Annotated in this window: 39 protein-coding genes, 2 tRNA genes and 1 rRNA gene; 18 read left to right on the top strand and 24 right to left on the bottom strand. The window is 55.8% G+C overall.

Features of this window, described 5'->3' with window-relative positions; translation table 11 throughout:
* Positions 1 to 194: 194 nt before the first annotated feature.
* The 6 genes from CRO33_RS20865 (at position 195) to CRO33_RS20890 (ending at position 6,994) form a co-directional block, all read left to right on the top strand.
* Complete coding sequence (locus CRO33_RS20865) at positions 195 to 1,790, top strand: ABC transporter substrate-binding protein (RefSeq protein WP_097119441.1); 1,596 nt, start codon at positions 195 to 197, stop codon at positions 1,788 to 1,790.
* The gene (locus tag CRO33_RS20870) at positions 1,790 to 2,800 is read left to right on the top strand and encodes an ABC transporter permease (protein ID WP_034819940.1); all 1,011 of its coding nucleotides are present in this window, start codon (positions 1,790 to 1,792) and stop codon (positions 2,798 to 2,800) included. Before CRO33_RS20865 ends, CRO33_RS20870 begins: the two co-directional genes overlap by 1 nt.
* Positions 2,797 to 3,696, top strand: coding sequence for an ABC transporter permease (locus CRO33_RS20875; RefSeq protein ID WP_058960683.1), 900 nt, complete (start codon positions 2,797 to 2,799; stop codon positions 3,694 to 3,696). The genes CRO33_RS20870 and CRO33_RS20875 overlap by 4 nt, the downstream gene beginning before the upstream one ends.
* The gene (locus CRO33_RS20880; RefSeq protein WP_097119442.1) at positions 3,697 to 4,524 is read left to right on the top strand and encodes an ABC transporter ATP-binding protein; all 828 of its coding nucleotides are present in this window, start codon (positions 3,697 to 3,699) and stop codon (positions 4,522 to 4,524) included.
* Positions 4,525 to 4,629: 105 nt separating this feature from the next.
* On the top strand, positions 4,630 to 5,370 hold the full coding sequence (locus tag CRO33_RS20885; RefSeq protein ID WP_097119471.1) for an ABC transporter ATP-binding protein: 741 nt from the start codon (positions 4,630 to 4,632) through the stop codon (positions 5,368 to 5,370).
* Between the two features lie 112 nt (positions 5,371 to 5,482).
* Positions 5,483 to 6,994, top strand: a complete 1,512-nt coding sequence (locus CRO33_RS20890; RefSeq protein WP_097119472.1) for a serine hydrolase domain-containing protein — start codon at positions 5,483 to 5,485, stop codon at positions 6,992 to 6,994.
* A 72-nt stretch (positions 6,995 to 7,066) separates the two neighbouring features.
* Here CRO33_RS20890 and CRO33_RS20895 read toward each other — a convergent pair whose 3' ends face one another.
* From CRO33_RS20895 to mntP, 10 genes are all read right to left on the bottom strand, one after another.
* Complete coding sequence (locus CRO33_RS20895) at positions 7,067 to 7,903, bottom strand: fumarylacetoacetate hydrolase family protein (protein ID WP_097119443.1); 837 nt, start codon at positions 7,901 to 7,903, stop codon at positions 7,067 to 7,069.
* A 199-nt stretch (positions 7,904 to 8,102) separates the two neighbouring features.
* A complete protein-coding gene (locus CRO33_RS20900; protein ID WP_097119444.1) occupies positions 8,103 to 8,924 on the bottom strand; it encodes a M55 family metallopeptidase in 822 nt (273 codons plus the stop codon).
* Positions 8,925 to 9,132: 208 nt separating this feature from the next.
* Entirely contained in the window at positions 9,133 to 10,179 is a 1,047-nt protein-coding gene (locus tag CRO33_RS20910) for a DmpA family aminopeptidase (protein ID WP_097119446.1), read from the bottom strand.
* Between the two features lie 2 nt (positions 10,180 to 10,181).
* Positions 10,182 to 11,066 carry an ABC transporter permease subunit gene (locus tag CRO33_RS20915; protein ID WP_097119447.1) on the bottom strand — a complete coding sequence of 295 codons (885 nt, stop codon included), beginning with the start codon at positions 11,064 to 11,066 and terminating at the stop codon, positions 10,182 to 10,184.
* Positions 11,066 to 11,995: an ABC transporter permease gene (locus tag CRO33_RS20920; RefSeq protein WP_045814153.1), complete on the bottom strand. Its 930-nt coding sequence runs from the start codon at positions 11,993 to 11,995 to the stop codon at positions 11,066 to 11,068. The genes CRO33_RS20915 and CRO33_RS20920 overlap by 1 nt, the downstream gene beginning before the upstream one ends.
* Positions 11,996 to 12,068: 73 nt before the next feature.
* Positions 12,069 to 13,610: a glutathione ABC transporter substrate-binding protein gene (locus CRO33_RS20925; protein ID WP_097119448.1), complete on the bottom strand. Its 1,542-nt coding sequence runs from the start codon at positions 13,608 to 13,610 to the stop codon at positions 12,069 to 12,071.
* 21 nt (positions 13,611 to 13,631) lie between these two features.
* On the bottom strand, positions 13,632 to 15,500 hold the full coding sequence (locus CRO33_RS20930; RefSeq protein WP_097119449.1) for an ABC transporter ATP-binding protein: 1,869 nt from the start codon (positions 15,498 to 15,500) through the stop codon (positions 13,632 to 13,634).
* A gap of 15 nt (positions 15,501 to 15,515) precedes the next feature.
* Positions 15,516 to 16,481, bottom strand: coding sequence for an N-acetyl-D-Glu racemase DgcA (gene dgcA, locus CRO33_RS20935; protein WP_097119450.1), 966 nt, complete (start codon positions 16,479 to 16,481; stop codon positions 15,516 to 15,518).
* A gap of 1 nt (position 16,482) precedes the next feature.
* Positions 16,483 to 17,490: an N-acetyltransferase DgcN gene (gene dgcN, locus CRO33_RS20940; RefSeq protein WP_097119451.1), complete on the bottom strand. Its 1,008-nt coding sequence runs from the start codon at positions 17,488 to 17,490 to the stop codon at positions 16,483 to 16,485.
* A gap of 441 nt (positions 17,491 to 17,931) precedes the next feature.
* A complete protein-coding gene (gene mntP, locus CRO33_RS20945) occupies positions 17,932 to 18,504 on the bottom strand; it encodes a manganese efflux pump MntP (RefSeq protein ID WP_058960691.1) in 573 nt (190 codons plus the stop codon).
* Between the two features lie 283 nt (positions 18,505 to 18,787).
* Between mntP and CRO33_RS20950 the strand changes: the two genes are divergently transcribed.
* From CRO33_RS20950 to CRO33_RS20965, 4 genes are all read left to right on the top strand, one after another.
* Positions 18,788 to 19,030 carry a DUF1158 domain-containing protein gene (locus CRO33_RS20950; RefSeq protein ID WP_034819984.1) on the top strand — a complete coding sequence of 81 codons (243 nt, stop codon included), beginning with the start codon at positions 18,788 to 18,790 and terminating at the stop codon, positions 19,028 to 19,030.
* A gap of 530 nt (positions 19,031 to 19,560) precedes the next feature.
* The gene (gene mqo / locus CRO33_RS20955; protein WP_097119452.1) at positions 19,561 to 21,171 is read left to right on the top strand and encodes a malate dehydrogenase (quinone); all 1,611 of its coding nucleotides are present in this window, start codon (positions 19,561 to 19,563) and stop codon (positions 21,169 to 21,171) included.
* 131 nt (positions 21,172 to 21,302) lie between these two features.
* Positions 21,303 to 21,608, top strand: a complete 306-nt coding sequence (locus CRO33_RS20960) for a type II toxin-antitoxin system HigB family toxin (protein ID WP_034820085.1) — start codon at positions 21,303 to 21,305, stop codon at positions 21,606 to 21,608.
* Positions 21,605 to 21,970, top strand: a complete 366-nt coding sequence (locus CRO33_RS20965) for a helix-turn-helix domain-containing protein (protein ID WP_080748118.1) — start codon at positions 21,605 to 21,607, stop codon at positions 21,968 to 21,970. Before CRO33_RS20960 ends, CRO33_RS20965 begins: the two co-directional genes overlap by 4 nt.
* A gap of 54 nt (positions 21,971 to 22,024) precedes the next feature.
* On the opposite strand, the gene CRO33_RS20970 is transcribed toward CRO33_RS20965, so the two are convergent.
* On the bottom strand, positions 22,025 to 22,612 hold the full coding sequence (locus tag CRO33_RS20970; protein WP_097119453.1) for a LysE family translocator: 588 nt from the start codon (positions 22,610 to 22,612) through the stop codon (positions 22,025 to 22,027).
* A gap of 136 nt (positions 22,613 to 22,748) precedes the next feature.
* Between CRO33_RS20970 and CRO33_RS20975 the strand changes: the two genes are divergently transcribed.
* Positions 22,749 to 24,239, top strand: a complete 1,491-nt coding sequence (locus CRO33_RS20975; RefSeq protein ID WP_097119454.1) for an aminotransferase-like domain-containing protein — start codon at positions 22,749 to 22,751, stop codon at positions 24,237 to 24,239.
* Here the strand turns inward: CRO33_RS20975 and CRO33_RS20980 are convergent.
* A complete protein-coding gene (locus tag CRO33_RS20980; protein ID WP_038644142.1) occupies positions 24,206 to 24,829 on the bottom strand; it encodes a glutathione S-transferase family protein in 624 nt (207 codons plus the stop codon). The genes CRO33_RS20975 and CRO33_RS20980 overlap by 34 nt on opposite strands.
* Before the next feature lie 113 nt (positions 24,830 to 24,942).
* On the opposite strand from CRO33_RS20980, the gene CRO33_RS20985 reads away from it, so the two are divergent.
* Entirely contained in the window at positions 24,943 to 25,791 is an 849-nt protein-coding gene (locus CRO33_RS20985; protein ID WP_097119455.1) for a PhzF family phenazine biosynthesis protein, read from the top strand.
* A 96-nt stretch (positions 25,792 to 25,887) separates the two neighbouring features.
* On the opposite strand, the gene CRO33_RS20990 is transcribed toward CRO33_RS20985, so the two are convergent.
* A complete protein-coding gene (locus tag CRO33_RS20990) occupies positions 25,888 to 26,646 on the bottom strand; it encodes an SDR family NAD(P)-dependent oxidoreductase (protein ID WP_097119456.1) in 759 nt (252 codons plus the stop codon).
* Positions 26,647 to 26,761: 115 nt separating this feature from the next.
* Here CRO33_RS20990 and CRO33_RS20995 point away from each other — a divergent pair, with 115 nt between their 5' ends.
* The 3 genes from CRO33_RS20995 to CRO33_RS21005 all read left to right on the top strand — a co-directional run bounded on the left by CRO33_RS20995 (position 26,762) and on the right by CRO33_RS21005 (position 30,332).
* Positions 26,762 to 27,661: a LysR family transcriptional regulator gene (locus CRO33_RS20995; RefSeq protein ID WP_097119473.1), complete on the top strand. Its 900-nt coding sequence runs from the start codon at positions 26,762 to 26,764 to the stop codon at positions 27,659 to 27,661.
* Between the two features lie 45 nt (positions 27,662 to 27,706).
* Positions 27,707 to 28,708 (top strand): inner membrane protein YhjD, encoded by a 1,002-nt coding sequence (gene yhjD, locus CRO33_RS21000; RefSeq protein WP_034819999.1) that lies wholly within the window; start codon positions 27,707 to 27,709, stop codon positions 28,706 to 28,708.
* A 289-nt stretch (positions 28,709 to 28,997) separates the two neighbouring features.
* Positions 28,998 to 30,332, top strand: coding sequence for an MFS transporter (locus CRO33_RS21005; RefSeq protein ID WP_034820002.1), 1,335 nt, complete (start codon positions 28,998 to 29,000; stop codon positions 30,330 to 30,332).
* Between the two features lie 263 nt (positions 30,333 to 30,595).
* Here CRO33_RS21005 and ilvC read toward each other — a convergent pair whose 3' ends face one another.
* Complete coding sequence (gene ilvC / locus CRO33_RS21010) at positions 30,596 to 32,071, bottom strand: ketol-acid reductoisomerase (protein ID WP_097119457.1); 1,476 nt, start codon at positions 32,069 to 32,071, stop codon at positions 30,596 to 30,598.
* A gap of 161 nt (positions 32,072 to 32,232) precedes the next feature.
* Here ilvC and ilvY point away from each other — a divergent pair, with 161 nt between their 5' ends.
* Positions 32,233 to 33,114, top strand: a complete 882-nt coding sequence (ilvY, locus tag CRO33_RS21015; RefSeq protein WP_097119458.1) for an HTH-type transcriptional activator IlvY — start codon at positions 32,233 to 32,235, stop codon at positions 33,112 to 33,114.
* On the opposite strand, the gene ilvA is transcribed toward ilvY, so the two are convergent.
* The 6 genes from ilvA to ilvL form a co-directional block, all read right to left on the bottom strand.
* On the bottom strand, positions 33,115 to 34,662 hold the full coding sequence (ilvA, locus tag CRO33_RS21020) for a threonine ammonia-lyase, biosynthetic (RefSeq protein ID WP_097119459.1): 1,548 nt from the start codon (positions 34,660 to 34,662) through the stop codon (positions 33,115 to 33,117).
* A 6-nt stretch (positions 34,663 to 34,668) separates the two neighbouring features.
* Positions 34,669 to 36,519, bottom strand: coding sequence for a dihydroxy-acid dehydratase (ilvD, locus tag CRO33_RS21025; protein ID WP_097119460.1), 1,851 nt, complete (start codon positions 36,517 to 36,519; stop codon positions 34,669 to 34,671).
* Positions 36,520 to 36,580: 61 nt separating this feature from the next.
* A complete protein-coding gene (locus CRO33_RS21030; RefSeq protein WP_097119461.1) occupies positions 36,581 to 37,510 on the bottom strand; it encodes a branched-chain amino acid transaminase in 930 nt (309 codons plus the stop codon).
* An 18-nt stretch (positions 37,511 to 37,528) separates the two neighbouring features.
* The gene (gene ilvM / locus CRO33_RS21035) at positions 37,529 to 37,786 is read right to left on the bottom strand and encodes an acetolactate synthase 2 small subunit (RefSeq protein WP_034820026.1); all 258 of its coding nucleotides are present in this window, start codon (positions 37,784 to 37,786) and stop codon (positions 37,529 to 37,531) included.
* Complete coding sequence (gene ilvG / locus CRO33_RS21040) at positions 37,783 to 39,429, bottom strand: acetolactate synthase 2 catalytic subunit (protein WP_097119462.1); 1,647 nt, start codon at positions 39,427 to 39,429, stop codon at positions 37,783 to 37,785. The genes ilvM and ilvG overlap by 4 nt, the downstream gene beginning before the upstream one ends.
* A 149-nt stretch (positions 39,430 to 39,578) precedes the next feature.
* Positions 39,579 to 39,677, bottom strand: a complete 99-nt coding sequence (ilvL, locus tag CRO33_RS21045) for an ilv operon leader peptide (RefSeq protein WP_071531048.1) — start codon at positions 39,675 to 39,677, stop codon at positions 39,579 to 39,581.
* Positions 39,678 to 40,004: 327 nt separating this feature from the next.
* Between ilvL and CRO33_RS21050 the strand changes: the two genes are divergently transcribed.
* A complete protein-coding gene (locus CRO33_RS21050) occupies positions 40,005 to 41,525 on the top strand; it encodes a YifB family Mg chelatase-like AAA ATPase (protein WP_097119463.1) in 1,521 nt (506 codons plus the stop codon).
* 30 nt (positions 41,526 to 41,555) lie between these two features.
* Here CRO33_RS21050 and CRO33_RS21055 read toward each other — a convergent pair whose 3' ends face one another.
* Positions 41,556 to 41,894, bottom strand: a complete 339-nt coding sequence (locus tag CRO33_RS21055; RefSeq protein WP_034820034.1) for a DUF413 domain-containing protein — start codon at positions 41,892 to 41,894, stop codon at positions 41,556 to 41,558.
* Positions 41,895 to 42,015: 121 nt separating this feature from the next.
* Between CRO33_RS21055 and hdfR the strand changes: the two genes are divergently transcribed.
* Positions 42,016 to 42,837, top strand: coding sequence for an HTH-type transcriptional regulator HdfR (gene hdfR, locus CRO33_RS21060; RefSeq protein ID WP_097119464.1), 822 nt, complete (start codon positions 42,016 to 42,018; stop codon positions 42,835 to 42,837).
* Between the two features lie 123 nt (positions 42,838 to 42,960).
* On the opposite strand, the gene CRO33_RS21065 is transcribed toward hdfR, so the two are convergent.
* The 3 genes from CRO33_RS21065 to rrf all read right to left on the bottom strand — a co-directional run bounded on the left by CRO33_RS21065 (position 42,961) and on the right by rrf (position 43,338).
* Positions 42,961 to 43,036: transfer RNA gene (locus CRO33_RS21065), tRNA-Trp, on the bottom strand.
* A gap of 7 nt (positions 43,037 to 43,043) precedes the next feature.
* Positions 43,044 to 43,120: transfer RNA gene (locus CRO33_RS21070), tRNA-Asp, on the bottom strand.
* A gap of 102 nt (positions 43,121 to 43,222) precedes the next feature.
* Positions 43,223 to 43,338, bottom strand: a 5S ribosomal RNA gene (rrf, locus tag CRO33_RS21075).
* Between the last annotated feature and the right edge of the window lie 8 nt (positions 43,339 to 43,346).

Below are 43,346 nucleotides of genomic sequence, written 5' to 3' on the forward strand. Positions count from 1 at the left end.
GTCGGTTCCATATTCGGGAGAAAGCGCAAGTTCTGCCTGCTGGCGGGGCAAATTGCACCAAAAAGAGGCAAGGCTTCACGCATGAAACAAATGACTTAATCCCATTATTAATCCTCTCGCACAGCGGGAAAGTCAAGACAAAAAACAGCAAAATAACTAAATTTAATTTTAATAATCAATAACTTGGAGTTGTCATGGTAACCAGAAGACGTTTTCTCGCAGGATGCGCCGCCGTCCCTGCTTTTTCCTATCTGAGTCTCAACACCGCCTTCGCTGATACGCCACCGAGTATGTTCGTGATGGCGATGCAGCTGGACAACATCACCAGCCTCGATCCCCATGAAAGCTTTGAAGCCACCGGCGGCCAGATCTGCGGCAATATGTACCAGCGCCTGGTCACGCCGGACCCGCAGAAAGCCGACAAGGTGATCGGCCAGCTAGCAAAAAGCTGGGATGTCAGCAGCGATAACAGCACCTATACCTTCCACCTCGACCCGGCAGCGAAATTCGCCGATGGCACAGCGCTCACCGCAGAAGATGTCGCCTATTCGATTGAACGTATCGTCAAGCTGGATAAAAGCCCGGCCTTTATCATTAACCAGTTTGGCTTCACTAAAGACAATGTGACGCAGATGGTCACGGCGAAAGGTGCGCATACCGTGGAGATGAAACTCGGTGCACCCGCAGCGGAAACCTTCCTGCTGTATTGCCTCTCCGCCACCGTTGGCAGCATCGTGTCGAAGAAGGCCTGTGAAGCCAATCAGCAGAACAACGATTTCGGTAATGCATGGCTGAAACAGCACAGCGCCGGTTCGGGTGCCTTCACCCTGCGCACCTGGAAAGCCAGTGAAACGGTGATCCTGGAACTGAGCCCGCTGTATGCCGACAAGAGCAAAATTAAGCGCGTAATCCTGAAGCACATCACCGACCCGGCCGCTCAGGCGCTGATGGTGAAGAAAGGCGACGTGGATGCGGCCTACGATCTCACCACCGAGCAGTTGTTGCAGGTGAAGAACGACAGCAACGTGTCGCTGGTGAATCAGTCGCTGTCAGCCATCATGCTGATGTCATGCAACACCAATAATGAATACCTGAAAAAGCCGCAGGTGTGGCAAGCCCTGAAGTGGGCGCTGGATTACGACAGCATCCAGAAGAACATTCTGTCGATGAGCTTTATTACCCATCAAAGCTTCCTGCCGAGCGGCTTCCCGGCAGCGCTGGACGACACCCCGTTCCATAAAGACGTGGCGAAAGCCAAATCGCTGCTGGCAGAAGCGGGTTATCCCGATGGATTTGAGATCACCCTCGACCACTACTCAATGCAGCCGTATCCCGATATCGCTCAGGCGATCCAGACTCAGTTGGGCGCGATTGGCATCAAAGTGTCATTGATTGCCGCCGAAAACCGTCAGGTGTTGACCAAGATGCGTGCGCGTCAGCATCAGCTGGCGCTGACCGTGTGGGGCGCGGACTATTTCGATCCAAACTCCAACACTGAAGCCTTCTGTGTGAATACCGACAACAGCGAAAATGCCCGCAGCCGCACGCTGGCATGGCGCTGCAGCTGGTCAGATGAAGAGTTCAACAAACTGACTGAGCAGGCACTGCACGAGCCGGATCCGGCGAAGCGTATTGCCCTCTATCAGCAGATTCAGCAGCTGGGCCGCGAGAAAAGTCCGTTCATCTACATGATGCAGAAGACCAAAAATGTCGCGTGCGGCAAAAACATCTCAGATGTGCACATGACGGTACTGGAGCAGTGGCCATACGATCAGGTGAAAAAAGCCTGATGCCTTTACTGAAAAAAATCGTCAGCACCCTGGGAAGCCTGGTGCTGACGCTGTTTGGTCTTTCTGTACTGACCTTCTTTATCGGCCGGGTGATGCCTACCGATCCGGTGCTGGCGGCGGTGGGCGATAACGCACCGCAGTCCGTGGTGGATCGCGTGCGCCTGGAAATGGGGCTGGATCAGCCCCTCTACATTCAGTTCGGCCACTACCTCAATCAACTGCTGCACGGCGATCTCGGGAAATCGGTTCTCACCTCAAACCCGGTGACCACCGATATTGCGCGCTTCTTCCCGGCGACCATGGAACTGGCGACTGCCGCGATTATTATCGCCGCGCTGGTCGGTATTCCGCTGGGTGTCTGGGCCGCCGTGCGCCAAAGCACCTGGGTCGATCAGACCATTCGCGTGGTGTGCCTCGCTGGACACTCACTACCGGTGTTTGTGCTGGCGCTGCTGAGCCTGCTGGTGTTCTACGCCGTGCTCGGCATTGCGCCGGGTCCAGGACGGCAGGACATCATCTGGCAGGATATGGTGCCGCAGGTCACCGGCTTTCTTACCATCGACTCATTGCTCGCCGGTGAAACGGATGCCTTCTGGGATGCGCTGGCACACATGGCGCAGCCGGTCTTGATCCTTGCCTACTTCAGCATGGCCTACATCACACGTATGACGCGCACCTTTATGCTCAATGCCTTGAGCGGTGAATTTGTGATCACTGCGCGTGCGAAAGGGCTGTCATCGCGCCGGGTGATCTGGCGGCATGCCTTTCCGACCGTGGCGGTGCAACTGGTGACGGTGCTGGCGCTGACCTACGCCGGATTGCTGGAGGGCGCGGTCGTCACCGAAAACGTCTTCTCCTGGCCCGGCCTCGGCCAGTATCTCACCACCTCGCTGATGAACGCCGACATGAACCCGGTGGTCGGCGCCACGCTGCTGGTCGGCACCGTGTATGTGCTGCTCAATCTGCTGGCTGACCTTCTCTATCGACTTTGGGACCCACGCGTAAAATGATCTTCTTCTCTCGTGACTGGCTGCTGGACGATACGCCAGCCAATCGCCGTCAGGCGGTGTGGGGCCGACGCTATCGCTTGTGGCTCAGCCTGCGCAGCAACCCGCTGGCGATGGCCGGATTAGCAGTTATCGCCGTCATGCTGTTGCTGGCGCTATTTGCCCCGTGGCTGACGCCGTTTGATCCAGGCGCACAGCATCTGGAAAACCGTCTGGCGGCTCCTTCTGTCGCACACTGGCTCGGCACTGATGAACTCGGCCGCGATGTCTGGACGCGCATTATCTATGGCGGACGCACCACGCTTGGCATGGTGATCGCCGTGGTGCTGCTCACCGCCCCGCTCGGCCTGCTGATTGGCTGTATCGCGGGCTATGCCGGTGGCATTGTGGATAAGACGCTGATGCGTATCACCGACATCTTCCTCGCCTTCCCGCGTTTGATTCTGGCGCTGGCGTTTGTGGCCGCGCTGAAACCCGGCGTGGAGAGCGCGATTCTGGCAATTGCCTTAACCGCCTGGCCGCCGTACGCGCGTCTGGCGCGTGCCGAAACCATGCAGTTCCGCCACAGCGATTTTATCGCCGCCAGCCGACTTACTGGCGCGTCACCGCTGCGCATCATCCTGCGCCACATCATGCCGCTGTGCGTGCCGAGCCTGATTGTGCGCGTCACGCTGGATATGAGTTCCATCATCATCACCGCCGCCAGCCTTGGCTTCCTGGGGATGGGCGCGCAACCGCCTTCACCTGAATGGGGCACCATGATTGCCACCGCGCGCCGCTTCCTGTTCAGCGAATGGTGGGTGCCGCTGATGCCGTGTATCGCCATTTTCCTGACCTCACTGGCATTTAACTTTCTCGGCGACGGTCTGCGCGACGTGCTGGATCCTAAGGAGCGCTAAATGCTGGTGGAAATTGAAAACCTGCGCATTGCCTTCCGCAGTCGCACAGAGATCTTTGAAGCGGTACGCGGCGTCAGTTTTAGCGTGGGCCGCGAGAAGTTTGCCATTGTTGGCGAGAGCGGATCGGGCAAGTCGCTGACCGCACGCTGTTTGATGCAATTACTTCCGGGCAATGCGGAGGTGACCGCCGACGTATTGCGTTTTGACGGTATCGATCTGCGCGGCGCCAGTGAAAAAGTGCTGCGTCAGATTCGCGGCAAACGCGTGGGCTTCATCCTGCAGGACCCAAAATATTCACTCAATCCAGTGATGACCATTGGCCAGCAGATCGCAGAAGCTTGGCGCGAGCACAAAGGCGGCAGCCGTAAAGCGGCAATGCTGGCAGCGATTGATCTGCTGGAGCAGGTGAAAATTCGTGATGCTGCCGCGGTGGCGAAGCGCTATCCGCATGAGGTTTCCGGCGGGATGGGCCAGCGCGTGATGATTGCCATGATGCTGGCACCGGATCCGGAACTGCTGATCGCCGATGAGCCCACCAGCGCGCTGGATGCCACGGTACAGGCAGAGATCCTCAAGCTGATTGACGATCTGGTTTCCGCGCGCGGCATGGGGTTGATCCTGATCAGCCACGATCTGCCTTTGGTGTCGCACTTTTGCGATCGCGTGGCGGTGATGTACGCCGGGCGCATTGTCGAATTGCTGGACGCCGGGCAGTTACAGCAGGCTCAGCATCCGTATACGCGCGGCTTACTGGCCTGTTTGCCGTCGTTAAAACATCCGCGCGAGCGCTTACCGGTATTACAGCGCGATGCGGCGTGGCGGGAATAGCGCAATGCCCATCAACACGGTTATACCCCCATGCCCGCTTTACGCCCGCAGGATGCGTATGGATGCGTACCGTTCAACGAACGCACAGAATTTACAGGCGGCTTCATGATTGAAATTGATAACCTGCGCATCGCCTTTGGTGCGCATCAGGTAGTGAAAGGCGTCAGCTTCGCGGTCGCCAACGGCGAAAGCTTTGGCATGGTCGGCGAAAGTGGTTCGGGCAAATCCACCATTCTGCGCGCCCTCGCCGGACTCAATGCCGATTGGCAAGGCAGCATGAAATTTGGCGGCATGGAACTGGGCGCCAAACGCAGCCGCGCGTTCTATCGCCAGGTGCAGATGGTGTTTCAGGATCCGTTTGGTTCGCTGCATCCGCGTCAAACCATCGACCGCATCCTGCATGAGCCGTTGCTGGTGCATCAGCTTGATCGCGCGGAACAGCGCATCAGCCAGGCGCTGAGCGAGGTCGGCTTACCGGCCGCTGTGCGTTTCCGCTATCCGCATCAGCTTTCCGGTGGTCAGCGTCAGCGCGTGGCGATTGCCCGCGCGTTGATTGCCGAGCCGGAAGTGCTGCTGCTGGATGAGCCCACGTCGGCGCTGGATGTGTCGGTGCAGGCGGAAATCCTGAATTTACTCAGCGATCTACGCACTGAGCGCAAACTCACCTACATTATGGTGACGCATAACCTCGCGGTGGTGACCCATCTGTGCCAGCGCATTGGGGTGATGCAGCACGGTGAGATGGTGGAGCAGCTGAGCGCGGAGGATTTACGCGCGCGGCGCATCCAGCATCCGCATACCGCTCAACTGTTTGATCTCAGCATGACGCTGGAGGAACCGGCATGACCGCGAACGGGCAACAGTCTGCTGATATCGCACCACTTTTCGCTCTCAGCATGACGCTGGAGGAACCAGTATGACCGCGAACTGGCAGCAGGCCGCCAAGGTGGCGCAGCAGATAACACAAGGCTGGCAGCAGGCCGCCAAGGTGGCGCAGCAGACAACACAAGGCTGGCAGCAGCCCGGCGCACCGGGTGGTGCGATAGTCCTGTTTGATGCCCATCATATTCACTCGACACACTGCGCCGGTCTGGCCGATCTGGCGCAACAGACCCCCTTCAGCGCCGACAGCGTGGTGCGTTTTGCCTCGATTACTAAGCATCTGTTTGCCGCACTGGTCACCGGACCGGGGTGCCGTTATCTGCAGCTCAGCGATAAGCTGGTACAACATCTGCCGCAGCTTACAGGCGCCAACGGCCAGATCACCGTCGGCCAGGCGCTGGACATGAGCAGCGGCTTGCCCGACGTGCGTGAAACCCTGTCGCTGCTCGGCTTGTCGGTGTACAACGCCACCAGCGCTGCTGATCTGCTGGATTTTGTCGCACAGGAAGGCGATCTCAGTTATCCGCCGGGCAGCGAGATTTCATACACCAACACCGGCTACCGCCTGGTGGAAGAGGCGCTGAAAGCCAAAGGTGTGCTGTTCAACGATCTGCTGCAGCAATATATCTGCGAGCCGCTGGATATCAGTTTGGTCGCGCCGGAAACCTGGTTCGATATCGTGCCGGGACTGGTGCCGGGTTACTGGCAAAACGGCGCGCAGTGGCAGCTCTCCAGCGCTGGATTGCATCTTTCCGCCTCGGGCAGTGTAACCGGCAGCGTCAATCATCTGACGCGCTGGCTGCAAAGTCTGCTGGCGGACAGCGGACCCGGCGCGGGCGTGCTGCAACGCCTGAGCGCGCCACGCTATCTCAATGACGGCCGTACCAGCGGCTACGGGCTGGGTATCACCAGTTCCACGCTGGGCAGCCAGACGCTGTTCGGTCACGGCGGTTCGCATGCGGGTTATAAAAGCTATTTCCTGCTGCATCCGGAGCTGAAGCTGGGCGTAGCGATTGTTGCCAACCGTGAAGATGTGGCGACCTCAGAAAGTGCACTGCGGGTGATGGCGGCGCTGCTGGATCGCTCGCTGCCGGAGAAAGGGCATGATTTGACGCCGGGCTTATACGTGGCAGAAAACGCCGCCGACTGGCTGGAGATTCAGGGTGTGACCGCGACCTGGCTGGGTGCCGGTGAAACGCTGTGGCGCGCCGATCCGCACGGAGATGCGGTGTCGCTTTCCAGCACTTTCCCGATCAAGCTACGCCATGATGGTAAAGCGATTGTCGGTGAGATTGGTCATGCGCCGCGCCGTTTTGTGTCGGTAGAGGCGGACAGCGCCAGCCTTGAGCATCTGCAAGGCCGCTGGTTTGCACATACCTGGCGCAGTGAAATGGTGATTGAGGGCGATCGCCTGATTATGGGCATCGGTCCGGCAGCGATTCATGCCAGTTTGCAATCGCTGGGCGGCGATCGCGTGCTCGCCACCGCGCAGGATGGCCCCTGGGAGAAACGTTTTGTGATCGCGCGTGAAGGTGACAAAGTGCGGCTGCTGTTGAATCGCAGCCGCGTGGTGAGATATACGCGCTAAGCGGTCGTCGTCTGGTCAATTCAACACACATCAGTCAAAGCTGCCATTTTTATAAATGGCAGCCTTTTTTCTTTAAACCACTGTGTGGCGCAGACGACCAATTTTTTCGATCTCGACTTCAATCACATCGCCGGGGAACATAAACAGCGGTGGCGTGCGTTTTTTACCGACGCCGCCTGGTGAACCGGTGATGATCACATCGCCTGCTGACAGCGGGCTGAATGCCGAAATGTATTCGATGATTTTCGCCACCGGATGCACCATGCTGGCGGTGGTGTCGTTCTGCACTTCACGCTGATTCAGCCAGGTTTTGATCGCCAACTGCTGCGGATCGGGGATCTCATCTGAGGTGGTCATCCACGGACCAAAACCGCCAGTCTGCTGCCAGTTTTTTCCGGCGGTAAACCAGGTGAACTGCATGTCACGTACGGTGGCATCCATAAAGCAGCTGTAACCCGCAACGTGTTGCAGCGCATCGGCCGCTTTAACCTGATAGGCAGGCTTACCGATAATCACCGCCAGTTCACCTTCGTAATCAAATTCCTGGGTGGTGGCCGGTTTTAACAGCGGCTGCTCATGCCCCGCCAGGGAATCCGCGAAACGGACGAATAGCGTCGGCGCTTCGATAGTCTCGGCAAACTCTTTACGCTTGTCCGCGTAGTTCATGCCGACACAGAACACTTTCCCAGGATTTTCCACTACCGGAAGGAAACGAATGGCGCTGAATGGGTGATCTACTGGTTGAGAACGAAAGGCTTCCAGGTCGTTGACCGCGCCGCGTTGTAACAAAGATTTCAGGTCCGGGCATGCCGCGCCGAGGCGTGAACCGACGTCAATCACGCCCTCTTCCCGCACGATTCCGTAACTTTTTCTTTCCTGGTCAATAAGATAAAAACTGCAGAGCTGCATGACTGCCTCGTTGTTATATATAAATTGCGCGCAGGTTACCAAAAGCCAGCAGGAAATGCGGTACGACCTGCCAATAATGTGCCTAAGCGTTGATACGTGATTGCTAATCTATTGATTGCCATCCATGGCAACCCTGCGAGCATCCGTCAGGTACGCAGTCCTGGCAACCCTACGCGCATCTGTAGGGTGCGCACCAACATTACGACTGCGTACTCGCCAGATAGGAGAATGCACTCAGCAGGCTGATCAATGTGCCCATCTGCTCGGCGCGATAACCCACGGTCACCGCATCAATGCGCGTTACACCGGGAATCAGACTGAACAAATCCGCGAGCACCGGTTTGCTGGCTTGTAACTGCATCTCATAAGGTGCGGTCAAACGCGTGGTACTGACCTGGCGCGCAAGCTGTACCGCCGCAGTAGCGGCGGCACGAATGGCGTTTTGTGCGGCTTGCGGGCTAATGGACTCCGCGCAGGTGTGGGAAATCGCGCGTTTCACACAGACGTAATCCACTGACGGATAGTGTTCGGCGATCCAGCCTTGTAGTTGATCGTCCCCGCTCACCAGCCACAGCGGTGTACCCTGTTCGGCGGCGTCGGCAGCGTAGATATCGCTTTCACCCATCACTTTACCGTTGATATGGATGCGCCAAAACGCACGGCCGTTGATGGTGTGCGCCAGCACGCCGGGCTCGCCCGCCGCGCTGTGATAGCCGATAAAGAACAGGCCATCGAAGCGCTGCTGCTCAATGCCCTCCACCATCGACAAGCCACGCGGCTTGCCTTGCACCATGCGCGCACGCGGATCGATGTTTTCCGCGCGCAGGTTGGTCATTTGCGCATGGCTGTCGGCCACCACCACTTCGGTGGCTCCGCCAGCGAAAGCACCGTCGATGGCGGCATTCACTTCCTGTTCCATCAGCCCGCGTGCCAGCTGGTGTTCCGCATGGCCGGGTGAGCACTGTTCCGGACGCATCACGCCCGCGATACCTTCAATGTCAGCAGAGATGAATATTTTCATAAGTCAGGCAAATTCCATGCGGGTTGGAACACGGTCGCCATAAATGGCGACACTACGGGGAACAGTGCGTCAAAGGCCGCTTTCAGGCTGACCACAGGCGCTGCTGTAAGAGGCGCCAAAAATGGCGACATTACGGTTAACTTAACGTCAGAGGCGGCATTCAAACTGAACACAGGCGCTGCTGAAAGAGGCGCCATAAATGGCGGCCCTACGGTTTGGCCAATTCATCCAGCACCTGCGTCAGTGACGGACGATGATGGCCGCGAAAACCAGTGACCGCTTCGGCACTTAATAGCGCATCCAGCACCGCGTGTTCAGTGGCATCAGCGGCGGCGGCAAGCAGCGGTTCCAGTGCCGCATCTTCCGGCGGGTTTGGCTGCGTTTGCGTGGAGAAGGCCACGGCAATATCGCCTGAACCATGTCCCCAATAACTGCCTAAACGGCCTAATCCGGCACCGGCGCGTTTAGCGATACGCTTAAGCTGGCGCGCATCCAGCGGCGCATCGGTGGCCATAATGATGATGATGGAGCCGGCATCGCGCTGCGGTGCCAATTCTGGCATCAGCGGTCCAATCATGTCACCCATGCGCACACCATCCAGCGTGAACGCATTCAGTGCCCCAAAGTTAGCCAGCACCAGCACGCCCAACGTGGCACTCAGTGACGGAATTAAGCGCGATGCGCTGCCAATCCCGCCTTTCAAGCTGAAGCAGCTCATGCCACGTCCGGCACCGACGCTGCCACGGGCGAAATCGGCCTGCGCCGAATCGAGCGCGTCCTGCACCATGGCTTCGGTAACGGCCAGCGCCTGAATGTCATTCAGCCAGCCGTCGTTGCACTCCAGCGCCAGCGGATTGACGGTAGGCAAACTGCGACCCAACTCCGGGTTACGGCTGATGGCGTCACGCACCAGTGTGGTAAACAGCGTGCCGACTGCCAGCGTGTTGCTGAGCAAGATCGGCGTTTGCAGCACGCCCAACTCTTCGATTTGCACCAACCCGACCGGCTTGGCAAAGCCATTAAAGACCGCCGCGCCGCAGGGTAACGGCTTGAGAAACAGGTTATCGCCTGGCGGCACAATCGCCGTCACACCGGTTTGTCTCTCACCGTCTGCCAGCGTGTGATGGCCGACGCGCACGCCGGGCACATCGCTGATGCGGTTGGTGGCGCCGCAAGCACTGCGTGGTTGCCCGAGCTGGCGTTCAGTGCGCCAGCGTTGCAGCAGTAGATCACGCTGCAGTTGTTGAAAATCCATGTTTAGCTCTTCAGTTTGGGATCGAGCGTATCGCGCAGCGCATCACCCAGCAGGTTAAACGCCAGCACAGTAATGAAAATTGCCAGGCCGGGGAACACGCTGACGTGCCATAAACCGCCCATCATCATGCTGCGGCTCATCGCCAGGATATTTCCCCACTCCGGCACATCCGGTTCCGGGCCCAGGCCAATAAAGCTGAGGCCCGCTGCCGTTAGAATACTGGTGCCGATACGCATGGTGAAATAGACAATCACATTGGAGAGCGTGCCGGGCAGAATGTGGCGCAGCAGGATTACGCGATCGGGCGCACCGGCGCAGCGCACCGCTTCGACATACGCAGCCTGTTTGAGCGACAGCGTCGAGGCGCGCACGATGCGGGCAAAGACCGGCACGCTGAACACCGCCACGGCGATAATCACGTTATTCAGTCCCGGACCGAGAATCGCCACCACCGCAATCGCCAGCAGCATACCGGGAAAGGCAAACAGCACGTCGGAACCGCGCATGATCAGCATGTCAATCCAGCGACCATAATAGCCCGCCAGCAAGCCGAGCAGCACGCCCACCACCATGCCCAGCGTCACCGACAGCACGCCGACGTAAAGCGAGATGCGTGCGCCAAAGATGATGCGACTCAGCAGGTCGCGTCCCAGATCATCAGTACCCATCCAGTGTGCCGCTGAGGGCGGTGATGATAAGGCCATCCAGTCCGGTGCCATCGGGTCCCATGGTGCCAGCCAGGGCGCGAAGATCGCCACAATCACCAGCAGCAGTACAAAGCCGCCGGAGACCAGCGCCAGCGGATTACGCACAAAGGCGTGCAGGAAATCGCGCCACGGCGAGCGGATGGTTTGTGGTGTTGCGGCAGAGAGAGATTCTGTACTCATCACGACTCCTGTCGCAGGCGAATGGCTGGATTGACCACGGCATACAGCAGATCCACCAGCAGGTTAATCACAATAAATTCAAACACGAACAGCATCACCAGCGCCTGAATCACCGGCTGATCTTGTGCTTTGATCGACTCGATCAACAGCCAGCCCAAACCGGGCCAGTTGAAGACGCTCTCCACCACGATCGATCCGCCGAGCAGAAAACCGAACTGCAAGCCGAGCATGGTGATCACCGGGATCAGGGCATTACGCATTACGTGCTTCCACGTCACCAGCCGATTGCGCAGCCCTTTGGCTTTGGCGGTGCGCACATAATCTTCCTGCGCCACTTCGAGGAAGGCGGAACGAGTGAAGCGCGCCATCACGGCGGCCACCGAGGAACCCAAAGTGATAGCAGGCAGGATAATGTCGCTGGCCTTGTTGAACCCGCTCACCGAGAACAGGCCAAAGGGCATGGCAACGAACTGGATCAGCAACAGACCCAACCAAAAAGTGGGCATTGAGATGCCGCCGACGGCGACGCTCATCAATGTCCAGTCCTGCCATTTACCGCGTTTCAGTGCGGCCAGTACACCGAGAAACAGGCCGAGGATTACCGACCAGGCAAAGCCCGCCAGCGCCAGCCACAGGGTTGGCATAAAGCCTTGTTTGATCACTTGCAGCACCGGCTGTTGCGTGCGGTAAGTGACGCCGAGATCGCCACGTAGCAGCCCACCGATCCAGTTAACGTATTGCTGCGGCAGCGGATCGTTAAGTCCAAGATGCTGGCGCGCGGCTTCGACCGCTTCAATCGGCGCGTCTGGACCGGCGTAAATGCGCGCCGGATCGCCGGGTAGCAGCTTAATAAAGCCGAACACCAGCAGCGAGACCACCAGCAGGACAGGGATCATCTCCAGCAGCCGACGAATGATGTATGCGAACATGCGCTTCCTTTAAATTGGGGACGCCCTCTCCCGTTTGCAGGAGAGGGTTAGGGTGAGGGATTAACGCCCTGCCTTACTTAAATGCCGCCTGGGTGTAGAGGAAGTTGCCATCTGCCAGCATCGATACGCCGGTCAGGTTGCTGCGCTTGCCCACCAGGTTATCTGGCGTGCCGAGGAAGGCGACGGGCGCATCTTTCCACAGCATTTTCTGGGCTTCCGCATAGGCTTCACCGCGCTTAGCCGGATCGGCGGTGGCTAACCCACCAGCAATGGCTTTATCCACATCCGGATTGCTGAAGTACGAAACGTTATACGAGGTCGGTACCCAGGATTCGGTGGCATACAGCGGGCGCAGCGCCCAGTCCGCATCACCGGTCGAGGTTGACCAGCCGCCGTAATAGAGGTCGAATTCGGCTGCTTTAGGATCCTTAACGCCCCACAGCTTGGCGTTACGGGTACCGGAATCCATTGGCGTCACCGTGGCGCGAATGCCCACCGTTGCCAGCTGGGCTTTCAGCACCTGCGCCGCGCGCACACTGGCGGTGGTATTGGTGGTCCACAGTTTCAGATCCAGACCGTTCGGATAGCCGGCGGCTTTAAGCAAGGCTTTGGCTTCATCCGGGGCGTAGTGATAATTTGGTTCGCTCTGTTTCTGATAGAACTGCACCCCTTCCGGCATCGCGGACGTAGCGGGTTTGCCCATGCCAGCAAACGCCACTTTCAGCCACAGATTGCGGTCGATGGCGTAGTTGATCGCCTGACGCACGCGCACATCCGCCAATGGTTTGTGCTGAGTGTTGATCGCCATGTAGTAGAGATAAATACTCGGATCGCGCTGGATCGCTAATTTGCTGTCGCTCTGCACAGTCGCGATCAGATCCGACGGCAGCGGCCAGATCGCATCCACCTGTCCTGATTTCAGTGCGGCAACGCGGGTGGCATCTTCCGGACTTGGCGAGAAGGTCACTTTATCCACCTTCGGCCAGCCTTTCTGCCAGTAGCCATCATACTTCACCAGCGAAACGGCCTTGCCCGGCTGCCAGTCAACAAACTTGAACGGACCGGTGCCGACCGGATGCAGGCGCAGCTGTGCTTCTTCCGGGTACTGTTTGAGGATCGCCGGGCTCCACATCACCGCTGACGGGTGTGCCAGGGTGTTGATGAAAGCACCAAAGGATTGGTTGAGGTCAATTTTCACCTGATCCGGCGCCAGCACCGTGACGTTGGCAATCATCTTATACAGGCTGTTGCGCTTCAGGCCTTTGGTCTGATCGGCGAGGCGATCGAGGTTGGCCTTGACCGCTTCAGCATCAAACGGCGTACCGTCCTGGAAAGTGACACCTTTGCGCAGCGTCAGGGTAAATTCGGTGGCGTTGTCATTATTGGTATAACCGGTCGCCAGCCAGGGTTGCAGTTTCATCTGCGCATCGAACTGGAACAGGCGTTCAAAGATACCGCTCTGCACCGAATAGCTGACGTTATCCGAGGTATCGTGTGGATCGAGACCGGTGATATCGGCATACATCGAAATACGCAGATCCTGCGCCTGCGCGGCGGCAGCCAGCGCGAGGGTCAAGCCAAAAGCCAGTGACGAACGGCGAAAAAGGGTTTTCATGAAATCTCCTGGTATTGAGCGTTAGCGCGATGCAATGTCGTCAGCGACCCAGTGTTGCGGGGCAACCTGGCGATAACGGGGTTTGGTGACCGTTTCGCCCAACTTGCGCAGCGGCGAAGGAATTTCGCTATCTTCGAAAGTACGGGTCTGACGGTTCTGTGGATCGGCCACCGGCACCGAGGCCAGCAGACGTTGGGTATACGGATGTTGCGGTTGGTTGAACACCGACTGACGCGGGCCAAGCTCGACAATCTGGCCGAGATACATCACCGCCACGCGGTTAGCGATACGCTCCACCACCGCCATGTCATGCGAGATGAAAATCCACGCGACACCAGTCTGCTTTTGCAGGTCCATCATCAGGTTCACCACCTGCGCCTGGATCGAGACATCCAGTGCCGAGACGGCCTCATCGGCGATGATGACTTTCGGTTTCAAGGCCATGGCGCGGGCAATCGCAACACGCTGGCGCTGGCCGCCGGAAAACTCATGGGGATAACGCGTGGCATGTTCGGGCAACAGACCAACGCTTTTCAGCAAGGCTTCAACCTGCGGCGTGGCTTCTTCCAGCGATTTCACCAGACCGTGCAGCAGCAGCGGCTCGGCAATGGTGAAGCCCACGGTCAGACGCGGGTTTAAAGAGGCGTAGGGATCCTGAAATACCATCTGGATTTCGCGGCGCAGCGGTTGAAACTCCGCCTCTTTCAGATTAGCGATTTCATTGCCCTGGAAATGAATGCTGTCAGCCTGACTCTTGATCAGGCGCATCAGCGCGCGGCCGGTAGTGGATTTGCCGCAGCCGCTCTCACCCACAATCGCCAGGGTTTCACCCGGCCACAGGCTGAAGTCGATCTGCTCCACCGCATGCACCTGATGGGTCAAGGCGGAAAAGATGCCACTGCGAATCGGGTAATAGACTTTTAAACCGCGCACATCCAGCAATGGCGTTTCGTCATAACGGGCGGTGCGCTGCTCACCGCTATCGGCGGGCTGAGTGGCACCCAACAGTGGGAAGCGCTGCGGCCAGCGTTGCTCGCGCATGTCACCCAGTTTCGGCACGGCAGCAAGCAGCGCTTTGGTGTAAGGATGCTGTGGCGCGTTGAAGATGTCCGCGACCGTCCCCTGTTCCACGACTTCGCCGCGCAGCATCACCACCACGCGGTCGGCAATTTCCGCCACCACGCCCATGTCATGGGTGATAAACAGCACTGCCATCTGCTTCTCGCGTTGCAGGTCGCGCAGGATGTGCAGAATGCGCGCCTGCACGGTGACGTCCAGCGCGGTAGTGGGTTCATCGGCAATCAGCAGCTGTGGATCGCACGCCAGCGCCTGCGCAATCATCACGCGCTGGCGCATGCCGCCTGACAGCGAGTGCGGGTAGCTTTTCATCACGCGATCGACATCGGCGATGCGCACCTGGCGCAGCAGTGCCCGCGCACGCGCATCCGCAGCGGCTTTGTCGCACATCTGATGGTCACGCAGTGCTTCCGTCAACTGATCGCCCACCCGCAGTACCGGGTTGAGCGAGGTCATCGGCTCCTGAAAAATCATCGCCATTTCGCGCCCGCGCAAGGTGCGGCGTTGGGTTTCATCCAGCGTTTCCAGCGTGTGGGCTTTACCCTGACGATCGCGGAACTGCATGCTGCCGCGATCGATACGGCCTGAAGCGGCCAGCAGGCCCATCACCGCCAGCGAAGTGACCGATTTGCCCGAGCCGCTTTCACCGACAACGGCGACGACTTCACCGGGATAAATGGCAAAACTGATGCCTTTCAGTGCCTGATTTACGCCGCTGCGGCCGCGAAACGAGACGCTAAGATCCTGTATCGCGAGTACCGGCGCGGGACCGGCAACGCTGGCGGCGTTGGGGGTAAGTAAAGTGTCCGTCATCGTTGCCTCTTGCGGTTACAGCCAGATTCGGCCTTGAGCGTAGGAAAGGAAGGGTGAGCTATCGGCGGCCAGCCAGATGGGGCCATCGAGATCCACGTGTTCTGCAGCAATCGCCACCGGCAGCGCAGCTTCCATTGCGAGTGAGGAGCCCAGCATGCAGCCGACCATCAGACGCATATCCAGCTTTTGCGCTTCTTCGACCATCGCTAAGGCTTCAGTCAGGCCGCCGCACTTATCCAGCTTAATGTTGATCATCTCGTAGCGATTACGCAGCTCGGCGATGTCTTCACGCGTGTGGCAACTCTCATCGGCGCACACCGGGATCGGGTGGTTAAACCGTTGCAGATCCTGGTCTTGTCCGGCAGGCAGCGGCTGTTCAACCATGGCGATGTTGTACGCTTGCAGCGCGATAAGCAGGCTTTGCAGATCGACGCCCGACCAGGCTTCGTTGGCGTCAATGATCAAGGTGGCACGTGGCGCAGCCTTTCTGATGGCCGCCACTTTCTCTAAAATCTCGTCACGATTCAGTTTGATTTTCAGCAGGATGGCACCACGCGATACGGCATCAACCGCCGCAGCTGCCATGTTTTCGATGGAGTCGAGGCTTAAGGTCTCCGCCGTGATCACCGAAGGCGGTGCAGTGCGTACGCACTGCTGCCACAGTGTCTGCTTCGCCAGCGCGGCATCAAGGCGCCACAGCGCACAGTCCAGCGCATTACGCGCTGAACCGGCAGATAAACGGCTTTGCAGATCGATTCGGCTTAAGCCCGCTTCGACATCCTTACGCATCACTTCCAGCTGCGCCTCGACGCTATCTGGTGTTTCATCGTAACGCGGTGTCGGCGTGCACTCGCCACGACCAATAAAGCCGTTCTGCTCCAGCGTGACGCGAATGACAGTGACGGCGGTACGCGTGCCACGCGAAATAGCGAAAGGACGCGCCAGCGGCAGCTCCAGCACTTCAATCTGCATGCGCCGCATCTTAGCCACGCTCCTGCAGCAGGGCGGCGATATCCGCGATACCAAAACGCACCGGATCGGTGGCCGGCACGCCGAATTCGGCGCTAACGTCCGCACAATAGGCGCGAGCTTCTTCTTCGCTGTAGTTGGAGGTGTTGATGGCAAAACCGGCCAGTTGCACATTATCGCTGGTGACATCGGCCGCGCGCAGGTTGGCCTCCACGCAATCTTTCAAACTCACCATCGGCTGATGCGGTAAATGACGCATGTGCGGACGGCCCATTTCGTGACACATCACCAGCCAGTGCGGCTGCGCACCGTGAATCAGACCCATGCTGACGCCCGCATAAGAAGGATGGAACAGCGAGCCCTGACCTTCAACGATATCCCAGTGGTCGGCATCATTGGCGGGTGACAGGGCTTCTACAGCACCGGCGATGAAATCGGCAATCACCGCATCAATCGCGATGCCTGCACCAGCAACCAGAATGCCGGTTTGTCCGGTGGCGCGGAAATCCGCCTTCATGCCGCGTTCACGCATTGCCGCTTCCAGCGCCAGCGAGGTGTACATCTTGCCGACTGAGCAGTCCGTACCGACAGTAAGTACACGCTTACCTGTACGCTTTTTACCGCTGCCAACATTCAGTTTTGGACGCATATGGCGCAGGTCAAACAGCTCAACGCCAAACTCCTGGGCTAACGCCACCAACTCTGGCTCATCTACCAGGCGATGGTGCAAGCCGCTCGCCACGTTCATGCCCGCTTTGATCGCGCCTTTAACGGTATCAAGCCAGTGCTCCGGCAGATAACCACCGGCATTGGCGGTGCCCAGTACCAGCGTTTTCGCGCCACGTTCTTTTGCCGTGGCGATATCGAGTACGTCCAGACCTAAGCTGACAGTACAGCCCGGCAGTTTAATTTCGCCGACGCACTGCTCAGGGCGCCAGACGTGAATGCCGCGCGCCGTTTTAGCGGCCAGTGGATCGGTGACATCGCCAAGGAACAATAAATAGGGTTGAGGGATCAGCATGATGTTTCTCGTTTCAGACGGGTTAGAGGGTCTGAATCGACTATTCCATGCGGATTAAGAGGTGACGAATGCTTGTTTGGTAGCGGGGTATAACATCAGGCTATAGCCAGATCCAAAACTGATGGTTAAGGGTACTAAGCCATTGATAGAGAGAAAATTCGAGTCGATATTGAGCGGGGGAGATAAGAAAATCATTGATAACCACAGGTCGATCCCTGACCGCGATTATCGAGGGTATAAGTGCGATTAATGCAGTGCGCCTGGTGGGACGTGCTTGAAAGTCTCAACATATGCACGAAACACGTAGCGGAAAAAACGTTTCATTGGATACCTGGCTCAAAAATTGTTGAAGAAATACGCGAAAAGTATAACTAACGCGCGTTTTTCACGCAATTATTTTTGAGCCAGATCACAAAATGAGGGGTTTGGCAGATGCCTGAATTAGCCGAAGAGGTTGAGATGTTGATTAAGGATGGTGCAGCCGATGCTGATCAGTACCAGTCCACCCAGCACTTCCGCCCATTTACCCATCACCGGACCGATAAAGCGACCCACCATCACGCCAGTCGTGGCCATGATGGTGGTAGCGGCACCAATGGTCAGCGCGGTAAGCACAATATTCACCTGCAGGAATGCCAGGCCGACGCCCACCGCCAGCGCATCAAGACTGGTAGCCACCGCGGTCAATGCCAAGACCATAAAGCCATGACGCTGTGGTGCTTCGCAGGGTTCATCCGCCGTCTGACGGAAACCTTCCATCATCATGCGGCCGCCAAGAACGGTTAACAGGGCAAAGGCCACCCAGTGATCCCATGCCATGATGTAGCGACTGGCCGCCAGGCCAATCGCCCAGCCAATCAGCGGCGTCAGCATTTCAATAACACCAAAGATCAGGCCGGTGCGCAGCGCTTCTTTGAAGTTCGGGCGATGCAGCGACGCGCCTTTGCCCAGTGCTGCGGCGAAAGCGTCCATCGACATACCAAAGGCCAGAATCAGAGTTGCGATAAATGTCATGGGTTTTCAATCAATGCCGCGAAAAATGCCTTCAAGCGAGCGATTTTCCGCATCTATTGTTCAGTAATGAAAAAGTGCGCGCAGTCTAGCACGCAAAATCACCAAAAAAAAGACAGTAAAATCATGGATTTAAGTATAGCAAAGGCTATAACTCTTAACTTGCGCTATTTATGACGCTAAGTGGATGGAATAGAAGAATTTTCTTAGGGTGACCCGGCACAGGGATTGCACGCCATCACGCTTTTATGCGCTAATGCCCGCGCTAATTGATAGGAAACCTGCGATGAAAAACCCGTTTGAAACGCTGATTATCCCTGGCGGAATCCTGCTGCTGGGCTTTCTCTCCGCGCTGCTATTGCCCGCGCCGCAATTCGGCCTGGAATTATCCAGACGGATTCAGGAGATGCTGCATTTGCAGGACCTGAATCAGCTCTACACTATCGTGTTTTGCCTGTGGTTCCTGCTGCTGGGCGCGATTGAATTTTTTGTCATCCGCTTTGCATGGCGTCGCCTCGCTAAGCAGTGATCCCCACCGCCGCGTAATGCTTTTTTCCTCTGACCACTGTCTGACGCGGCGAAAAATTAATACTCACATAAATGTAACATTAGTTTTACACGCTCTGGCGAAATATCACGCAACATAAAAACCGCATAAAAAATCAATCCACTACAAATTGTTATTAATCATACATTTAAAGTGTGATGCCGCTCACTCTCCGAACATTACCCTGTGCATTCCTCTCACAATATCGCAACAACTGCATTACCATAACCCTCTGATTAAGGGATAAAAATCCCTTATGACAGCGGGGTCGAGCTGATTAATTCTTATGCTGAATCATTTCGGCCTTTAAAAAATAAACAAACGTTTAATTCCGATACGAGAATGTTATATTCAAATGCATATGCATAACGTGCAGTTAACCGTTATCGTCCCCTGACTTAAACCTGAGTCTTAACCTTTGAGAAATAGCGCGACGCGCTCGAAAGAAGCGTGGCTGTTTCGCCTGCGAACCTGTTGAACTTCAGGTCAACAGAGAGAGGAGATGTCGCCTCATGAGTACTACTGCGGTAAACCTGGCGCTCGCCGCCGCTGGTATGGATAGCGCAAACCTTCAGGAACGAAAGGATGTCGACGTACTGCTGATCGGCGCAGGCGTGATGAGTGCCACCCTTGGCGCATGGCTGCAGGATCTGGAGCCGGACTGGTCGATTGAGATGGTGGAACGCCTCGACGATGTCGCGGTGGAATCCTCCAATGGCTGGAATAATGCCGGGACCGGTCACGCTGCGTTGGCCGAGCTGAACTATACGCCGCAGAAGGCGGATGGCAGCATCGACATTGCAAAAGCGGTGGCGATCAACGAATCGTTCCAGATTTCTCGTCAGTTCTGGGCGTACCACGTTCAGAAAGGCAACCTGCGCAATCCAAAAAGCTTTATCCACAGTACGCCGCACATGAGCTTCGTCTGGGGCGACGATAACGTTGAGTTCCTGCGCAAACGTTTCCAGGCGCTGCAAAAAAGCACCCTGTTCCGTGGCATGAACTATTCAGAAGATCGCGACCAGATCACCCAGTGGATTCCGCTGGTGATGAATGGCCGTGACAGCAAACAGAAAGTGGCGGCCACCTGGACCGAAATGGGCACCGACGTCAACTTCGGTGAAGTGACGCGTCAACTGATTGCCTCTTTACAGAAGAAAGCCAATTTCCGCCTGCGTCTGCGTCAGGAAGTGCGTGATATCAAGCGCCTGAGCGATGGCCGCTGGCAAGTGACGCTACACAATCTGGCCAGCGGTGAAAATCGCCTGCTGACCACGCGCCAGCTGTTTATCGGTGCGGGCGGTGCGGCGTTGCCACTGCTGCAAAAATCCGGCATCCCGGAAGTGAAAGGCTACGCCGGTTTCCCGGTGGGCGGTTCCTTCCTCGTGACCGAGAATCCAGAAGTGGTGCAGCAGCACATGGCGAAAGTGTACGGTAAAGCCAGCGTGGGCGCGCCGCCGATGTCGGTACCGCACGTGGATACGCGTGTGCTGGATGGTAAGCAGGTACTGCTGTTTGGCCCATTCGCCACCTTCTCGACCAAATTCCTGAAACAGGGCTCGCTGCTGGATATGTTCGGCGCGATGAACGGCAGCAACCTGTTGCCGATGATGCAGGTCGGCCTGAAGAGTTTTGACCTGGTGAAATATCTGGTCGATCAGGTGCTGCAAAGCGATGACGATCGAATGGAAGCGCTGCGTGCTTATGTGCCGCAGGCGAAACAGGAAGACTGGCGTTTAGTCACTGCTGGCCAGCGCGTGCAGATCATCAAGAACGATGAGAAAGAGGGCGGCGTACTGCGTTTAGGCACGGAAGTCGTGACCTCTGAAGATGGTTCGATTTCAGCCCTGCTCGGCGCTTCGCCGGGGGCATCTACTGCAGCGCCGATTATGCTGGAGCTGATGGCGAAAGCCTTCCCAGAGCAGATGCGTTCACCAGAGTGGCAGACCAAAATCCGCGCGGTGATCCCAACCTGGGGCCGTAAGATGAACGGTGACGTAGCGCTGACCGAGAAGATTCTGGCGGAAACCAGCCGCGTACTGCAACTCGACTACGCACCGATCGTTACGCCAGACGCGGCGAACGACGAAGCCCGCGAGACGGCGCACGTGGTGGGGAAGTAACCAGGCAATCCTGATTGCCGTGAATAATGATAAGGCCGCGCAAGCGGCCTTTTTTATGGCTAAATGCGAGAAATGTCCCAAATTGGGATATATGTTTGCTATAGTCCCAAGGCGGGACTAAGATGCGCGACATGAGAATCATATCGGTACGGACACTCAGGGAGTTCATGACGGCGAACCCCGACTCAGCTCAGCCGTTGAGAGCCTGGATTGATGAAGCGCAAAAGACCAATTGGTTAAATCCAGCAGACATCAAGGATCAATACCGCAGCGCCAGCATTTTGAAAGGCAGTCGCGTGGTATTTAACATTAAGGGAAATGATTATCGACTGGTTGCGGCCATCGCTTACCCGCAGAAGCTGATTTTTATAAAATTTATCGGCACACACCGGGAATACGATGCCATTGACGCAAACACAGTGGAGCAACGTAAATGACACTGACCATAAAACCCATTCGCAACGAACTTGATTACGAAGCGGCCCTGGAGGCCATCTCTCCGCTCTTTGATGATGTGCCTGAGCTGGGCACGCCAGAAAGCGATTATATGATTGTGATGAGCATGCTGATCGAAGCGTGGGAGAAAGAGCACTACCCTATTGAAGCTGCCGATCCGATTGAGGCGATTAAATTTCGTATGGAACAACAGGGATTGACTGCCAAAGATCTGGAGCCTGCCATAGGCCGACGTAATCGCGTCTATGAAGTGTTAAACGGCAAACGCTCTTTGTCTCTGGAGATGATTCGCAATCTGCACAAGCAGTTTGGCATTCCTTTAGAGAGCCTGGTGGGTCTCTAAAATTGCAGGGGGGCCAATGATAGCGCCCCATTTGCTTCTATTGCATGCTTGGTTTTAGCTCAGCAGTACCGCGTCGTACAGCATCCAGGCCGTGGTGGCCACCAGCGACAGTGCCATCAAACTGTTAAACGCCTGACGTTTCCACGCCACTTGCAGATGACTGCGCAGACGATCCCCCATCGCGGCCCAGATCAGGATGCAAGGTAAGTTCAATGCGGCAAATCCCAGCAATACTGTGATGACGCCGTTGCTGTTGGCGTACATCAGCGCCACGTTAGTCACCATCAGCCAGGCTTTGGGATTCACCGCCTGAAAACAGATGCCGCCCACCAGCGTCATCGGACGCGGACGCTCACGCGCTTCTGGTGCTGCAGCACGAAAAATTTTCCATGACAGCCAGAGTAAGTAACTGCATCCCACCATCGTGAGTGGTAAACGAATGGATGCCATCCAGTGCAGCAACACATCCAACGCCATACTTGCCAACAGCATCTGTATCGCACAGCCCACCAGAATGCCAAACAGCATCGGCAAGGTGCGCTTGAAACCAAAATTGACGCCCGATGTGGCGAGCAGCAGGTTGTTCGGGCCGGGGGTGATCGACATCACCGTGACGTAGCTGAAGAATGAAGGGTCGAGCATGATGCGCTTCCTGATGGTTCAAAGTTAACATCATGCTAATGCGTATCGGGCGATGGAAACAGAGACACAAAACCACTATTGTAATGGATACAGTTAATATTAATTTAGATTGTACCCATCGCACGCGGAGGCTTTTGTGTCCCTTCCCCTTTCATCCGGTCAAACGCTGTATCAGCAGCTGGCAGATAGCTTTGCCGAGTCGATTCATCAGGGCACGCTGAAACCGGGAAAACGGCTGCCCGCCATCCGCCGCGTGGCACAATCGCATCAGGTTAGTGTCAATACGGTGCTTAATGCCTGGCAAATCCTTGAAGATCGCGGCCTGATTGAAGCGCGTCCGCAATCGGGCTATTACGTGCGTGGCGTGATGCCAGCCGTGACGCGTCCGGTCAAACCGCTGCCCGCGAAAATCAACGACCCGAGCACGCAGAAGCTGGAACTGATTGAGCAGGTGTTTGCCGCGCAGAATAATGCCGATTACACCAATATCTCTTTGGCCTGTCCGCAGGATGGCACCTTTTATCCGGCAGCGCGCTTAGGCCGAATTACCTCGGGCATTTTACGGCACAATCCCGACATCGTCGGGCGCTATGCGCTCCCGCCGGGTAGTGAGCGCTTACGGGAGGAGATTGCACGTCGCAGTCTGCACACCGGTATCAATCTGACCGCGCAAGAGATCACCCTCACCCACGGCTGCATGGAAGCGTTACAGCTGGCGCTGCGGGCGGTGACCAAGCCTGGCGACTGCATTGGGCTGGAATCTCCCACTTACTTCTTCCTGTTCCCCCTGCTGGCCTCTCTGGGCCTGAAGGCGCTGGAGATTCCCACCGATCCTCAGCAAGGGTTGTCGCTGGATGCGCTGGAGATGTTGTTACAGGAGAAGCGCATTCAGGCACTGATTGCCATGCCCGGCGCGCAGAATCCTCTTGGCTATGTGATGCCACTGGAAAATAAGAAGCGGCTGGCAAAGTTAGTGAATACTTACCATATTCCAATGCTGGAAGATGGGCTGTATGACGAGCTGCAGTTTGACTGGCCACTCTCGCCGCCGGTGAAAGCCTTTGATAGCGAGGGCTGGGTGATTTACTGCACCAGCTTTACCAAAACCGTGGCGCCGGATTTCCGCGTGGGCTGGACCGCGGCCGGTCGTTTCCATCAGACCATCGCCCGTTTGAAAGCTGTCTCATCGATGTCTGAATCGCGGTTGTTGTGTGAAACCCTCGCCGAATTCCTCGCCAGCGGCGGATACGATCATCATCTGCGCTCGCTGCGCCGCCGCTATGCCGCCAATCTCGATGCGGCGCGCGGCATCATGGCGCGCCATTTTCCGCAGGGGACACGCGCTACGCTGCCAAAAGGTGGTTTTGTGTTTTGGGTGGAGTTGCCGGGGAAAGTGGATACCGTGGAGATGTTCCATCGGTTATTGCAGGAGCAGATTTGCGTGACGCCGGGAGCGCTCTATTCGCTGAGCGACCGTTATAAACATGCACTGCGCCTCTCCTGCTGTTATCCGTTTGATGAGCGTTATACGTGGGCACTAAAACGCACCGGCGCGCTAGCCTGCGAAATCACAGGCCTGGCACCGGGACAGGATCAGGGTTTGCCGTTGCGGCCCCAGGTGGTGTAGCCCTCACGCTCGGTCAGACGCTCGTAATAGAGTTGTACGGCGGGAAATTCAGGGTGCTCCAGCGGGGTTTCAAACCAGCGATTGACTGCAAGCCCCACAGGAATGTCTGCCAGCGAGAAATTGCGTCCTGCGACGTAGCGCCCGGTTTTTTGCAGATGCTGGTCAAGAATATTCATGGTGTGCGTCCAGCCTTTAATCGCGGCGGCCAGCAAACGCGGATCCTGATGGGCGGGCGAGTTGCGCACCAGTGACATAAACGCATAGCGCCAGGAAGTATTGAGTTCGGTGGCTTGCCAGTCCATCCACTGATCCACCGGTGCACGCGCTCGTGGGTTTTCAGGATAGAGCCAGTCGCCGCCATTGCTGTTGGCGAGATAGCGCAGAATGGCGTTGGATTCCCACATCACGAAGTCATCTTCGATGATCACCGGCACCATGGCATTAGGGTTGAGCGCCATGAATTCCGCCGAGTGCAGCGATTGCGGGTCTTCACCCCAGGGTTCGAGCTCATACGCGAGATCCAGTTCTGAACACAACCACAGAACTTTGCGCACGTTGATTGAAGAAGTACGACCAAGAACTTTTAACATAGCGGACTCCGATTCCAGAATTCTTAACCTATTCATAGTCCTGTTGGCTGCCATTAGCAATCTGCAGGATGTAAATCAGGATGTCAGAGTGCCTCAACCAGCAAGGAGTGAAAATGAAAGTCGCGTTTAAGCAGGTGGATGTGTTTACCTCATCAGCGTTCAAAGGTAATCCGCTGGCAGTGATTATGGATGCAGAGGGATTAAGTGACGCCCAGCTGGCTGCTATTGCCCGCTGGACCAATTTGTCGGAAACCACCTTTGTCCTGCCAACACAGGATACCGCAGCCGATTACCGGGTGCGCATTTTTACCACCGAAGGGGAATTGCCGTTTGCCGGGCATCCGACGTTGGGCACAGCTCACGCCTTGCTGGAAGCGGGCTGGCAAGTGAAAACGCCGGGCAAGATTGTGCAAGAGTGCGGCGTCGGCCTGGTGGATGTGCGCATTAGCGAGGATGGCGCGCTGGCCTTCGCGGCCCCCAACGTCACGCTGACGCCATTTGATGACGCGTTGATGAGCAGCGCATTGAACAGCGAGGCCTTTGACACCAACCAGACGCCGACCATTGTCGATATGGGCATTCGCTGGCTGCTGATTCCGATGAACAGCGCACAGGCGGTGCTGGATGTGCAGGCCAGCGCGGCGGATCTGCTGCGCTTGCAAAAGCATGCCGACGTCAATGGGACTGCGCTGTTTGGCCCGCTGCCAGAGGATTGCGGCGAGCAATTCGAAGTGCGCGCGCTGCTGGTTGAGAACGGCAGCCTGACCGAAGATCCGGTAACCGGCAGCGCCAACGCCTGTCTGGCACGTTACTTTGCGGCGCAGGGGAAAACTGAGGATTATCGCGCACGTCAGGGCAGCGCCATTCAGCGTGAAGGACGGATTCAGGTGAGTTTTAGTGGTGAGAGCATCTGGATTGGCGGCCAGACGGTGACCGTGATTGACGGGACGATTGAGATCTAAAATACGCGCAATAAATTGCGCCGCTACGGCCATCTGCACGGTTGCGTAGCGGCGCGATTTATCGCGCATTATTACAGCGTGCTTAATCGTGCATTCTTACAACGCCTGCCCACCTGAAGCTTCAATACGCTGCGCGGTGATCCAGCCGGTTTCTTCGCTCAGGATGGCGCTGATGGCGTCACCAATATCATCTGGCTGGCCAACGCGGCCCAGCGATGTCACCGAGGCAATGTGATCGTTGAGATCTTTGGTATCGCGCACGCGTCCACCGCCGAAATCAGTTTCAATCGCACCCGGCGCCAGAATATTGACGCGAATACGACGCTCGCCCAGCTCTTTGGCCTGATAGCGCGTCAGCACTTCCATCGCCCCTTTCACCGAGGCATAGGTGCCTGAACCCGGCAGCGTCATGCGTGTTAATCCGCTGGAGATGTTCAGGATGCGACCACCATCGATAATCAGCGGCAGCAGCTTCTGCGTCAGGAAGTAAGGCCCTTTGAAGTGCACGTTGATCAGCGCATCAAACTCCTCTTCGGTGGTTTCCGCAAACAACCTGTAGTGACCGTGACCGGCATTGTTCACTAAATAATCAAAGTTGTCGCGTTGCCAGGTTTTTTGCAGTGTCTCTTTCACCTGCGCCACGAAGCTGTCGAAGGTGCTGCTGTCGCCGACATCCAGCTGTAACGCCACCGCACGTGCGCCCAATGCTTCAATCTCTTTCACCACGGCCTGCGCTTCTTCCGCATGACCACGATAGGTAAAAAGGATATCTACGCCTTTGGCCGCCAGTTTCAGCGCACCATTCTTGCCCAAACCGCGGTTACCGCCGGTAATCAATGCAATTTTATGACTCATGTTTCGCTCCAGATGGAAAATTGAACACGGGATAAGGATATTCGCTATAAATTGATCTATAAACGCAGAGGAATACGCAGCACTGTTTCACTAACAACAACAATCGGTGAACAACATGGATAAAATTCACGCAATGCAGGTTTTTGTGCGGGTGGCAGAAATGGGCAGTTTTACCCGTGCGGCTGAAAGTCTTGGACTACCAAAAGGCAGCGTATCGCGCCAGCTTCAGGCGCTGGAAAATCAAATGGGCACGCGTCTGCTGCATCGCACCACGCGGCGTGTTCATCTCACCCAGGACGGGCTGGTCTACTACGATCGTTGTCTTGATCTGTTGTCGATGCTCGACGATATGGACAGCCTATTCCAGCACGATCCCGGCACGCTAAGCGGCAAGCTGCGTGTCGATATGTCCGTCGCCATGGCCACCGGATTTATCCTGCCGCGTCTGCCAGAATTTCTGCAGCATTATCCCGGCATCGAAATTGAGCTTAGCAGCAGCGATCGCCAGGTGGATGTGATTCGTGAAGGTTTTGACTGCGTGATCCGCGTGGGCGAGCTGAAAGATTCGGGTTTGATTGCGCGAAAAATCGGATCACATGCCTTGATTAACTGCGCCAGTCCCGACTACCTTTCCCGCTTCGGCATGCCGGTGCGCCTCGAAGATCTTGCACAGCACGCGATGGTGCATTACACCCAGCAGCTGGGGCAGCCCTCTTTGGGGTTTGAATATTTTGATGGTAAGCAGTGCCACTATGTTCAGACCGGCGGCGTGGTGACGGTGAACAGCACCGAAACTTATCGTGCCGCCTGCATCGCGGGATTAGGCATTATTCAGGTGCCCGCGATTGGTGTGCAGCCACTGCTGGAATCAGGCCAGTTAGTGGCAGTGCTGCATCACTTCCCCGCCAAGCCGATGCCGATTTCGTTGCTTTACCCACATCGCCGCAACGTAGCACGTCGCGTGCGGGTGTTTATGGAGTGGCTGAGTCAGGTGTTGCAGGAGTATGTGACATAAAGGGCTATAATTTTAATTTCGCAGTGAACAGGATGATTATCGTCTATGACAGACAAACCTAACCAAGAACCCACGGCTGAAAAGAAGCCGCTGATAGATATCAAGACCGGTAACAAAACCGTGGATGGCTCAATCCAGAACGTGTCGCGCTTTGCGGCCTGGTTCCAGGCCATTCCGGCGGTGGCGCATTTTATGCGCGCGCTGGATCGGTTTAACGATCGCCTCGGCAGCCAGTTTGGCGCAGCGATCACTTACTTCTCCTTCCTATCTCTGATACCGATTTTGATGGTCTCCTTTGCGGCAGTCGGTTTTGTGCTGGCGTCGAATCAGGATTTACTCACCGAGTTGATCAACAAAATCGTTAACAGCATCAGCGATCCTACGCTGGCCACTACGCTAAAGAACACCGTGAACACCGCGATTCAGCAGCGCGCGACGGTCGGGTTAACCGGTTTGCTGCTGGCGCTCTACTCTGGCATTAACTGGATGGGCAATTTGCGCGAGGCGGTGCGCGCGCAATCGCGTGATGTTTGGGAGCGTAAGCCGGACGATCAAGAGAAGTTATGGAAGAAATATGCGCGTGATTTGGTGTCGTTGCTGGGTCTGATGCTGGCGCTGGTGATTACCCTGTCGCTGACCTCCATTGCCGGTGCCGCGCAGAATGCCATCGTCAACGCGTTGGGATTGGAGGATATCGAGTGGCTGCGCCCGGCAATGACCATCATTGCGCTGTCGATTTCCATCTTTGCTAACTATCTGTTGTTCCTGTGGATTTTCTGGATTCTGCCGCGCCATAAGCCGCGCAAAAAAGCACTATTTCGCGGCACGCTGCTGGCGGCGATTGGTTTTGAAGTGATTAAGTTTGTGATGACGCTGACGCTGCCAAAGCTGGCCACTTCGCCCTCTGGGGCAGCCTTTGGTTCAGTGCTGGGATTAATGGCGTTCTTTTACTTCTTTGCCCGTCTGACACTGTTCTGCGCCGCGTGGATAGCCACCGCAAAATACAAGGATGATAAAGAGATGCCGCAGCCGCATCAGGGCAATTAACATCGCAAAATTGTTACATTTGCCGCAACAGCTAAAAATGTTTCCTGCTGGCTATTATTCCAGCAAAAACCAGCAGGAAACGCTAAAGGGTCACTTTAATTTGGCCCTTTTGCAGAGATTCCCGCCAAAAAAGTGACACTTCCCGTTCCCATCACCCGCCGATTGCCGCAACTCAGAAATTATCCACTTTTTCGCCGAAAATGCCTGTTCTGGCGCGGGTTTTCATCATTGAATGCCGCAAAACAGGTGCGTAAGATTCTCTGTCTACATTTACAATTAAGAAACAGTCATGCAAGCCTCCATCACAGAAACACTCGACAAAAAACACGACGACACGCCCGTAAACTCACGCGGCAAAGTGGTCGTGGCATCGCTTGTCGGCACCGCGATCGAATTCTTCGATTTCTATATTTATGCCACTGCGGCCGTCATCGTCTTTCCGCATATTTTCTTCCCGCAGGGTGATGCCACCGTGGCAACGCTACAGTCGCTGGCTACGTTTGCTATCGCCTTCGTCGCGCGCCCGATTGGTTCTGCGCTGTTCGGTCACTTTGGCGACCGTGTAGGCCGTAAAGCCACCCTGGTGGCATCGCTGCTGACCATGGGCGTCTCTACCGTATTGATCGGTCTGCTGCCTGGATACCAAACCATTGGCGTTGCTGCTCCGCTGCTGCTGGCGCTGGCGCGCTTTGGTCAGGGCCTGGGTCTTGGTGGTGAATGGGGCGGCGCCGCTCTGTTGGCAACCGAAAATGCGCCAGCGAAAAAACGTGCGCTCTATGGTTCATTCCCGCAGCTTGGCGCGCCAATTGGCTTCTTCTTCGCCAACGGTACTTTCCTGTTGCTCTCCTGGCTGCTGACCGATGAGCAGTTCATGAACTGGGGCTGGCGTGTGCCGTTTATCCTTTCTGCTGTACTGGTACTGATTGGCCTTTATGTGCGCGTTTCGCTGCATGAAAGCCCGGTGTTTGCCAAAGTGCAGAAAGAGAACAAGCAGGTCAAAATGCCGATCGGTACGCTGCTGAGCAAGCATCTGACCGCTACGATTCTTGGCACCTTCATCATGCTGGCGACCTATACGCTGTTCTACATCATGACCGTGTACTCGATGAGTTACGGCACTGCACCGGCGCCAGCGGGCTTAGGCTTTTCCCGTAATAGCTTCCTGTGGATGCTGATGGTGGCGGTGATTGGCTTTGGTGTGATGGTACCGATTGCGGGCCTGCTGGCAGACCGCTATGGCCGTCGTCGCACCATGATCACCATTACTTTGTTGATCATTGCCTTCGCACTGATGTTCCCGATGCTGCTGGGTTCAGGCTCACAGATTTTGGTGATGGGCTTCCTGCTGCTGGGCCTGAGCATTATGGGTCTCACCTTTGGGCCGATGGGTGCGCTGCTGCCAGAGCTGTTCCCGACCGAAGTCCGTTATACCGGCGCGTCGTTCTCCTATAACCTGTCGTCAATTCTCGGTGCCTCGGTTGCGCCTTATATTGCAACATGGTTGAACGCTAACTACGGTTTGCAGGCGGTCGGTTTTTATCTGGCTTCCATGGCCGTGCTGACGCTGATTGCGCTGATTGCCTGTAAAGAGACGCGCCATCAGACGCTGTACGAAGCGGTGTGATGGTTGCAGATTGATATGATGAACCCGGCTCAGGCCGGGTTTTTTATTGGGTCGGAATTGAGATACGGGCGAATGACATGAGGGCACCGCGTTAGCGGCGCGAGGACGCCAGACCCTAAGCAGCCCCGGACTGCGTGATCGCCATGCGTTACGGCTCAATGGTGTTTTGTCGTGTCTGAGTGTGAGAAACCTATCTGATCAGGCATAAAAAAACCCCGGCAAGCCGGGGTTCTTCTTGTGCTGAAAACGGTGTCGTGCGGGGATTAGCCAGCAACCGCGATGCGTTTCATATCGGTCATGTAGCCACGCAGTTTGCGGCCAACCGCTTCGATTGGGTGCTGACGAACGGCTTCGTTAACGTCACGCAGCTGTGCGTTATCAACCTGAGTGCCTTCAATCGCTTTGCCCAGATCGCCTGGCTGCAGCGTGGTCATGAACTCTTTCAGCAGCGGTACTGCCGCGAAGGAGAACAGGTAGTTACCGTATTCTGCGGTATCAGAGATAACCACGTTCATTTCATACAGACGCTTACGTGCGATGGTGTTCGCGATCAGCGGCAGCTCGTGCAGTGATTCGTAGTAAGCAGACTCTTCAATGATGCCTGCATCGATCATGGTTTCGAAGGCCAGCTCAACGCCCGCTTTCACCATGGCAACCATCACAACGCCTTTGTCGTAGTACTCTTGCTCGTCGATTTTACCTTCGAACTGTGGTGCGTTCTCGAATGCAGTTGCACCGGTCTCTTCACGCCAGGTCAGCAGGTTTTTGTCGTCGTTCGCCCAGTCAGCCATCATGCCGGAAGAGAATTCGCCAGAGATGATGTCATCCATGTGCTTCTGGAACAGCGGAGCCATGATGGTTTTCAGCTGCTCAGACAGTGCGTAAGCACGGATTTTCGCCGGGTTAGACAGGCGATCCATCATCAGGGTGATGCCACCGAATTTCAGTGATTCGGTGATGGTTTCCCAGCCGAACTGAATCAGTTTTTCGGTATAAGCCGCGTCGTGACCTTCAGCCACCAGCTTATCGAAGCACAGCAGAGAACCGGCCTGCAGCATACCGCACAGGATAGTCTGCTCGCCCATCAGGTCAGATTTCACTTCAGCAACGAAGGAAGATTCCAGCACGCCAGCACGGTCGCCGCCGGTTGCAGCAGCCCAGGCTTTAGCGATTGCCAGGCCTTCGCCTTTTGGATCGTTTTCTGGGTGAACCGCGATCAGGGTTGGCACACCGAAACCACGCTTGTACTCTTCACGCACTTCGGTGCCTGGGCACTTCGGTGCTACCATCACCACGGTGATGTCTTTACGGATGGTTTCACCAGATTCAACGATGTTGAAACCGTGTGAGTAGCCCAGCGCTGCGCCATCTTTCATCAGAGGCTGTACCGCTTTAACTACCGCTGAGTGCTGCTTGTCTGGCGTCAGGTTAACCACCAGATCCGCCTGTGGGATAAGCTCTTCGTAAGTACCCACTTTGAAACCGTTATCGGTCGCTTTGCGGAAAGAAGCACGCTTCTCAGCAATCGCTTCAGCACGCAGTGCATAAGCGATATCCAGACCGGAATCACGCATGTTCAGGCCCTGGTTCAGACCCTGAGCGCCACAGCCAACGATAACGACTTTCTTGCCTTTCAGGAAGCTAGCGCCATCCGCGAATTCATCGCGTGACATGAAACGACATTTGCCTAACTGCGCTAACTGGTTGCGCAGATTCAATGTGTTGAAGTAGTTAGCCATGGGTACTCCGGTTAGATGTTGTGTTTGCTTTTGTTCGGTAACAGCACCGTATTCAGTGCCGCGAATGACCCCATCATATGACAGGAAATCCATTGCTTAAATTGATATATTAGCAAGGTCACATTGCAGAATTTGCAACAACACGTTGAGGTGAAACGCGCATGGATTTACGAGACTTGAAGCTCTTTCTTCATCTGGCCGAAAGCTGTCACTTTGGTCGCACCGCGCGTGCTATGCACGTCAGTCCCTCCACGCTCTCTCGCCAGATTCAGCGCCTTGAGGAAGATGTCGGTCACGCGCTGTTCCTGCGTGATAACCGCACCGTGACGCTCACTGAAGCCGGCGAGCGCCTTAAGCAATTTGCTCAGCAAACCTTGTTGCAATATCAACAGCTGCGCCACGTAATGGATCTGAACGGCCCTTCACTGAGCGGCGAGCTGCGCATTTTTTGCTCGGTGACCGCCGCTTACAGCCATTTGCCGCCGATTCTCGATCGCTTCCGCGCCGAACATCCGCAGGTGGAAATCAAACTCACCACCGGCGATGCCGCCGACGCAATTGAGATGGTGCAATCTGGCGAGGCAGATTTGGCCATTGCCGGACGTCCGGAATCGCTGCCCGCCAGCATCGACTTCACACCGCTCGCCATTCTTCCGCTGGTGCTGATCGCGCCCGCGCTGCCGTGTGCGGTGCGCAGCCAGGCCACACAGGCGCAACCTGATTGGTCGCAGATTCCGTTTATCGTGCCGGAACAAGGCCCGGTGCGGCGCGGCATTGATTTGTGGTTCCGTCGCCATCGCATTTCCAATCCACAAATTTACGCCACGGTTTCTGGCCATGAGGCGATTGTATCGATGGTAGCGCTGGGATGTGGCATTGCGCTGCTGCCGGATGTGGTGCTGGAGAACAGCCCGGAGCCGGTGCGTAATCGCGTGCTGACGCTGGAGAATGTGGAGTCGGTCGCGCCGCTGGAACTGGGCGTGTGCGTACAAAAAAAGCGGCTCGGGGAGCCGCTTATCAGTGCTTTCTGGAACCTGCTGTAGTTACTGCCCGGCGAGGAAGAAACGGAACGCCGGGTTGTTCGCTTCATCGTGCCATTCGTAGCCCAGCGCCGTGAGATGGGTTTCGAAATCCGGCTCTTGATCGTTGGCTTCGAAGGCCACCAGCACGCGACCAAAATCGGTACCGTGGCTGCGATAGTGGAACAACGAGATATTCCAGTGTGCGCCGAGCGTCTGCAGGAACTTCAGCAGCGCGCCCGGTGCTTCCGGGAACTCAAAGCTAAACAGGCGCTCGCGCAGCGGTTTCGATGGACGACCGCCGACCATGTAGCGCACGTGCAGCTTCGCCATCTCATCATCTGACAGATCCACCACCTGGTAGCCACCTTCGCTGAGCTGGCTGATGATCTCACTGCGCTCTTCCAGACCGCGCGTTAAGCGCACCCCGACGAAGATGCAGGCGTTATCGGCATCCGCATAGCGATAGTTGAACTCGGTGATCGAACGGCCACCCAGCGTCTGACAGAAACGCAGGAAACTGCCCTGCTGTTCCGGAATGGTGACCGCCAGCAACGCTTCGCGCTGTTCACCAATTTCACACCGTTCCGACACATAGCGCAGGCCGTGGAAGTTGACGTTGGCGCCCGACAAGACGTGCGCGAGGCGCTCGCCTTTGATGTCGTGCTGCTGGATGTACTTCTTCATGCCCGCCAGCGCCAGCGCACCCGAAGGTTCCGCCACCGCACGCACATCTTCGAACAGATCTTTCACCGCCGCGCAGATGGCATCACTGTCCACGGTGATGATGTCGTCGAGATACTCTTTGCACAGACGGAAGGTTTCGCTGCCAATGCGCTTCACCGCCACACCTTCAGCAAACAAACCGACGCGCGCCAGATCAACCGGCTCGCCCGCATCCAGTGCCGCTTTCAGGCAGGCTGAGTCTTCCGACTCCACCGCGATCACTTTGATCTGCGGCATCAGCTGTTTGATCAGCACCGCCACACCCGCCGCCAGACCGCCACCGCCGACCGGTACAAATACGCGATCGATATGCGCATCTTGTTGCAGCAGTTCCATGGCCAGCGTGCCCTGCCCGGCAATGACTGCCGGGTGGTCAAACGGTGGCACAAAGGTGTAACCCTGCTGCTCGGCCAGCTCAATGGCTTTGGCTTTTGCCTCGTCGAAGTTAGCACCAAACAGATAAACCTCACCGCCAAATGCGCGCACTGCATCAACCTTGATGTCCGCCGTGGCCACCGGCATCACAATCAGTGATTTGATGCCAAGCCGACTCCCCGAAAGTGCCACACCCTGTGCGTGGTTACCGGCCGAAGCCGTAATCACGCCGCGTGCTTTTTGCTCTTCGGTCAGTCCGGCAATCATCGCATATGCCCCACGCAGCTTGAAGCTGTGCACTGCCTGGCGATCTTCACGCTTCACCAGAATGGTGTTGCCGAGACGCGATGAAATTTTTTCCATTTTCTGCAGCGGCGTCACCTGCGCAATTTCGTACACAGGCGCACGCAGCACTGCGCGCAAATACTCCGCGCCGTTAGGCGACGCGGGTAGCGGTTGAGACTCAGCCATCAGTTGTTAGCCTCCCAGCTTGGACTTATCGCGTACCGCGCCTTTATCAGCGCTGGTCGCGAGTGATGCATAAGCACGCAGCGCGAAGGAGACGGCACGTTCGCGGTTGTGCGGGGTGTAGGCCGCTTCGCCACGCGCCAACTCTTTTTCACGACGAGCGTGGATTTCGTTGTCTGGCAGATCCAGATGGATACGACGGTTCGGGATATCCAGCTCAATCATGTCGCCATCCTGGATCAGCGCAATGGTACCGCCACTCGCCGCTTCAGGTGAGATGTGACCGACAGAGAGACCGGAAGAACCGCCAGAGAAACGACCATCGGTGATCAACGCACAAGCTTTACCCAAGCCCATGGATTTCAGATAGGTGGTTGGATAGAGCATTTCCTGCATGCCCGGACCGCCTTTTGGCCCTTCGTAACGGATCACCACGCAATCGCCCGCCACAACTTTGCCGCCAAGGATCGCATCTACCGCGTCATCCTGGCTTTCATAAACTTTGGCTGGACCTTTGAAGGTCAGCAGCTCAGCATCAACGCTGGCGGTTTTGACGATACAACCATCTTCTGAGATGTTGCCGTACAGCACGGCCAGACCGCCATCCTGAGAGAAGGCGTGCTCACGAGTACGGATACAACCCTCTTTACGGTCATCATCGAGTGTGTCCCAACGGCAGTCTTGTGAGAAGGCTTGGGTGGTACGGATGCCGGCTGGGCCCGCGCGGAACATTTTCTTCACCGCTTCGTCTTGGGTCAGCATGATGTCGTACTGATCCAGGGTCTCACGCATGCTCTGCTGCAGAACGTTGCGCGCACTGGTATCGATCAGCCCGGCACGATCCAGCTCGCCCAGAATCGCGACAACGCCACCCGCACGGTGCACATCTTCCATGTGATATTTCGGCGTACTCGGTGCCACTTTGCACAGGTGCGGTACTTTGCGCGACAGGCGGTCGATATCTGACATGTTGAATTCGATTTCGCCTTCCTGCGCCGCTGCCAGCAGGTGCAGAACGGTGTTGGTGGAACCGCCCATGGCGATATCCAGCGTCATCGCATTCTCAAATGCCGCTTTGGTGGCGATGTTGCGTGGCAGTACGCGCTCATCATCCTGCTCGTAATACTTTTTGGTCAGGCTAACGATGCGCTTACCGGCGTTGAGGAACAGCTCTTTACGGTCGGCGTGGGTCGCCAACAGTGAACCGTTGCCTGGCTGTGCCAGACCCAGCGCTTCGGCCAGACAGTTCATCGAGTTCGCAGTGAACATCCCTGAACAAGAACCACAGGTTGGGCACGCAGAGCGTTCGATTTTATCGCTGTCTTCATCGCTGACGTTCGGGTTAGCACCCTGAATCATCGCATCAACCAGGTCCAGCTTGATGATTTTGTCAGACAGTTTGGTCTTACCGGCTTCCATCGGACCGCCGGACACAAAGATCACCGGGATGTTGAGGCGCAGTGACGCCATCAGCATGCCGGGGGTGATTTTGTCGCAGTTAGAGATACACACCATGGCATCGGCGCAGTGCGCGTTCACCATGTACTCCACGGAATCGGCGATCAGCTCGCGCGAAGGCAGTGAATACAGCATGCCGCCATGACCCATGGCGATACCGTCATCCACCGCGATGGTGTTGAACTCTTTGGCGACACCACCGGCGGCTTCGATTTGCTCAGCCACCAGCTTGCCCATATCGCGCAAGTGCACGTGGCCCGGCACGAATTGGGTGAATGAGTTAACCACGGCGATAATCGGTTTACCGAAATCGGCGTCGGTCATTCCTGTGGCGCGCCACAGGGCGCGTGCACCCGCCATGTTACGACCATGGGTGGTGGTGGCAGAACGGTACTTAGGCATGCTCTATTTACTCCAGTCTGAAATATGACGCGGGCGCAGCTGCACCCGCGTAACTGTCTTGTTATGGATTAACTTGATCCAACCAGCCGTACTTGTCTTCGGTTTCGCCAGTGAACAGGCCGAAGAATGCGCTCTGAATTTTGGTGGTCACTGGACCGCGTTTGCCCGCACCGACCTGAATGCCGTCAACGCTACGTACCGGGGTGATTTCTGCCGCAGTACCCGACATGAACACTTCATCAGCCAGATACAGAGATTCACGCGACAGCGTTTGCTCACGCACTTCGATATCCAGGTCGATCGCCAGCTTGATGATGGCGTCACGGGTGATACCTGGCAGGGCTGAAGAAGTGAACGGCGGCGTGAACAGAATGCCATCTTTCACTTCGAACAAGTTTTCGCCAGCACCTTCTGAAATATAGCCGTTGGTGTCGAGAGCGATACCTTCCTGATAACCGTGGCGACGCGCTTCGCTGCCGACCAACAGTGAGGAGAGGTAGTTACCACCGGCTTTAGCCGCGGTTGGCAGAGTATTCGGTGCAACACGGTTCCATGAAGACACCATCGCATCGATACCGTTTTCCAGTGCTTCAGCACCCAGGTAAGCACCCCATGGGAAAGCAGCGATGATCACGTCGGTGGTGTAGCCATCTGGTGGGTTCACACCCAGGCCTACGTCGCCAACAAACGCCAATGGACGAATGTAAGCGCTTTTCAGTTTGTTCACGCGAATCACTTCGCGGCACGCTTCCATCAGCTCATCAACAGAGGCGGCGATAGGAAAACGATAGATTTTGGCGGAGTCGTGCAGACGCTGCATGTGTTCACGGTGACGGAACACCACTGGGCCTTTGTGTGAGTCGTAGCAACGTACGCCTTCAAACACTGAAGTACCGTAGTGCAGTGCGTGAGACATGACGCTGACCTTGGCATCTTCCCACTTAACCATCTCCCCGTTAAACCAAATAAAGTCTGCTTTCTTCGTACTCATTGTTATTTCCTTTGGCGACTAAGCGCGGATTTGTTGTGATGTCTGTTGCTGGATCTCGACACAAGCGACATCCATAAGTTTGCTTAACTGCGAAGACAGTAAATCGACCGAACGCTGACTGGCAACGGTCATCTCGATATTAATGTTCTCAGCGTTGATCGCAGATGCCATGTTCATCGAGCACACCTGGAAGCCACGGTGGCGGACAACACGCAAAATGCGCTCCAATATTTCAGGGCGGAAGCGGGCTTCGATAGACAATTGATGCTGGTTCATGCGGTTTTCTCCATCATGTTTGCGTTGCTGGCACCCGGCGGTACCAATGGCCAGACGTTTTCATGCTCATCAATCGAAACATGCAGGAAGTAAGGACCTTCACTGTTCAGCAGAGCATCTATCGCGGCGTCGACCTGATCTTTACGGCTAATGTGCTGGCCTGGGATATCAAAGGCGCTGGCCAGCGTAAGGAAATCGGGGTTATCGGTGAGGATGGTTTCACTGTAGCGGCCATCAAAGAACAGCTGCTGCCACTGGCGCACCATGCCCAAACGTTGGTTATCCAGCAGCAGGATTTTCACCGGCAGCTTACCGCGCTTGATGGTGCCCAGTTCCTGGATATTCATCATGATTGAGCCATCACCTGACACGCAGATCACGGTGTCTTCCGGGCGAGCAACCTGCGCGCCGATGGCGGCTGGCAGTCCGAAGCCCATGGTACCCAGGCCGCTGGAGGTGATGAAGTTCTCTGGCTGAGTGAAGCTCATGTGCTGCGCAGCCCACATCTGATGCTGGCCCACATCGGTGGTCACCACCGCGCTGTCCGTTTTACGATCGGAGAGTTGTTTCAGCAGCAGCGGCGCATAAATCGCCTCACCTGGATGATCGTAGCGCCAGTCAAACTCGGCTTTCATCGCTTTTACTTCGGTGCGCCAGCCCTCAATCTGCATCGGCATACTCAACGCGGGCAGCACCCGGTTCAAATCACCTTGCAACGAAACGTGCGCACGACGCAATTTGTTCAACTCGGCCGGATCGATATCGATATGAATGACGTTCGCATGCGGGGCGAAGGTGTCTAACTTTCCGGTGACGCGGTCGTCGAAACGCGCGCCAACGGCAATCAGTAAATCGCACGATTGCACGGCAAGGTTGGCAGCTTTGGTGCCGTGCATACCCAACATGCCAAGATAGAGATCGCTGCTGGCGTCTGCACTTCCCAGACCTTTCAACGTGGACACCGTTGGGATACCGGTTGCTTCAGCCATGGCACGTAATGCAGGCACCGCTTGTGCCATGCCAACACCGCCGCCGATATACAGCATTGGCTTATGCGACTGCGCCATTAATGCGCGGGCTTCAGCGATATGCTCTGGCGAATGACTGATCGCCTCTTCAACCGGCAGCAAATGCGGTGTTAAATCGGCACTAGCAATTTGGATGTCTTTCGGGATATCCACCAGAACCGGACCGGGACGGCCAGACTGGGCGATGGCAAAGGCTTCGGCCATCACGGAAGGCAAATCTTCGAGGGATTCAACCAGGAAACTGTGCTTAGTGCAGGCTAATGACAGGCCGAGAACGTCGATTTCCTGGAAGGCATCGGTGCCGATGAACGCAGATGAAACCTGACCGGTGATCGCGACAACTGGGATGGAATCCATAAACGCATCTGCTAAACCGGTGATCAGGTTAGTGGCGCCGGGACCGGAAGTGGCGATACACACGCCAGTTTTACCGGTGGCACGGGCATAACCAATTGCCGCCATCACTGCACCTTGCTCATGACGACACAGTAGGTGTTCCACGCCGCCATCGTAGAGCGCATCGTACACTGGCATGATTGCGCCGCCAGGATAGCCAAACACTGTGTCGACACTTTGCGCGCGTAAAGCCTGAACTACCCACTGTGCACCTGTCATCGTTATTCTCCTGTATTCCTGGTGGAACAACAGAATTTTATGCTACTGCTCATAATCTGTTCCTCGCTGATTCGCTGATATTTAGCCAGGTCGAAAAAAAACCCCCGGACCTTTCGGTGCGGGGGTTTTTGGAATTCCGGGCTTGATTTTTAAGCCTTTCTTTCTCCAAGCGATGCCCCGCACGGTGGGATAATAATCACCACCACGCTAATCACGACTAGGCTAATCACTTGTAGAAGGGCTTTCATGTGTTGTCTGTTTTTTCGATTGTTCGAAGTAATACCTACAGAGTTACCATAGTTATCTACGCGTTGACAATTATTTTCATAATGTTTTTTTATGACGTAAGCAATCGGCTCGGGTTATCGCCTTGTAAGTTAAAGGTTATTTTAAGTTGTGAAAAATTTTCATTACGCACACTGCGAAACCTCTCTGTTAATTCTGCGATATCGACCTCAACTGCGGCGAAAACATTGTAAAAACCGCTGATTCACTGGAATCCGGCGCTGATGTTTTTTAATCGCATTCGCAATCTGAATTTACTCCTCGCATGATGAAGACAACAAGGAGTGGTTATGTCTTTATCAAAGGTTCTCACTCGCGCGGCGCTCGGCGTACAGGCGCCATTGGTAACGGTTGAGGTGCATATCAGCAAGGGGTTGCCCGCTTTAACGCTGGTTGGCTTGCCTGAAACCACGGTGAAGGAAGCGCGGGAACGGGTACGCAGTGCCATTATCAATAGCGGATTCACCTTCCCTGCTAAACGCGTCACCATCAATTTGGCTCCTGCCGATCTGCCAAAAGAAGGTGGGCGCTACGACCTTCCCATCGCCATTGCGATTCTCGCGGCCTCAGAGCAGCTTCCTGACGCGAAACTGGCGCACTATGAGTTCCTGGGGGAGTTAGCACTCAACGGCGCGCTCTGTGGCGTTCAGGCCTCTATTCCAGCAGCGATGGCCGCTTTGCAAGCCGGCAGGCAGATGGTGTTAGCTGAAGAGAATCAACGGGATGTCGGATTGATCCAACAAGGGGAAACGCTCGTCGGTAAACATCTGCTCGAGATCTGCGCTTTCCTGCATAACCATTCGACACTCACCGTTGCGTATTCTCAACCTGAGGCGCTGCAACAGGAAAGCCAGGACCTCAGCGAAATCATCGGTCAGGAACAAGGACGCCGCGCCCTGGAGATCACTGCCGCTGGCGGGCATAACCTGTTACTGCTTGGACCGCCCGGCACAGGGAAAACCATGCTGGCGACCCGCCTGCCCGGCATTATGCCGCCCTTAGACGATCAGGAAGCGCTGGAGTGCGCAGCGATTAATAGCCTGGTCAGCAGCCGAAATCTCCATCATCAGTGGCGCAGAAGGCCATTCAGAGCACCTCATCACAGCGCTTCGCTGTATGCATTAGTGGGAGGAGGAGCAATCCCCCGGCCTGGTGAGATCTCTCTGGCGCACAATGGCGTCCTGTTTCTGGATGAACTCCCGGAGTTTGACCGCAAGGTACTGGATGCATTACGCGAGCCCATTGAATCCGGCGAGATTGCGATTTCCCGTACACGCGCCAAAGTCACTTATCCTGCGCGCTTTCAGTTAATTGGCGCCATGAACCCCAGCCCTACCGGGCATTATCAAGGCAGTCATAATCGATGCACGCCGCAACAGGTGCTGCGCTATTTGAGCCGGCTCTCAGGTCCGTTTCTTGATCGCTTTGATCTGTCTCTGGAAATCCCGTTGCTACCCAGTGGAACCTTAAGTCAAAAACAGGAAGTCAGTGAGAGCAGCGAGACGGTACTTAAACGCGTCCTTGCTGCTCGTCAGAGGCAAATTGAGCGAGCAGGCAAAATAAACGCGCATTTATCTAATCCGGAGATTGCCCGGTGCTGTGTACTGAGACAGGACGATGCTATATGGCTGGAAGCTGTATTGAATTCGCTGGGTCTTTCTGTGCGCGCGTGGCAACGCATTTTGAAAGTCGCCAGGACGATTGCCGACTTGGCAGGGGAGGAGACGATTTCACGACAGCATTTGCAGGAGGCGGTGGGTTATCGCAGCATTGACCGGTTGCTAATCTTTCTGCACAACAGTCTGGAATAAAAAACGGGGCTTTAGAAGCCCCGCTATTTTTTAATCATCGCTATCGCTAAAGTCTTCCACAGTGTCCATCTGCGGCTTACCGCCAGACAATGTGTGGAAACGCTTAGGACGCTTAATACGTGCGGTATATTTCGACCAGACACGTTCAGCTTCCGTTTGCGGCTCACGCAGACCACGACATACTTCTAAAAACGAACGCTCTTCTTCAGTCGCTGGTTCACGCTTGGCGAGGTCCAGTTCATTGAAGGCGTAACCGTGGCGTTCCAGAAGCTGAGCTTCTTTAATGGTGAAATCACCATGACGTGAAAAACCACGAGGGTAATGTTTGTTATCAAAGAAACGATTTGTTGTTGCGAAGCTATCCGCCATTTTACACGCTCCCGACTCTCTTATGGCCGTGCTATTTATGGCGCGGAGTATTAGATAGGCTTGACAGAGTGTAAAACAAAACATTTAAATCAGTACGACAAACATTTTTTGGGAGAATGCTGTGGATACGGAATTACTGAAAACTTTCCTCGAAGTGAGCAGAACACGCCATTTCGGGCGTGCTGCTGAAGCGCTTTACCTCACGCAATCTGCCGTTAGTTTTCGCATTCGTCAGCTGGAAAATCAGTTGGGAGTCAACCTTTTCACCCGTCATCGAAATAATATTCGGCTAACTTCTGCGGGTGAGCGTTTATTACCCTATGCAGAGAGCCTGATGAGTACCTGGCTGATGGCTAAAAAGGAAGTTTCACATACACAACAGCATCATGAGCTATCGATAGGTGCCAGCGCGTCGTTGTGGGAAGCTTATCTAACCCCTTGGTTAAAAACGCTTTATGATAATCGTGAAAGTCTTCACCTTGAAGCACGTATCGCACAACGGCATTTGCTGGTAAAGCAATTACATGAGCGTCAGTTGGACCTTTTAATCACCACCGAAGCGCCCAAAATGGATGAATTAACCAGCCAACAGATTGGTCATATTTCACTCGCGCTCTTCCGCGCACGTAAGACTGAGAAACGTGAAAAATATGATTACATTAAACTGGAATGGGGTGCGGATTTTCATCAACATGAAAGTTATTTATCCAGTGATGATGTGCCAGTATTGACCACAACTTCAGCGCATGTGACACGTGAATTACTCCACACTACCGGCGCCTGCGCGTTTTTACCGGATTCATGGCACAGCATTTATAGTGATTTGATGGTTATTCCAGATACACCCGTTGCCGTTCGTCCACTCTATGCGGTGTGGCTGCAGAATAGCGATCAACAAGCACATATTCGTCAGCTGCTTAAATTTCCAGTATTGACGCAATAAAGCAATTGAGAGGGGTTTGAGTGTCGCGCAGTGAAACTCAAACCCTTTTCACTGACGAATTTATGAGGTAAATGCCAAATTTTGGACAAAAAAAATCCTTTGCCGAAGCAAAGGATTGTGTTCTGGCAGGGGCGGAGGGACTCGAACCCCCAACACCCGGTTTTGGAGACCGGTGCTCTACCAATTGAACTACGCCCCTAAAAGGGTGGCGGAACGGACGGGGCTCGAACCCGCGACCCCCTGCGTGACAGGCAGGTATTCTAACCAACTGAACTACCGCTCCACCGATTCTGTACCAAAATCAGAAAACCGTTCTGACTTCGGGTGTTTCGCCCTTTCAATGTCACCTGAAAGGTCACGACTCACGAATGAGTCTTAAATTGATGCCTGGCAGTTCCCTACTCTCGCATGGGGAGACCCCACACTACCATCGGCGCTACGGCGTTTCACTTCTGAGTTCGGCATGGGGTCAGGTGGGACCACCGCGCTACAGCCGCCAGGCAAATTCT

The organism is Pantoea sp. GL120224-02 (assembly GCF_900215395.1).
Classification (GTDB): domain Bacteria; phylum Pseudomonadota; class Gammaproteobacteria; order Enterobacterales; family Enterobacteriaceae; genus Pantoea; species Pantoea communis.

What these genes read in the sequence shown, in the direction of transcription:
- yhjD (WP_034819999.1), top strand. Translation starts at nt 27,707, where the DNA reads ATGACAGACAAACCTAACCAAGAACCCACGGCTGAAAAGAAGCCGCTG.
- dgcA (WP_097119450.1), bottom strand. Translation starts at nt 16,481, where the DNA reads ATGCGGCGCATGCAGATTGAAGTGCTGGAGCTGCCGCTGGCGCGTCCT.
- ilvL (WP_071531048.1), bottom strand. Translation starts at nt 39,677, where the DNA reads ATGAAAGCCCTTCTACAAGTGATTAGCCTAGTCGTGATTAGCGTGGTG.
- mntP (WP_058960691.1), bottom strand. Translation starts at nt 18,504, where the DNA reads ATGACATTTATCGCAACTCTGATTCTGGCCTTTGGTATGTCGATGGAC.
- CRO33_RS20950 (WP_034819984.1), top strand. Translation starts at nt 18,788, where the DNA reads ATGAAAAACCCGTTTGAAACGCTGATTATCCCTGGCGGAATCCTGCTG.
- CRO33_RS21030 (WP_097119461.1), bottom strand. Translation starts at nt 37,510, where the DNA reads ATGAGTACGAAGAAAGCAGACTTTATTTGGTTTAACGGGGAGATGGTT.
- dgcN (WP_097119451.1), bottom strand. Translation starts at nt 17,490, where the DNA reads ATGCTGATCCCTCAACCCTATTTATTGTTCCTTGGCGATGTCACCGAT.
- CRO33_RS20960 (WP_034820085.1), top strand. Translation starts at nt 21,303, where the DNA reads ATGAGAATCATATCGGTACGGACACTCAGGGAGTTCATGACGGCGAAC.
- CRO33_RS20990 (WP_097119456.1), bottom strand. Translation starts at nt 26,646, where the DNA reads ATGAGTCATAAAATTGCATTGATTACCGGCGGTAACCGCGGTTTGGGC.
- CRO33_RS20995 (WP_097119473.1), top strand. Translation starts at nt 26,762, where the DNA reads ATGGATAAAATTCACGCAATGCAGGTTTTTGTGCGGGTGGCAGAAATG.
- ilvG (WP_097119462.1), bottom strand. Translation starts at nt 39,429, where the DNA reads ATGACAGGTGCACAGTGGGTAGTTCAGGCTTTACGCGCGCAAAGTGTC.
- ilvA (WP_097119459.1), bottom strand. Translation starts at nt 34,662, where the DNA reads ATGGCTGAGTCTCAACCGCTACCCGCGTCGCCTAACGGCGCGGAGTAT.
- CRO33_RS20965 (WP_080748118.1), top strand. Translation starts at nt 21,605, where the DNA reads ATGACACTGACCATAAAACCCATTCGCAACGAACTTGATTACGAAGCG.
- ilvD (WP_097119460.1), bottom strand. Translation starts at nt 36,519, where the DNA reads ATGCCTAAGTACCGTTCTGCCACCACCACCCATGGTCGTAACATGGCG.
- CRO33_RS20895 (WP_097119443.1), bottom strand. Translation starts at nt 7,903, where the DNA reads ATGCAGCTCTGCAGTTTTTATCTTATTGACCAGGAAAGAAAAAGTTAC.
- CRO33_RS20985 (WP_097119455.1), top strand. Translation starts at nt 24,943, where the DNA reads ATGAAAGTCGCGTTTAAGCAGGTGGATGTGTTTACCTCATCAGCGTTC.
- CRO33_RS20880 (WP_097119442.1), top strand. Translation starts at nt 3,697, where the DNA reads ATGCTGGTGGAAATTGAAAACCTGCGCATTGCCTTCCGCAGTCGCACA.
- ilvM (WP_034820026.1), bottom strand. Translation starts at nt 37,786, where the DNA reads ATGAACCAGCATCAATTGTCTATCGAAGCCCGCTTCCGCCCTGAAATA.
- CRO33_RS21005 (WP_034820002.1), top strand. Translation starts at nt 28,998, where the DNA reads ATGCAAGCCTCCATCACAGAAACACTCGACAAAAAACACGACGACACG.
- CRO33_RS20910 (WP_097119446.1), bottom strand. Translation starts at nt 10,179, where the DNA reads ATGGATTTTCAACAACTGCAGCGTGATCTACTGCTGCAACGCTGGCGC.
- ilvC (WP_097119457.1), bottom strand. Translation starts at nt 32,071, where the DNA reads ATGGCTAACTACTTCAACACATTGAATCTGCGCAACCAGTTAGCGCAG.
- ilvY (WP_097119458.1), top strand. Translation starts at nt 32,233, where the DNA reads ATGGATTTACGAGACTTGAAGCTCTTTCTTCATCTGGCCGAAAGCTGT.
- CRO33_RS21050 (WP_097119463.1), top strand. Translation starts at nt 40,005, where the DNA reads ATGTCTTTATCAAAGGTTCTCACTCGCGCGGCGCTCGGCGTACAGGCG.
- CRO33_RS20870 (WP_034819940.1), top strand. Translation starts at nt 1,790, where the DNA reads ATGCCTTTACTGAAAAAAATCGTCAGCACCCTGGGAAGCCTGGTGCTG.
- CRO33_RS20915 (WP_097119447.1), bottom strand. Translation starts at nt 11,066, where the DNA reads ATGAGTACAGAATCTCTCTCTGCCGCAACACCACAAACCATCCGCTCG.
- CRO33_RS20900 (WP_097119444.1), bottom strand. Translation starts at nt 8,924, where the DNA reads ATGAAAATATTCATCTCTGCTGACATTGAAGGTATCGCGGGCGTGATG.
- CRO33_RS20885 (WP_097119471.1), top strand. Translation starts at nt 4,630, where the DNA reads ATGATTGAAATTGATAACCTGCGCATCGCCTTTGGTGCGCATCAGGTA.
- CRO33_RS20875 (WP_058960683.1), top strand. Translation starts at nt 2,797, where the DNA reads ATGATCTTCTTCTCTCGTGACTGGCTGCTGGACGATACGCCAGCCAAT.
- CRO33_RS21055 (WP_034820034.1), bottom strand. Translation starts at nt 41,894, where the DNA reads ATGGCGGATAGCTTCGCAACAACAAATCGTTTCTTTGATAACAAACAT.
- CRO33_RS20930 (WP_097119449.1), bottom strand. Translation starts at nt 15,500, where the DNA reads ATGACGGACACTTTACTTACCCCCAACGCCGCCAGCGTTGCCGGTCCC.
- mqo (WP_097119452.1), top strand. Translation starts at nt 19,561, where the DNA reads ATGAGTACTACTGCGGTAAACCTGGCGCTCGCCGCCGCTGGTATGGAT.
- CRO33_RS20865 (WP_097119441.1), top strand. Translation starts at nt 195, where the DNA reads ATGGTAACCAGAAGACGTTTTCTCGCAGGATGCGCCGCCGTCCCTGCT.
- CRO33_RS20980 (WP_038644142.1), bottom strand. Translation starts at nt 24,829, where the DNA reads ATGTTAAAAGTTCTTGGTCGTACTTCTTCAATCAACGTGCGCAAAGTT.
- CRO33_RS20920 (WP_045814153.1), bottom strand. Translation starts at nt 11,995, where the DNA reads ATGTTCGCATACATCATTCGTCGGCTGCTGGAGATGATCCCTGTCCTG.
- CRO33_RS20925 (WP_097119448.1), bottom strand. Translation starts at nt 13,610, where the DNA reads ATGAAAACCCTTTTTCGCCGTTCGTCACTGGCTTTTGGCTTGACCCTC.
- CRO33_RS20970 (WP_097119453.1), bottom strand. Translation starts at nt 22,612, where the DNA reads ATGCTCGACCCTTCATTCTTCAGCTACGTCACGGTGATGTCGATCACC.